This window comes from Klebsiella sp. MISC125 (genome assembly GCF_051131775.1).
Classification (GTDB): Bacteria; Pseudomonadota; Gammaproteobacteria; order Enterobacterales; family Enterobacteriaceae; genus Klebsiella.
In genome coordinates this window covers 3,320,678-3,378,348 of sequence record NZ_CP180448.1, presented here as the reverse complement: position 1 = coordinate 3,378,348, position 57,671 = coordinate 3,320,678, and the positions used below count along the sequence as shown (strand labels likewise).

The 57,671-nt window shown below is 54.3% G+C and carries 51 protein-coding genes and 3 pseudogenes (2 of these 54 running past the window's edge); 36 read left to right on the top strand and 18 right to left on the bottom strand.

Annotation, left to right across the window (positions count from 1 at the left end):
• Positions 1–311, top strand: the 3' end of a protein-coding gene (locus tag ACMYSL_RS16060; protein ID WP_182238267.1) for an MFS transporter. It extends 880 nt beyond the left edge of the window; the window shows 311 of its 1,191 coding nt (coding positions 881–1,191); the start codon falls outside the window, past its left edge; its stop codon occupies positions 309–311.
• 29 nt (positions 312–340) lie between these two features.
• Positions 341–1,219 carry a LysR family transcriptional regulator gene (locus ACMYSL_RS16055; protein WP_182238269.1) on the top strand — a complete coding sequence of 293 codons (879 nt, stop codon included), beginning with the start codon at positions 341–343 and terminating at the stop codon, positions 1,217–1,219.
• 38 nt (positions 1,220–1,257) lie between these two features.
• Here the strand turns inward: ACMYSL_RS16055 and ACMYSL_RS16050 are convergent, their stop codons facing one another.
• Genes ACMYSL_RS16050 through ACMYSL_RS16035 form a run of 4 tightly spaced genes read right to left on the bottom strand, consistent with a single transcriptional unit; the run spans position 1,258 to position 5,268 of the window.
• On the bottom strand, positions 1,258–1,989 hold the full coding sequence (locus ACMYSL_RS16050) for a class II aldolase and adducin N-terminal domain-containing protein (RefSeq protein WP_434659062.1): 732 nt from the start codon (positions 1,987–1,989) through the stop codon (positions 1,258–1,260).
• Positions 1,990–1,993: 4 nt separating this feature from the next.
• Positions 1,994–2,824: an ABC transporter substrate-binding protein gene (locus ACMYSL_RS16045; protein WP_434659061.1), complete on the bottom strand. Its 831-nt coding sequence runs from the start codon at positions 2,822–2,824 to the stop codon at positions 1,994–1,996.
• Positions 2,825–2,847: 23 nt separating this feature from the next.
• On the bottom strand, positions 2,848–3,720 hold the full coding sequence (locus ACMYSL_RS16040; RefSeq protein WP_434659060.1) for a phytanoyl-CoA dioxygenase family protein: 873 nt from the start codon (positions 3,718–3,720) through the stop codon (positions 2,848–2,850).
• Between the two features lie 27 nt (positions 3,721–3,747).
• The gene (locus tag ACMYSL_RS16035) at positions 3,748–5,268 is read right to left on the bottom strand and encodes an amino acid ABC transporter permease/ATP-binding protein (protein WP_434659059.1); all 1,521 of its coding nucleotides are present in this window, start codon (positions 5,266–5,268) and stop codon (positions 3,748–3,750) included.
• Between the two features lie 486 nt (positions 5,269–5,754).
• Here ACMYSL_RS16035 and ACMYSL_RS16030 point away from each other — a divergent pair, with 486 nt between their 5' ends.
• From ACMYSL_RS16030 to ACMYSL_RS16000, 7 genes are all read left to right on the top strand, one after another.
• Entirely contained in the window at positions 5,755–6,669 is a 915-nt protein-coding gene (locus ACMYSL_RS16030; RefSeq protein WP_139538062.1) for a LysR substrate-binding domain-containing protein, read from the top strand.
• Positions 6,670–6,838: 169 nt separating this feature from the next.
• Complete coding sequence (locus ACMYSL_RS16025) at positions 6,839–8,098, top strand: flavin-containing monooxygenase (protein ID WP_434659058.1); 1,260 nt, start codon at positions 6,839–6,841, stop codon at positions 8,096–8,098.
• Between the two features lie 23 nt (positions 8,099–8,121).
• Positions 8,122–8,556, top strand: a complete 435-nt coding sequence (locus tag ACMYSL_RS16020) for a RidA family protein (protein WP_139538064.1) — start codon at positions 8,122–8,124, stop codon at positions 8,554–8,556.
• Entirely contained in the window at positions 8,553–9,227 is a 675-nt protein-coding gene (locus ACMYSL_RS16015; RefSeq protein WP_434659057.1) for a DUF1028 domain-containing protein, read from the top strand. Before ACMYSL_RS16020 ends, ACMYSL_RS16015 begins: the two co-directional genes overlap by 4 nt.
• Positions 9,220–10,389 carry an acetylornithine deacetylase gene (gene argE / locus ACMYSL_RS16010; RefSeq protein WP_434659056.1) on the top strand — a complete coding sequence of 390 codons (1,170 nt, stop codon included), beginning with the start codon at positions 9,220–9,222 and terminating at the stop codon, positions 10,387–10,389. Before ACMYSL_RS16015 ends, argE begins: the two co-directional genes overlap by 8 nt.
• A gap of 23 nt (positions 10,390–10,412) precedes the next feature.
• The gene (locus tag ACMYSL_RS16005) at positions 10,413–11,228 is read left to right on the top strand and encodes a phytanoyl-CoA dioxygenase family protein (protein ID WP_434659055.1); all 816 of its coding nucleotides are present in this window, start codon (positions 10,413–10,415) and stop codon (positions 11,226–11,228) included.
• 568 nt (positions 11,229–11,796) lie between these two features.
• Positions 11,797–12,780 (top strand): hypothetical protein, encoded by a 984-nt coding sequence (locus tag ACMYSL_RS16000; protein ID WP_434659054.1) that lies wholly within the window; start codon positions 11,797–11,799, stop codon positions 12,778–12,780.
• Positions 12,781–13,007: 227 nt separating this feature from the next.
• On the opposite strand, the gene gap is transcribed toward ACMYSL_RS16000, so the two are convergent.
• Positions 13,008–14,018: a type I glyceraldehyde-3-phosphate dehydrogenase gene (gene gap / locus ACMYSL_RS15995; protein ID WP_434659053.1), complete on the bottom strand. Its 1,011-nt coding sequence runs from the start codon at positions 14,016–14,018 to the stop codon at positions 13,008–13,010.
• A 78-nt stretch (positions 14,019–14,096) separates the two neighbouring features.
• Positions 14,097–15,077, bottom strand: coding sequence for a GlxA family transcriptional regulator (locus ACMYSL_RS15990; protein ID WP_434659052.1), 981 nt, complete (start codon positions 15,075–15,077; stop codon positions 14,097–14,099).
• Positions 15,078–15,122: 45 nt separating this feature from the next.
• Here ACMYSL_RS15990 and ACMYSL_RS15985 point away from each other — a divergent pair, with 45 nt between their 5' ends.
• Complete coding sequence (locus ACMYSL_RS15985) at positions 15,123–15,806, top strand: AAA family ATPase (protein WP_434659051.1); 684 nt, start codon at positions 15,123–15,125, stop codon at positions 15,804–15,806.
• 137 nt (positions 15,807–15,943) lie between these two features.
• Here the strand turns inward: ACMYSL_RS15985 and ACMYSL_RS15980 are convergent, their stop codons facing one another.
• The 3 genes from ACMYSL_RS15980 to ACMYSL_RS15970 form a co-directional block, all read right to left on the bottom strand.
• Positions 15,944–16,387: a cell envelope integrity TolA C-terminal domain-containing protein gene (locus ACMYSL_RS15980; protein ID WP_434664116.1), complete on the bottom strand. Its 444-nt coding sequence runs from the start codon at positions 16,385–16,387 to the stop codon at positions 15,944–15,946.
• A gap of 243 nt (positions 16,388–16,630) precedes the next feature.
• Entirely contained in the window at positions 16,631–17,113 is a 483-nt protein-coding gene (locus tag ACMYSL_RS15975) for a glutathione peroxidase (protein WP_434659050.1), read from the bottom strand.
• Between the two features lie 132 nt (positions 17,114–17,245).
• Entirely contained in the window at positions 17,246–18,163 is a 918-nt protein-coding gene (locus ACMYSL_RS15970) for a LysR family transcriptional regulator (protein WP_434659049.1), read from the bottom strand.
• A gap of 103 nt (positions 18,164–18,266) precedes the next feature.
• Between ACMYSL_RS15970 and ACMYSL_RS15965 the strand changes: the two are divergent.
• Positions 18,267–19,452: pseudogene (locus ACMYSL_RS15965) on the top strand (MFS transporter).
• 55 nt (positions 19,453–19,507) lie between these two features.
• Here ACMYSL_RS15965 and ACMYSL_RS15960 read toward each other — a convergent pair.
• A complete protein-coding gene (locus tag ACMYSL_RS15960) occupies positions 19,508–20,401 on the bottom strand; it encodes a dihydrodipicolinate synthase family protein (RefSeq protein WP_434659048.1) in 894 nt (297 codons plus the stop codon).
• A 20-nt stretch (positions 20,402–20,421) separates the two neighbouring features.
• Positions 20,422–21,116: pseudogene (locus tag ACMYSL_RS15955) on the bottom strand (B3/B4 domain-containing protein).
• A gap of 43 nt (positions 21,117–21,159) precedes the next feature.
• Between ACMYSL_RS15955 and ACMYSL_RS15950 the strand changes: the two are divergent.
• Complete coding sequence (locus ACMYSL_RS15950) at positions 21,160–21,762, top strand: helix-turn-helix domain-containing protein (protein WP_434659047.1); 603 nt, start codon at positions 21,160–21,162, stop codon at positions 21,760–21,762.
• 289 nt (positions 21,763–22,051) lie between these two features.
• Here the strand turns inward: ACMYSL_RS15950 and ACMYSL_RS15945 are convergent, their stop codons facing one another.
• From ACMYSL_RS15945 to paaZ, 6 genes and pseudogenes are all read right to left on the bottom strand, one after another.
• Positions 22,052–23,041 (bottom strand): DUF4365 domain-containing protein, encoded by a 990-nt coding sequence (locus tag ACMYSL_RS15945; protein WP_352412305.1) that lies wholly within the window; start codon positions 23,039–23,041, stop codon positions 22,052–22,054.
• 339 nt (positions 23,042–23,380) lie between these two features.
• Positions 23,381–24,620: pseudogene (locus ACMYSL_RS15940) on the bottom strand (IS110 family transposase).
• Between the two features lie 321 nt (positions 24,621–24,941).
• Positions 24,942–25,286 carry a SymE family type I addiction module toxin gene (locus ACMYSL_RS15935; protein ID WP_434659046.1) on the bottom strand — a complete coding sequence of 115 codons (345 nt, stop codon included), beginning with the start codon at positions 25,284–25,286 and terminating at the stop codon, positions 24,942–24,944.
• Positions 25,287–25,592: 306 nt separating this feature from the next.
• Positions 25,593–26,273, bottom strand: coding sequence for an LEM-3-like GIY-YIG domain-containing protein (locus tag ACMYSL_RS15930; protein WP_434664114.1), 681 nt, complete (start codon positions 26,271–26,273; stop codon positions 25,593–25,595).
• Between the two features lie 290 nt (positions 26,274–26,563).
• Positions 26,564–28,831, bottom strand: a complete 2,268-nt coding sequence (tynA, locus tag ACMYSL_RS15925) for a primary-amine oxidase (protein WP_434659045.1) — start codon at positions 28,829–28,831, stop codon at positions 26,564–26,566.
• A 262-nt stretch (positions 28,832–29,093) separates the two neighbouring features.
• Positions 29,094–31,139: a phenylacetic acid degradation bifunctional protein PaaZ gene (gene paaZ, locus ACMYSL_RS15920; protein ID WP_434659044.1), complete on the bottom strand. Its 2,046-nt coding sequence runs from the start codon at positions 31,137–31,139 to the stop codon at positions 29,094–29,096.
• A 285-nt stretch (positions 31,140–31,424) separates the two neighbouring features.
• Here paaZ and paaA point away from each other — a divergent pair, with 285 nt between their 5' ends.
• From paaA to ACMYSL_RS15820, 20 genes are all read left to right on the top strand, one after another.
• Positions 31,425–32,354 (top strand): 1,2-phenylacetyl-CoA epoxidase subunit PaaA, encoded by a 930-nt coding sequence (gene paaA / locus ACMYSL_RS15915; RefSeq protein WP_434659043.1) that lies wholly within the window; start codon positions 31,425–31,427, stop codon positions 32,352–32,354.
• An 11-nt stretch (positions 32,355–32,365) separates the two neighbouring features.
• Entirely contained in the window at positions 32,366–32,653 is a 288-nt protein-coding gene (paaB, locus tag ACMYSL_RS15910) for a 1,2-phenylacetyl-CoA epoxidase subunit PaaB (RefSeq protein ID WP_117341938.1), read from the top strand.
• A 7-nt stretch (positions 32,654–32,660) separates the two neighbouring features.
• The gene (gene paaC, locus ACMYSL_RS15905) at positions 32,661–33,416 is read left to right on the top strand and encodes a 1,2-phenylacetyl-CoA epoxidase subunit PaaC (protein WP_434659042.1); all 756 of its coding nucleotides are present in this window, start codon (positions 32,661–32,663) and stop codon (positions 33,414–33,416) included.
• 12 nt (positions 33,417–33,428) lie between these two features.
• Entirely contained in the window at positions 33,429–33,929 is a 501-nt protein-coding gene (gene paaD, locus ACMYSL_RS15900) for a 1,2-phenylacetyl-CoA epoxidase subunit PaaD (RefSeq protein ID WP_434659041.1), read from the top strand.
• A gap of 7 nt (positions 33,930–33,936) precedes the next feature.
• Entirely contained in the window at positions 33,937–35,007 is a 1,071-nt protein-coding gene (gene paaE, locus ACMYSL_RS15895) for a 1,2-phenylacetyl-CoA epoxidase subunit PaaE (protein ID WP_434659040.1), read from the top strand.
• Positions 35,004–35,771 carry a 2,3-dehydroadipyl-CoA hydratase PaaF gene (gene paaF / locus ACMYSL_RS15890; protein WP_434659039.1) on the top strand — a complete coding sequence of 256 codons (768 nt, stop codon included), beginning with the start codon at positions 35,004–35,006 and terminating at the stop codon, positions 35,769–35,771. Before paaE ends, paaF begins: the two co-directional genes overlap by 4 nt.
• A gap of 2 nt (positions 35,772–35,773) precedes the next feature.
• Positions 35,774–36,562 carry a 2-(1,2-epoxy-1,2-dihydrophenyl)acetyl-CoA isomerase PaaG gene (paaG, locus tag ACMYSL_RS15885; RefSeq protein WP_434659038.1) on the top strand — a complete coding sequence of 263 codons (789 nt, stop codon included), beginning with the start codon at positions 35,774–35,776 and terminating at the stop codon, positions 36,560–36,562.
• 3 nt (positions 36,563–36,565) lie between these two features.
• Complete coding sequence (locus tag ACMYSL_RS15880; RefSeq protein WP_434659037.1) at positions 36,566–37,984, top strand: 3-hydroxyacyl-CoA dehydrogenase; 1,419 nt, start codon at positions 36,566–36,568, stop codon at positions 37,982–37,984.
• Positions 37,977–38,399, top strand: coding sequence for a hydroxyphenylacetyl-CoA thioesterase PaaI (gene paaI, locus ACMYSL_RS15875; protein ID WP_062773526.1), 423 nt, complete (start codon positions 37,977–37,979; stop codon positions 38,397–38,399). The genes ACMYSL_RS15880 and paaI overlap by 8 nt, the downstream gene beginning before the upstream one ends.
• Positions 38,399–39,604 (top strand): 3-oxoadipyl-CoA thiolase, encoded by a 1,206-nt coding sequence (pcaF, locus tag ACMYSL_RS15870; RefSeq protein ID WP_434659036.1) that lies wholly within the window; start codon positions 38,399–38,401, stop codon positions 39,602–39,604. The genes paaI and pcaF overlap by 1 nt, the downstream gene beginning before the upstream one ends.
• Before the next feature lie 28 nt (positions 39,605–39,632).
• The gene (gene paaK / locus ACMYSL_RS15865) at positions 39,633–40,949 is read left to right on the top strand and encodes a phenylacetate--CoA ligase PaaK (protein WP_434659035.1); all 1,317 of its coding nucleotides are present in this window, start codon (positions 39,633–39,635) and stop codon (positions 40,947–40,949) included.
• A 158-nt stretch (positions 40,950–41,107) separates the two neighbouring features.
• Complete coding sequence (gene paaX / locus ACMYSL_RS15860; protein WP_434659034.1) at positions 41,108–42,028, top strand: phenylacetic acid degradation operon negative regulatory protein PaaX; 921 nt, start codon at positions 41,108–41,110, stop codon at positions 42,026–42,028.
• Positions 42,029–42,132: 104 nt separating this feature from the next.
• Positions 42,133–42,729 (top strand): phenylacetic acid degradation protein PaaY, encoded by a 597-nt coding sequence (gene paaY / locus ACMYSL_RS15855; protein WP_434659033.1) that lies wholly within the window; start codon positions 42,133–42,135, stop codon positions 42,727–42,729.
• Between the two features lie 117 nt (positions 42,730–42,846).
• Positions 42,847–43,449, top strand: a complete 603-nt coding sequence (locus ACMYSL_RS15850) for a CDP-alcohol phosphatidyltransferase family protein (protein WP_434659032.1) — start codon at positions 42,847–42,849, stop codon at positions 43,447–43,449.
• Positions 43,446–44,363, top strand: a complete 918-nt coding sequence (locus ACMYSL_RS15845) for a phosphatidate cytidylyltransferase (protein WP_434659031.1) — start codon at positions 43,446–43,448, stop codon at positions 44,361–44,363. Before ACMYSL_RS15850 ends, ACMYSL_RS15845 begins: the two co-directional genes overlap by 4 nt.
• A gap of 30 nt (positions 44,364–44,393) precedes the next feature.
• Positions 44,394–46,154: a bifunctional alpha/beta hydrolase/class I SAM-dependent methyltransferase gene (locus ACMYSL_RS15840; protein WP_434659030.1), complete on the top strand. Its 1,761-nt coding sequence runs from the start codon at positions 44,394–44,396 to the stop codon at positions 46,152–46,154.
• The gene (locus ACMYSL_RS15835; protein ID WP_434659029.1) at positions 46,144–47,469 is read left to right on the top strand and encodes a phosphatase PAP2/dual specificity phosphatase family protein; all 1,326 of its coding nucleotides are present in this window, start codon (positions 46,144–46,146) and stop codon (positions 47,467–47,469) included. Before ACMYSL_RS15840 ends, ACMYSL_RS15835 begins: the two co-directional genes overlap by 11 nt.
• Entirely contained in the window at positions 47,445–47,849 is a 405-nt protein-coding gene (locus tag ACMYSL_RS15830) for a hypothetical protein (protein ID WP_434659028.1), read from the top strand. The genes ACMYSL_RS15835 and ACMYSL_RS15830 overlap by 25 nt, the downstream gene beginning before the upstream one ends.
• A 173-nt stretch (positions 47,850–48,022) precedes the next feature.
• The gene (locus ACMYSL_RS15825; RefSeq protein ID WP_434659027.1) at positions 48,023–48,706 is read left to right on the top strand and encodes a hypothetical protein; all 684 of its coding nucleotides are present in this window, start codon (positions 48,023–48,025) and stop codon (positions 48,704–48,706) included.
• A gap of 246 nt (positions 48,707–48,952) precedes the next feature.
• Positions 48,953–49,360 (top strand): GFA family protein, encoded by a 408-nt coding sequence (locus ACMYSL_RS15820; RefSeq protein WP_182238355.1) that lies wholly within the window; start codon positions 48,953–48,955, stop codon positions 49,358–49,360.
• 37 nt (positions 49,361–49,397) lie between these two features.
• On the opposite strand, the gene azoR is transcribed toward ACMYSL_RS15820, so the two are convergent.
• Positions 49,398–50,003 (bottom strand): FMN-dependent NADH-azoreductase, encoded by a 606-nt coding sequence (gene azoR, locus ACMYSL_RS15815; protein WP_110274817.1) that lies wholly within the window; start codon positions 50,001–50,003, stop codon positions 49,398–49,400.
• A gap of 259 nt (positions 50,004–50,262) precedes the next feature.
• Between azoR and hrpA the strand changes: the two genes are divergently transcribed.
• From hrpA to ACMYSL_RS15795, 4 genes are all read left to right on the top strand, one after another.
• Positions 50,263–54,108 carry an ATP-dependent RNA helicase HrpA gene (hrpA, locus tag ACMYSL_RS15810; RefSeq protein ID WP_434664112.1) on the top strand — a complete coding sequence of 1,282 codons (3,846 nt, stop codon included), beginning with the start codon at positions 50,263–50,265 and terminating at the stop codon, positions 54,106–54,108.
• 185 nt (positions 54,109–54,293) lie between these two features.
• Entirely contained in the window at positions 54,294–54,809 is a 516-nt protein-coding gene (locus tag ACMYSL_RS15805) for an adhesin (protein ID WP_434659026.1), read from the top strand.
• Positions 54,810–54,845: 36 nt separating this feature from the next.
• Positions 54,846–56,933, top strand: coding sequence for a hypothetical protein (locus tag ACMYSL_RS15800; RefSeq protein WP_434659025.1), 2,088 nt, complete (start codon positions 54,846–54,848; stop codon positions 56,931–56,933).
• A gap of 96 nt (positions 56,934–57,029) precedes the next feature.
• Positions 57,030–57,671, top strand: partial view of a T6SS immunity protein Tli4 family protein gene (locus ACMYSL_RS15795; protein WP_434659024.1) — the 5' portion only. Its footprint extends 66 nt past the window's final position; the window shows 642 of its 708 coding nt (coding positions 1–642); it begins with the start codon at positions 57,030–57,032; its stop codon lies off the right edge, out of view.

Genomic DNA, 57,671 nt, shown 5'->3' with positions numbered 1-57,671 from the left:
GGCTCATGGGAATTCTGGTTGCCCTGTTAGGGATGCTGACTTTTGCCGCCGTACCTGCGCTACAAGCTCGCCTTATTAGCATTGCCCAGACTCATGCGCCGCACGCTCACGGCGTAGCCGCCGGGCTCAATATCGCCGGTTTTAACTCGGGAATCGCTCTGGGTTCGGTGCTGGGAGGGATAACAATCGTTCACGCGGGTATCGTGTGGGTAGGGCTTGCTGGTGCGCTGCTCTCATTACTGGGTTTGGGATTATTGTGGTGGCAAATTACGCGTCGTCTTGCCGCTGGCGCGGAGGGTGCGGTAGCCTAATAAGCAAATTAAACGAAGAGTAACCCTGAATGAGCCATCTGACCCACCTGCGAACCTTTCTTGAAGCATACAGAACTGGCTCATTTTCCCGTGCTGCGGAGCAACTTGGGATCACCCAGCCCGCAGCCTCGCAGCATATTCAGGCGCTGGAGTCGCTGGTGGGTAAACCGCTATTCGTCCGCCAGGCTCGTGGGGTCAAGGCCACGGACGCGGCGGAAGAGCTGGCTCGGGCCGTTGCACCGTTTATTGACGGTGTGGAGGCGAAAATTGCCAGCTATCGTCCACAGGTAGATGCGGGTGGGACGGTCTATTTTGTCGGCTCCTCGGATTTTGTTTATTACCGTTTTACCCCAACCCTCGCAAAATTAATGAATGCCGGATATCGGGTGCGCTTTCACGTGGGCGACCGGGCGAGAATTTATGCCATGCTGGGGGATGACAGCGTCGACTTTGCCATTACCGCCAGCGTGCCGGATGAAAAAAATTACCACTACTGCTTGCTGCATACGGAAAGAATGCTGCTGGTGCATAGTCCTGCGTTGACCGACGCCATTGGTGTGGCGCCTGACATGACTACCCTCAGCCAACTGCCGCTGATCGCGTTTGACGAAGATCTACCGCTGATTCGAACGTTGTGGCAGACGATGTTCCATAGCGCACCGCCGTTGCAGGCGGCATTGACGATCCCGGACATGCGGGTTATCCGCCAGATGGTGATCGACGGACAGGGCTGGAGCGTGCTGCCGGATTATCATTGTGCCGATGCTTTGGCGCAGGGCAGGTTAGTCTCACCGACGCCAGTCGAGATCTCACCGACCAGTTATCTTTACCTGGTGTGGCATAAAAAGCGGGAAAACCCGCGCTTAAACCGTATCCGCGAGACCATCACCGCCGATTTTGCTTCGTAGAGGGATATCCCCGGACGCGGTTGTCCGGGGGAAACCGGCTAATCCAGCAACGACGGATCGGCGTCGATCATTATCTGCTTCATCTCTTCGAAATGCTGACGTGAAAAGTCGGCGATACCCTCCCAATCCTGAGCGGTTTTCTCCGCCACCTCATCAGAGAGTTGCTTCAGCGGCTGCCCCGTTGACCAGGCGGTCACCAGAATCTGGCAGGCGCGCTCCAGCGTCCAGATATCATCGAATGCCTCGCCAATAGACGGGGCGGTTACCAGCACGCCGTGGTTGCCCATCAGCAGTCGATGCTTATCGGCCAGCAGCGACGCCAGTCGGGCGCCTTCCGCCGTGGTGTCTGCCATGCCGCCATAAAGCGTATCGACGGCAACGCGGTTAAAATAGCGCGCTGTATTCTGATCGACCGGCGGGATATGCGGCGTCTCCAGGCAAGCCACGCTGGTGGTGTAAACCGGATGCAGGTGCAGCACCACCCGCACCTCCGGTAGACGCTGGTGGATTTGCCCGTGAATCGCCCACGCCGTCGCGTCTACGTCCGCCCGATGGGCGCAAGTTTCATCATCAGCATCCAGCAGCAGTAGATCGCTGGCACGGATCCGCGAAAAGTGTTTCCACTTCGGGTTCAGCAGGAACTTTTTGCCGTCCGCCGAGATGGCCGCGCTAAAGTGGTTGGCCACCGCCTCGTGCATCCCGAGATGGGCGATGATGCGAAAGGTAGCCGCCAGGTCGATACGCGTCTGTTCTTCATAAGACCGGGCCATATAATTACTCCGCTTTTGGCATCAGGGTTTGCAGATCCTCTTGCGTCGGTGCCTGGAAGTTGTATTTCTTCAGCAACGCAGCGTATTCCGGCGTGGCGCTGTATTTCTTCAGGCCTTCTTCCAGTGCGGTTTTCACCTCACTGTTGCCTTTTTTCACCCCAAAACCGTTCAGCACCGGGTAAATCAGGGTTTCCGATGAGATAACCACCCGATCGCCAAGTTTATCAATGACGCCGCGCGCCACCGCCGCATCGGTGATTTGCGCCTCTACTGCCCGCGACAGCAGCGCCTGAGTGGTTTGCGGGTCGGTGGTGTATTCACTGAGCGCAATCGGCTTCAGGCCCTTTTTCACGCAGTAATCGGTGGAGAGCTTTTGCAATTGCGCCAACCATGAGGTGGCTCCCATGGAACCAATTTTGTGGCCGCAAAACTCTTCCGGCGTTTTCGGCTGATAATCGCCGCCTTTCAGCGCGAGGATTGCTTCGCCGCTCTTCAGATAGGGCACCATATCGATAACCTTCAGACGTTCGGCGGTGATGTACATCGACGAGTTGGTGATATCAAAACGCCCGCCCTGTAAGCCCGGAATTAAATTCGGAAAACGGGTATCAATATTCACCGCCTCGCGGCCCATGGTTTTCGCTAGTCCGGCAAGGAACTCGATGTCGAATCCGGCGGGTTTGTTGTTTTCCATATATTCATACGGGAAAAAGGTCATATCCGAACCCGCGGTGATTTTCCCCGGCTGCTGGAAGGCCAGCGAGCTAAAGGACGTCAGGGCTCCGGTGGCGCAAAGGAGCAGGGCAGCAGGGCGCAAAGCATTAATACGTTTCATACAACCTCCAGGGAGTGGGCAAATTACATGCTGGCGCGATCGGTACCGGCCTGCTGGACGAAAAAGGATGCGCCGCGCGGTTTTTGCGGCAGGCGTAAATGATTAACGGTACTGCGCACCAGGCCGCTCTCTTCACCGGCAACCATCTGCCCGGCATGAATGCTGGGCAGCGGATTTTCGCCATACGGCAGGGCGTCCTCCGCTGCATACACGCTGATAAACAGCGTACGCGGCAGGTCGGTTTCATTCGGGCTGGAGGCGTGGAGCAGGCGAGTGTGCATAAAACATACCGATCCCGATGGCCCAAAACAGGCTTGCGGCTGTTGGCAGTGGGCCGCTTCAACCTGCGGGTCCACCGATCCGGTAAAGCGCGCGTTTTGCCAGTGGGACCACAGCGGTCCCTGATGGCTGCCCGGCACCACGTTGAGCGGGCCATTTTCCGGCGTCACTTCACTGACCATTAGCAGGGCGGTGATGATGTCGTCGTTACTGTGCGGGGTAAACAGAAAATCCTGATGCCATTTTACCTGCGTTGCGGTGTGCGGCAGTTTGGAGTTTATTTTGCTGTGATGAAAACGCGTTCCGCTGCCGCCGATAAGCTGACCGGCAATCGTCGCCATCTTTGAATCTAGCGCGGCGTGGCAGTAGGCGGCGGAAATCTCCGTGGGCGAACTTACCCGGCGCAGCGAAGGGTGGTGGGCCGCGTGATCGCTTTCCAGATCGAAACGCGGTCGACCGTCGAGAGTTTCCCCCCAGACTTCGCTATGCTGCCGACTCTCTTCGACCCAGGCGTCGAAATCGGCTTGCAACAGAGCGACTTCCTCTGCGTTAAGCACCTCTTCGACGACCAGAAAGCCCTGCTGATGAAACTGTTCGATTTGCCACTGCGCAATCATAATCTTCTCCTTTGAGGAACGGAGGCGTTAAGCCAAAGAGACATCTTTCAGGAAGGCATCCACGCGCGGGTGTTGGCCGTCGCGCATTGCCGCAGGCGTGTCGTCGCAGACCACGCGACCTTTTTCCATAAACACAATTCGGTCGGAAACCTTGAAGGCAAAATTCATCTCATGGGTGACGATCACCATGGTGATGCCTTCATGAGCCAGTGATTCGATAACCTGTAGCACCTCGTTAACTTTTTCCGGATCCAGCGCCGAGGTGGGTTCATCAAACAGCATAATTTGCGGGCGCATCATCAGCGCGCGGGCAATCGCAACCCGCTGCTGCTGGCCGCCGGAAAGCTGATGCGGATACTTCCACGCGTGTTCCAGCATGCCGACTTTATGCAGCAGTTCGCAGGCGTGCTGTTTCAGCTCGCCTTCGCTGGCCAGATGGTGATAGCGCGGCGCCAGCAGCAGGTTGCCGAGAACGGTCAGGTGGGGGAACAGGTTGAAGCTCTGGAATACCATGCCGATATTCTGGCGATGTTCGCTGTTCTCCATAAAACGCGGCTTCTGTTGTCCCTGCCGATCCAGGTGAATAAAAGGTTGTCCGTTGATTTTGATCTCACCGTTATCGATCTGCTCAAGACCGTTTAGCAGGCGAATCAGCGTCGTTTTACCGGAACCAGACGGGCCGATAACGGAAACCACCTCACCGGGCTGAATTTGCAGGCTGACCGCGCCCAGCACTTCGACATTGTTATAGGCTTTATGCAGCTTTGAGGCCTGTAGCGCGGGTTCCTGTGCCGCGCTGACGCTGCGGGCCATCGCCGGACGCCGGACCGTCGCCAGTCGTTGCATCTCCTCATCCACCGGGCGCGTAGTTTTACGCTGAGTGACATCGAGCCAGGTCTCCAGGCGTTTGAGCAGGAAATCAAAGACCGTGACGATCAGGATGTAATAAAACGCCACCGCTGCCATGGTCTCCATCACCAGGAAATTCTGCGAATAGAGGCGCTGGCCGACCATTAAGATTTCGGTCAGAGAGATGACCGATACCAGCGAGCTGAGCTTGACGATGGCAATATACTCATTGGCCAATGCAGGCAGGGCCACGCGCAACGCCTGTGGGATCACCACCCGCCACTGGGTTCCGGCATAGCGCAGCCCGAGCGCGCGAGCGGCTTCGCTTTGTCCTTTAGGGATCGACAGCAGCCCGCCGCGATGGATTTCAGCGATGTAGGCGGCCTCGCTAAGTACCATCGCCAGCAGTCCGGCCCAGAACGGGTCGTTCAGCACCGGCGCAAATGACGGCAGCGCCTGGGGCATGTTGTAGACAAAAATCAGCAGCACCAGCAGCGGCATACTGCGAAACAGCCAGATATAGAGGCGGGCAGGCAAATTAAACAGCTTGCGCGTCGACTGTTTTGCCAGCGCCAGAATAAATCCCAGCACAATACTGAAAGCCCAGGTCAGCAAACTTAATTTGATGACGGTCCAGGTGGCCTGCCAAAAATCGACATCGCTGAGCAGGCTTAACATATAGTTCCAGTTAAACGTCATGGGCTATTTCACTCGCCATCATTAACGGAAATTAAGGCGATTCCATTGTTCTAAAATGGGGAGTCGCCAGCGTTCATATTGCAATGACACTATGCTGGCAGTATTCCACTGGAGGCAATTAGTAAATTTTTGGTCTTTAAGTTTAAAAAAACTATACAGCAATATTAACCTTAAGTAATTCAACGCAATTAATGCGAAACACTATTGAAACAACTTAAAAACAATCACTGTTATTTTTAACCAGAACTTCCCATGAAATGAAAATTTGCGCAATAGTGGAGCGCGTGGTGAGCCAATAAGGTGCAGAGCGAGACTTTATGGTGCAATCGGGTAAATATCACTCAAGGAATTAGACGCGAAGAAATAGAGTTAGCGACTGGCCAATCAATATTTTAATCAAAATCGGTATGGCACGAGGCTTGCAAGTTGCATATCGGAAAACTAAGCCTGATTGCAGTAAGACAATATTTTATCAATGGTGACGCTATGAACCGATTTACCCTCAAGCAGCTAAAGTATTTCGTGACGGTGGTGGAAACGGAGAGTATTGCCGAGGCCTCCCGCCAACTGCACATTGCTCAGCCATCAATCTCGATTGCGATTAAAAACCTTGAAAGCACTTTCGACCAGCAGTTGTTTATCCGCCATCATGCGCAGGGTGTTTCCCTGACCTCTGGCGGACGGCGTTTCTACGATAAAGCTAAAGAGCTACTGCGGCTGTCGTATGAGTTTGAACAGAATTCGCGGGCGGATAAAGAGCTGGTTTCCGGGACTATTTCTGTGGGTTGCTTTGAATCCGTTGCGCCGTTGTATATGCCAAAACTGGTAGCCGGGTTTAAAAAAATGTATCCCGAAATAACCCTCCAGCTCTACGATGGCGAACAGCACGAACTGATGCATGGCCTGCACCGTGGGCGATTCGATCTGGCGCTGGTCTACGATCTGGAATTAGGGCACTCCATTCATAAAGAGCTGCTGAATGCGCCGCATAAACCTTATGCTTTGTTGCCTGCGTCTCATCCGCTGGCGCAGAAAAAATGCGTCACGCTTCAGGAGTTAAGCCGGGAACCGATGATTTTGCTCGATGCGGTTCCCAGCAAAAACTATTTTGTCTCGATATTTAAAGAGAAAGGTTATCACCCGGAAGTTGCCTACAGTTCGCCATCTATTGAAATGGTGCGCTGCATGGTCGGGCAGGGATTAGGCTTTTCGGTACTGGTTACCCGCCCGCTTTGCGACATGACCTATGATGGTGAAAAACTGGTGCAGCTGGATATTGCCGATGAAATGCCGGCATCCACATTAATTATGGCGCATCTGACAAATAATGAACCCACGCGCCCGACGCAGCTCTTTATGGATTATTGTCGCAGCATTGAGTTAACGCCGCATCAGGTCTGATTATTTTATTTGGCTAACAGGAAGAATTATTTTTTATTGTTTATATAGCCTCGTAAATTTCTATTCAGAGGAACGTTTTATAATATTTTACCATTTCATCACACTTACTTAACCTGAGTTCTGTCAATTCCGGCAAATAGCCGGACAACCGTGCTTGAAGGACACAGAAATGACAGAGCAGATTACAGAAATCGATACCCTGGTGGTTGGCGCGGGACAGGCAGGCGTCGCGATGAGCGAGCATCTGACCCATCACGGCGTCCCCCATCTGGTACTGGAAAAAAAACGCATCGCTGAGGCCTGGCGCAGCGGCCGCTGGGATTCGCTGGTCGCCAACGGACCCGCCTGGCACGATCGGTTTCCCGGCATGACGTTTCCTGGCTGCGATGCCGATAGTTTTGTCGCCAAAGAGCAGATCGCCGACTATTTCGCCGCTTATGCCAAAATGTTTAATGCCCCGATACGCACCGGCGCTGAGGTATTCAGCGCTGAACGTTTAGACGGGCGTCCGGGCTTTCGCGTCGAGACATCGCAGGGAATCATCGAGGCTCAGCGCATCGTCGCCGCCACCGGGCCATTCCAGCGCCCGACGATCCCGCCTATCGCGCCGCAGGATAGCTCAGTTCATCAAATTCATTCTGCGCAATATTACAATCCGCAGCAGCTCCCGGAAGGCGGCGTGCTGGTGGTTGGCGCAGGCTCTTCCGGTGTGCAAATCGCTGATGAGTTACGCCGGGCAGGGCGCGCAGTGTGGTTGTCCGTCGGCGCACACGATCGCCCGCCGCGCCGCTACCGTCAGCGTGATTTTTGCTGGTGGCTGGGAGTATTAGGGCTGTGGGATGCGCCAGCCAACCAGCCTGGAAAAGAGCACGTGACGATTGCCGTCAGCGGCGCCCAGGGCGGAAATACCGTCGATTTCCGCCAGCTAGCGCACCAGGGCATTACCCTGGTTGGCCAAACCCAATCCTTTACCGAGGGGAAAGCCTTCTTCCGCGACGATCTGGCGGACAATATTCGCCTTGGTGACGCCTCCTATCTGGCGTTGCTCGATGCCGCCGATGACTATATTGCCCGCAACGGATTGACGCTGCCAGAAGAGCCGGAGGCTCGCTTCTTTCTGCCCGACCCTGATTGCCTGACCCAACCGCTCGCTGAACTCGACCTGCAAAAAGTGGGCGTGCGTAGCATCATCTGGGCTACCGGCTATACCACCGATTACCGTTGGCTGAAGGTGAGCGCCTTCAATGAACAGCAGCGCCCGCAGCATCATCGCGGTGTCTCCAGCGAACCCGGCGTCTATTTTCTTGGCTTGCCCTGGCTTTCTCGTCGTGGCTCAACCTTTATCTGGGGCGTCTGGCACGATGCGAAATATATCGCCGATCAGATTGCCATTCAGCGCCAGTATCAACACTACCAACCCTCCTGCTAACGCCTGATTTGAGGACGCAAAATATGCCAACACATACCCGCATTCGGATGTTTAACACCAAAGAGACCTACCCGAATCAGACGCTCAACAACGATCTGTGCCAGGCGGTACGCGCAGGCAATACCGTTTACGTTCGCGGCCAGGTCGGAACCGATTTTGACGGCAACCTGATAGGTCTTGGCGACCCACGCGCTCAGGCGGAGCAGGCGATGAAAAACGTTAAGCAGCTGCTGGAAGAGGCCGGAAGCGATCTGACGCATATCGTCAAAACGACGACCTACCTTATTGACCCGCGCTATCGCGAGCCGGTGTATCAGGAAGTGGGTAAATGGCTGAAAGGCGTGTTTCCGATTTCGACCGGCGTGGTGGTGTCGGCTCTCGCGCAGCCGCAGTGGCTGATGGAAATTGATGTCACGGCGGTGATACCTGATGACTGGAATGAACAGGGGGCGTTATGACCATTTCTATTTCCGCCTTGTGCCCGGAGTCAGGTCAGCTAGGGATCGCGATTAGCTCGTCGAGCATTGCCGTCGGCGCTCGCTGCCCATGGCTGCTACCTGGCGTTGGCGCGGTATCCAGCCAGAATATTACGCTGCCCGCACTTGGGCCGCAGATCCTTGCCGGTCTGGAAGCGGGGCTCCCCCCGGAGCAGGCCCTGAAGCAGGCGCTGGGCGAAGACCGGTTTAGTGATTATCGCCAGGTGGTGGTGATCGACGCCAGCGGCGAAAGCGCCGTTTTCAGCGGCGAGCAGACGCTGGGTATCTGGCAGGTGGCGCAGGGCGAAAACTGCGTGGCGGCGGGAAATATGCTCGCCAACCCGCAGGTCATTATCGCTATGACGGCGGCGTTCGAAGGCGCTACCGGTGAACTGGCCAGCCGTTTGATTACGGCTCTGCAGGCGGGAATTGACGCGGGCGGCGAAGCGGGGCCTGAACACTCGGCGGCGCTGAAAGTGGTGGAAGATTACGCCTGGCCAGTCGTTGATTTACGCGTGGACTGGGCGGAAGAGAACCCGGTGGCGGCGCTGGAAGCTTTGTGGCTGGCCTATGAGCCGCAAATGGAAGCGTACATCACCCGCGCGCTGGATCCGCGTGAAGCGCCGACCTACGGGGTGCCGGGCGATGAGTAATCGCCTGCAGGAGATCCTCGGAGAGCTGCTGGCGTTTGATACCACCAGCCGCGAGTCGAATCTGGCACTGATTACCTGGGTCGCCGACTTTTTGCACGCGCGCGGCATAACATCACAGCTGTTTTATGATGACGAAGGACGCAAAGCGAACTTGTATGCCCGAATCGGCCCGTCGGGTCCCGGCGGCGTGATGCTCTCCGGCCATACCGACGTGGTGCCGGTGGATGGCCAGGCGTGGACGGTGCCGCCGTTTGCGCTGACCGAACGCGACGAGCGCTATTACGGTCGCGGCAGCGCGGATATGAAAGGGTTTATCGGCTGCGTTCTGGCATCGCTGGAGGCGTTTCTTGCCGCGCCGCTGCGAATGCCGCTGCATCTGGCGCTTTCTTATGATGAAGAGGTCGGCTGTCTGGGCGTGCGCAGCCTGGTGGATTTTCTCCGCGCGTCGGCTGAGAAACCGGCGCTGTGCATTATCGGCGAGCCGACAGAAATGCGTCCGGTCTATGGGCACAAAGGCAAACTCGCCATGCGCTGCTGCGTGGAGGGGCACGCTTGTCACTCAGCTTATGCTCCGCAAGGGGTTAATGCGATCAGCTATGCGGCGAAGCTGATTAACCGCCTGGATACGCTGGGTGAAAGCTTCGCGCAGCAACAGGACAACCGGTTTTCACCGCCATCGGGCACGCTGCAGGTGGGAACCCTCCACGGCGGCACGGCGCTGAATATCGTCCCGCAATCCTGTTGGTTTGATTTTGAAATCCGCTATTTGCCAGGTACGAGACCGCAGGCGGTGACCGACGCCCTGGCCGACTATGCCCGCGAGCAGCTTCTCCCGGCGATGCGCAAGGTGGCGCAGAGTTGCGATATCCGTTTCCTGCCGCTAAGCCACTATCCGGGACTGTTGAGCGACCCGCAGTCGGACTTTGCCCGCTGGCTGGCGCAGTGGTGCGGTAAAGACAGTCTCACAACGGTTGCCTATGGTACCGAAGGCGGCCTGTTTGATGAGGCGGGCATTGCGACGCTCATTTGCGGGCCGGGCAGCATGGAGCAGGGCCATAAGGCGGACGAGTATATCAGTATCTCCCAGACGGAACGCTGTATGGCGATGTTGAAAAACCTTTGCGCGTGGATGCGCGCCGATACCCCCGATTCTCTCACCTGATCTATCAACACAGGATGGCGACTATGCAAAACCAGCACTCCCCGCGTATTGATCAACAGACCATCGACCGCTGGCAGGCGGATGGCGTGGTGCTACTCAAGGGCGTATTTACGCCGTGGATCGAGAGCCTGTCGGGCGGCGTCGCCGCGCTGATGGCAAACCCCAGCGAGTATGGTCATGCGCGAACGGTGATCCCAAAGGACGGTTCCGCGCCGTTTTTTCAGGACTACTGCAACTGGGCGCAGATCCCGGAATTTACGGATTTTGTGTTTCAGTCTCCGGCGGCGGAAATCGCCGCGGCGCTGATGGGTTCGCAGACGGCGAAGTTTTTCCACGAACACACGCTAGTGAAACAGCCAGGCGGCAGTACCGTTACGCCATGGCATCACGATCAGCCCTATTACTGCGTGGAAGGGCGGCAGAACGTGAGCTTATGGATCCCACTGGATCCGGTGGCGGAGGAGATTTCGCTGCGCTGCATTCGCGGTTCACATCTGTGGGATGACGAATTCAGCCCAACGCGGTTTAACGGTTCAAAGCTCTACGCACACACGCGCTTTAAGGAGCTGCCGGATATTGATGCCCATGAGGAGGATTATGACATTGTGAGCTGGGCGCTGGAGCCGGGCGATGCGGTGGCGTTTCATTTTCGCACGCTGCATGGGGCAAAGGGGAATTCAACCGCGCGTTCACGCCGGGTTTTTTCCGCTCGGTGGGTGGGGGACGATGCGACTTTCGCCGATCGTGGTGGGGTGACATCGCCGCCGTTTCCAGGCCTTAAGCTGCGCGACGGCGAGCCGCTGGTCGCCGATGAATTTCCGCAGGTATGGCCACGGTAACGATGATAAGGCCGGCTGGGCAATGGGCGAGAAGCGAACATTCCCCGCGCGGCTCTTGTGGCCAGGTTGATAGGTAAACCTGGCTGCAGTAAGGCAATTTATTACGTTTAAATCTGGCGTATTAAATAATCAATAATACAAATAGAAATATACGCCATTTTTAATAAATGCAAGTATTCAGAGGATGACTGCCACAAAAATAAGATAATTCCAGAGAGGTTAAGAGTGTTTGCCTATAATGGACATTATCGCGGAAAATTCACCTTCAAATATATTCTCATTATTTACAGTTAGTTACACTTGCAATGTGATATTTTGGGCGATAAAAAATGGTTAAAATAATATCTTCTACTAATATCAAATTGTTGATTAAATTCATGCATCGTTAATTCGTATTAATTTAGATAGTTGGCTTTATATCGATTCGCCCGCAATTCAAGCGGTAGTGATAGCTGCTTCGTTTATTACCCAATTCGATGTTGCCATAGATCTGGCAGGTAAACTTCTGCTGTGGACGTTTGTGCAATACGACTTCGGGACTAAAGAGTTATTTTAAAGGACAACGTAAATGACGAATATCTACGAATCTACTAATTTAGGCAATCAGGAACCCGTCAGGCACTTGCCTGCCGCTGCTGTAAACAGCGCAAGCGCGGTATCATGGGGGGCAATATTTGCAGGCGCAGCTGCAGCGGCTTCGCTGGCGCTGATGTTGCTTATGCTTGGCGCAGGATTAGGCCTTACCTCCATTTCCCCTTGGGAAAATCACGGCCTTGCGGCCGGTACCGTAGGCATTGCCGCTATCGCATGGCTGACATTTACACAAATCGTGGCATCAGGAATGGGGGGATACCTGGCCGGACGCCTTCGTACGAAATGGGTTGATACTCATACCAATGAAGTTTATTTTCGCGATACTGCGCATGGTTTTTTGACGTGGGCCGTTGCATTGCTTGTATCCGCAGTCCTTTTGACCACAACCATCAGTTCCCTCATCGGCGGTAGCGCAAAAGTGGTGGGCTCCGTTGCCGGGGGCGCGACGGCAACCGCCATGAATAATGCGGGAGACAAATCCTCTGTGCTGTCGAAGTCATCGATGGAATATTTTACCCGCTCACTTTTTAGGGCGACCGGTCCCACCCCGACAGAAAACAGCGGACTTCCTGCAAATTCATCAGGTAATGACGTCATGGCAATGAATCAGCCCGCGCCGCCAAGAGCCGAGTCACCAGCGCAATTAGCAGAGGTTACGGGTATTTTTGCTAACAGTATTTATTCTGGCGCGCTTCCCCCGGATGACCTGACTTATGTGGCGCAGTTAGTTTCTCAAAATACCGGCATCAGTCAGAAAGAGGCCGAGCAACGTGTTCAGTCTGTTTATGATAAAGCGCAGGCTAATTTGAAAGAGGCAAAAAATAAAGCGCAGCAGGCCGCAGATACTGCCAGAAAAACCACTAGCTATGTCACCCTGTGGTCATTTATTTCTCTGTTAATCGGTGCGTTTGTCGCCAGCCTCTGCGCAACCTATGGCGGCCGTCAGCGTGATTTATAGCTTTCAATATTCATTATGAAGGAGGAACCTATGCGTTCAATATTGCTTTTCTTTCTGGGTGTGCCTATTCCTATCATTATTTTGATCGCGTTATTTGTGCACTAAATATTTTCCAGCACGACAGGAATACCTGATCAGAAAATATTTGCATTCCGCACATTGCCGTAAAAGCATAAATGCCCCTAGAGGGCATTTATGCTTTTTAGATTGAGTGCGAGAGCAGGGGGTTAACGTTCACGCCTTGCCATCAACAGCGCCAGCTCGACGAGGCGGTTTGAGAATCCCCATTCGTTGTCGTACCACGCCAGAATTTTGACCATATTGCCGCCAATCACCAGCGTTGACAGACCGTCGATAATGGAAGAGCGCGGGTCACCCTGGTAGTCGCTTGAGACGAGCGGTTCATCGCTATAGCCGAGGATCCCTTGCAGTGGCCCCGCTGCAGCGGCTTCACGAAACGCATTATTGACCTCTTCTGTCGTTACATCCCGCTCAAGCGTCACGGTCAGGTCGACAATGGATACCACCGGAACCGGTACGCGCAGCGAATAACCGGTTAAGCGGCCATCCAGCTCAGGGATGACTTTACCCAGCGCCTTTGCGGCGCCGCTGGAGTAAGGCACAATCGACAGCGCTGCGGCACGGGCACCACGCAGGTCTTTTTCCGGCTGGTCGTGTAGCGCCTGACTGTTGGTGTAGGCGTGGGTGGTGTTCATAAGACCATGCTTAATACCAAAATGCTGGTGCAGAACCTGTGCGGCAGGTGCCAGGCCGTTAGTCGTACAGCTCCCGTTGCTGACAACAAAGTGTTTCTCCGGGGAGTAGAGCCCATCGTTAACGCCCATCACGATGGTTAAATCGTCGTTTTTACCAGGGGCGGAGATAATCACGCGCTTTGCGCCACCGCTGTGAATATGCACCGCCGCTTTGTCACGATCGGTGAAGAAGCCGGTAGCTTCAATGACGATATCGACTTCACGCTCACGCCACGGGATGTTGGCCGGATCGCGTTCGCTGAACACGGTAATGGGTTTACCGTCAACCACCAGTTGCCCCTCACCGGCGGTAACGTCGGCGTCGAGTTTTCCGAGCAGCGAGTCGTATTTCAGCAGATGCGCCAGCGTTTTACTGTCTGTCAGATCGTTGATGGCCACAATCTGAATATCCGGGTTACCCAGTGCAGCACGCAGTACGTTACGTCCGATACGGCCAAAACCGTTAATACCGACCTTTACCATGATCAACTCCTTATCTGTTGTCTCTGGAGCTAATGTAGGCCGGTCAGCGTTTGGCGTAAATGACAAAAAAGGATCACTTTACGCCATTTTACGACAGTGAAAGCGTTGGCGATATTCACCCGGTGTGAGGTGGAGCTGTTTTTCAAACAGCCGCCGCAGGTTAATGCTGCTGCCAAATCCCGTTTGTTCGGCGATACGCTCCAGCGTCTCGTTGGTTTGCTCCAGACGCTGCCGGGCAGCGGCGAGACGGGCTTCGGCGACGTAGCGCGCCGGAGATGCGCCGGTTTCACGGGAAAATACGCGGGTGAAATTTCGCGGACTCATGGCGACTTTTTCCGCCAGTTTGTCCACGCTAAGGTCGGCGGTGAGGTTCTCAAGCAACCAGGCCAGCAGATCGTTAATTGGGCCCAGAGTGCTGGTTTGCTGAAAGTTGTAGCGGCTAAACTGTAGCTGGCCGCCGGGGCGGTGCAGGTACATGACGAAGTCCTGAGCGATGTCGCGCGCCAGGCTGAAGCCGTAGTCCTCTTCAACCAACGCGAGCGTCAGGTCGAAGCCGGAGCTGACCCCGCCTGAGGTCCAGATGTGTTCGTCCTGAATATAGAGCGGACCGCCTTCCACGCGCACCTGAGGATATTCTGCCTGCATGGTTTCCAGTAGCTTCCAGTGGGTGGTGGCGCGTCTGCCGTCCAGCAGCCCGGTTTGCGCCAGCAGCATTGCACCGCCGCAAATGGAGGCAATGCGGCGGGCATGGGGAGCGGCAAGGCGCAGCCAGTCAACCACCGCAATTCCTTCCTGCAGGTTTTGACCTCTGCCGGTAATAATGATGGTATCGAGAGGCTCGCGAGGGTCTATCTCATGCAGGCGATGATCGGCCAGCAAATTTAAACCGGACTGACCATGGATCACCTGATGCGGCTGGGTTGTCGCTAGCTGGACCTGATAACAGATGTCCGTAGCGCCTTCCGGATGCAGGCGGTTGGCCTGCATCAGAATGTCGGCAATACCGGCGGATTCAAACAGCATGCCGCCATCGGGGACAATAATAAGTATTTTCTTCATGTCCTGAAAAGTAATCTTTTTACAGAATAAGTCAACAGGGTTTGTGTGGGGGAAACCTATTCCTGCCGTAGTGATAGCGTTGTCTCTTGCTGGTGGTTCAAACTTGTCAGCGGCAACAGCAAGGGCTGCTTTGAGCGAGGTATCATCATATCGCTGCGGCATGAATTCCCACAATTCATGGCCCGGTGTGTTTTAATACTTTTGGATTTCATCACTCAAGGGCAAGTTATGCTAATCATCTTCAGTGGCCTACCTGGAAGCGGGAAAAGTACTATCGCTCAGGCTTTGGCAAAGCAATTAAATGCTCTGTACTTGCGAATAGACACGATTGAGCAAGCCATACTTAAAGCCGAAGAAGATGACCGTGAAATGGGGCCTACTGGTTATTTTGTTGCTTACTCACTCGCCAGGGAAAACCTGCAATTAGGAGCAACAGTCATCGCTGACTCAGTGAATCCACTGGCATTAACCCGTGATGCCTATCGGGATATCGCTCTATCTGTAAGAACCGGCTTTTTAGAAATTGAAATTGTATGCTCTGATAAGGTTGAGCATCGTAAACGAGTAGAAACAAGGGTGTCTGAAGTCGAGGGGTTAACCCTGCCGGATTGGAAAGATGTTACTGATTTGAATTATGAACCATGGAACAGAGAACACCTCATTTTAGACTCATACAGTTTATCCAGCGATGAGTGTGTATCTCGGATCATCAAAGTTCTTTCGCGGTGACTTGGTCTTAAGAGGCTCCCCAACAATTATTATGCTGGGGAGTTAGCAATATCCGCTCATGGCACGCAGCAGATAGACTGGGTGACCATCAGATCTGCTATGAGCGAGGAGCAGATATTTAGATAGTTTTTGTGTGGCTAACCGCGCATGTCGAAGCCGGATTTTTGAAAATCTCTATAGACTTCGGGATTGTTGAAGGCTGGGAATTTCGCTTTTTGGGCTGCTGATTTTATCGCTTGGCAATAGGCTTTATTGCCATTGCTGGTTGATATGTTTGAAGCCGTGCCATCCTGAGCAAATTCAATATGCAACCTGCATTTTTTCCCTTTCCAGTTTTGCGGCTCAGCAAGTTTGGCGTTTATTGCCGCCCTGATTGCCCGCGCTTGTGCACCCCATTCATCCTGATCATCCCAGCGTCCTGAACTGCAATTACCGATTGCCGTGGTCTTATGGCAGCCGGGAGGATGTAACGGCGCGCATCCCGCAGCCAGGCTGGCCACAATGGTCAGCATAACGATTCTCTTTACTGTTTTATACGATCCCATTTCTTGCCCCTCAATCCATTTAAGCCTCAGCAAGATTGGCATATTCTTCCTTCATTCCTGCCATCTTTTCAATCATGCGGGATCATAAGCCACGACCGCAACAATGACATAATGCGCCACTATTTCTTTTGGGCTAACCATTAATTGACCATAAAATCATGAATGTTAGCCAACAGGAGGTGAGCCTGAATGTCTCTCAAATGCCCGCTGAGGCATAACACGCATATAATCATTTTAAGGAAAGCTCTATAAAGTGAAGGGAGTGGATGAGGGGAAAACTTAGGTTTCAAGTGCAGCAACGATTGTAGCTTCCATCTTCTCCGGGGTAGTGATGGGCGCAAAACGCTTGAGCGGCTTACCATCGCGTCCGATCAAAAACTTGGTGAAGTTCCATTTGATCCGCCCGCCCAGCACGCCGGGCAATTCCTCTTTCAGATAACGAAACAGCGAGTGCGTTGCCGCGCCGTTGACTTCCACTTTCTCGAACATCGGGAAGCTCACGCCGTAGTTAATGTGGCAGGTCTGCGCGATTTCATCGGCACCACCGGGCTCCTGCTTACCAAACTGATTGCAGGGAAAACCAAGCACCACCAGACCCTGAGAGGCGTACTTTTTGTAGAGCGCTTCAAGGCCTGCGTATTGTGGGGTGAAACCACACTGGCTGGCGGTATTTACCACCAGAACCAGCTTGCCCGCGTAGTCTGCCATGGGGATCATTTCGCCACGCAGGCTGGTGGCCGTCAGTTGATGAAAGGGAGTCATCTGGAAATCCTCACGGTAGAAGTGCTTTTGCTGGGTTATTCACACAATTAGAGCTTGTGTGATACCTATTTGCAATGTCTGCGGAAAAGGTCAATAAACAGACGTTCCTTGACCCTGTTATCCGGGTGACCATTAAACCCCGAAGGAGATATCGCTCAATTTCTGCTGGATGAAATCAATAAGCGCTCTTGTTTTCGTCGGTAAGTAACGCCTGTCTGAATAGAGGGCGAACAACTGTAATGGGGCTGCCGATTGTTCAAACTCCACCTCAATTAACCGTCCATCGTTAATGTAGGGTTGGCAGGCCTGTTTCGCTAGAATGGCAAAACCGACCCCGGCGACCGCAGCGCGTCCAGCCATCTCTCCGCTGTTTACCCGATAATGCCCTTTAACCTTAATGGTCTCGAATCCCCCCTTTTTATTGACGAACTGCCAGGGTGCGCCTTTCAATGCACTGACCGTTGTAATACAGGGTAATTCTGCAAATTGCTGGATATGAGAAGGTGTGCCATAGCGCTTAATAACGGAGGGGGCTGCAACAATGGTGCAGGGAATAGTCATCAGATGACGAGCGATGTAGTCGCTGTCATCCATCTGGCCACGGCTAATAATGATAGCCAAATCCAGATCATCGCGCAGCGATTCGAAACCTGACAAATTGGTGACACAGCTGATTTCCAAATCCGGATACTGACAGGCGAAATCGGCAATAACGGAACCCAGCAGTGCAGGGCCTATTTCATTGGGGATACAGATCCGTAATGGGCCTTTGAGTTGCATTTGTCGCAACGTTAATTCGGTCTCGGTTTGCTCAAGCGCCTCCAGTAATGGCTTCGCTCGGGTATAGAGCAGGTGCCCCGCCTGGGTGAGCTTCATATGTCGGGTGCTGCGCTCAATAAGCTGGATATTCAGTTTTTCTTCTAACTGAGAAATGCAACGACTCACATTGGATGTCGGCATTTCCAGGGCCTTCGATGCCCCAACAAAACTTTCTCTTTCCACCACCGCAACGAACACTTTTAGGGTCGTAAAATCAAGGGCCGGACGCATTAACTATCCCATATATGATAATAATGTTTGCCATTTCTACCATATTATAAACACAGTTGATAGCGATTAAACTCGGGTCTCTTTCATCCATAGGTTGCTCGCTATGTCACTGACTACACAGACGTTTAATCACAAAGCCCTTATGCGGATAGCCTTCGTCATGGCGTTTATCCAGTTCACTAATGCGCTGGAATATATGGCGTTAACGCCTGTTTTTGCTTTTATGGCCGACGGGTTTTCGGCCGGTATCCTATGCTGGCTATGTCTCGGGGATGTACACGCTGGGTGCGGTCATTTCTGGGATTACTGCGTTTTATTGCATCCATCTGTTTAATAAAAAAACCTTCTTAATCAAAAATATGCTGTTGCTGGGAGCGCTCACCTTTTTGTCCACGCTCACCACGCATTTTGACATTCTTCTGGTACTACGATTTTGCGCAGGATTAATTGGCGGTACAACAATGGGGGTAGGGACGAGTATTTTAATTAATCATGCCCCGGCAAACTTACGCGGAAAAATACTGGCGACGGTGATTGCCTCATTTTCGATGGTCAGTATCGTCGGCATGCCCGCGATATTATTTTTGTGCACACACTATGGCTGGCATATTGCGCTGTGGTTAATCAGTTTACTTTGCCTGATCTCTTTACCGCTGATCGTTTTTATCCTCCCCAGGGATACGGTCTCATCCGGCGTGAAGGCCAGGCTGTCTATTGATACTCAAACCTTACTCTTCGCTTCTTGTTCTGCATTCGTACAATTTAGCCCCATGCTGATCATTCCCATATTGACGCCATTAATGACGCAATATATGGGCGCACAGCAAAAGCTATTACCTTTATTATTCTTAAGCGGCGGGATCGCCGGTTATCTGTCTACAAAAATAACCGGTATTCTGACGTCACGTTTATCTGCGTTGACGCTGGCAACCCTTTCCACACTGTTGTTTGTCGCCAGTTTGCTGATCCCGGCGATGGGTTACCATAATGTCTTTCTATTTATCACCTTATTCCTTGGCGCCTCGTATAGCCGACTTGTCTGTGCGTCGTTGGTGGCGGTTCAATATCCTGAAGATGAACAACGCGCCAATTTTTCTTCGCTGCAGACAGCCATGATGTTCCTGATAACCACTTTTGCCTTCTTTCTGTCGTCCTTATTACTCCCTGACCAGGGATTAACAATGCAAAATCTAAACCGGCTGTTGGTTGTCAGTGCATTCGCCGCATGTGGATTTCCCGTCATGGTCATCATGCTGCAAAAGAAACTGGCTAAATCAATCCGTGGGTAACATCCGGGCTGAAGTCTTGCAAATATCAGCCCAGACTGTCGGTCCTTTGGGGGAGTTACTTCAGCTCCAGTGCGCTTATCACGCGGGCAATATCCGCAATATCATTTGCCGACAACGGCTGCAAAGGACGAGGCAGGCAATCCGTATCGGTAAGTCCAAGCACGCCAGCGGCAGCGGCAATCACGCGAATACTCCCGCCATATTTACGGAACAGCGCCCACAACGGCTCAAGGCGAGTTGACAGGGCAGTAACACGCTCATGATCCTTCGCTGCGGCTGCTTCAGTGATTTGTTTCGCCATCTCCGGGAACAGACCGCCGCATACGGAATACCAGACTTCACAACCGGCGTTTAATCCCAGCCCGGCATAGGCATCTCCACTAATACCGATGGTTACGCCAGGGCGCAACTGGTGACGTAACGCATTCACCCGCTCAGCCGCTGCCGCCGGGCTATCCGGGACGCCGGGGATCTTAACCGAGCGAACACCCTCCAGTGATGAGAGACGACCGTGCAGTTCATCGGTAAAGGTAAAATGCGTGGTGCCTGGATTGTCATAGATACACACCGGGACAGACACGTGCCGGGTAACGGTCTCAAAAAGAGCAAAGACTTCTTCGTCACGCAGAGACTGGTAGCTAACCGCCGGGAGCAACAGGGCATTTGCGCCAGCTGCCTGCGCATCATCTGCCAGATGCAGGATGGCATCGGTACTGACCGCCCCCACACACACCATCATTGGGATATCCCCGGCATGCTGTTTGGCCAGCGTCGCGATGCGCTTGCGCTGCTCCCGGGTCAGATACGCATAGCTGCCGGTTGAACCCAGAATGCCCATAGAATCAACACGGGCCGCCGCCAGGCGGGCCACAATTTTACTGAACCCTTGTTCGTCGACGCCGCTTCCAGCGATCGGGGTTAACGGGAAAGCAGACAAACCGGTGAACATGTTGTTTCTCCTGAATGATATTACTGGGATTGCTCTTCGATGAGAGCCACCTCAAACCACAGACTGGGCATCATTTTTTCGAGGCCGTCGGTCAGCATCTTCCCGGCTTCGTAAAGCTTCTCCAGCGGCATCTGCGGCAAGCTCTCCAGAATAAACCACATTTGCTGAGCTTCCACCCCTAAACGGGTTCTGATCCCCTGTCGCCAGTTCCAGCGGCGGCAGGTCACGCCGGTATCATCGCACCAGATAACTTCGCCTGGCGAAGGATATTCAACGGCGTTCTCACCCTCTTTTATAGTATCAAAAGGCTCTGTTCCTTTTGCCACCGCCAGGCGCGGCGAACCCTGATAGGCAGAGATATTCTCTCCACCAACCGGAACGGCGTAGCGGAGACTCACGGCATTATAGAGATCAACAATGGGATCGAGCGCTGGCATCGTTCCGTCACGTAATACGCGTTTACGTAACGCATCAGCTGAGCAAGGGGTGCGTTTGGGTTTAGCGCCAAACGTTTGAAAAACGTCGGCCCATGCAGCCAGATGAGATTCCGCCCATACTGGTTCACCGCTCAGAACCGCTTCACATGCTTCTCGCAGCGCTGTTTCTCCCGTATCAGGGTTAAGTACTGGCGCAGCTTTTACGGAGATGCTGAGTGCCCGAAAGCAGGAGTAATACGATAAATTTCAGGAGCAATTGACGGAGAGACTGTTAACACGTGATAATCCTGTAATGACCAATTTATTCCATGATAATGACCGATGACCAAAAAAGTCAATTTAATGACCGACGCAAATTCTATCGTCAGCACCGTGAATGAAGCCGTCTCTCAGCGAATCAAGCTGTATCGTAAGCAAAAGAAAATTTCCCTCGATGAGCTATCCCGTCGGGCGGGCGTCAGCAAGGGAGCGCTGGTTGAGATTGAGGGATGCCGGGCGAATCCCAGCATTGCCCTGTTATGCCGCCTGGCTGCCGCGATGGGCGTTTCGGTGGCGGATTTTGTTGATGTCAGCTCTAAACCGACCGTGCATCTCATTGCTGAAGATGAGATCCCAGAATTGTGGGCAGGTGAAAAAGGCGGAAGAGCAAGGTTGCTCGCAGGTTCGGGTGGGCCCGAAATGACAGAGCTCTGGATGTGGGAAATGCAGCCGGGGGAAAAATTTGCGTCACCCGGCCATACGGAAGGGACGCTGGAACTGTTTTATGTTCAGACGGGCACGCTCACGCTGGGCGTGCAGGACCAACTGTATCTGGTGAAGACCGGGTGTTCGGCAACAGCCAGAACGGACGTTCCTCATTTCTATGAAAATCGGGAGGAGGGCCCATTGGTGTTCATCATGACAGTACATGAGAAAGCGTCCTGAGGGATGCCCGGTATGTCAGGGTTCCAATCTCATTGGTGGTAGAACCAGACGGGGTTGGAACTACCGGCCTCAGCGCACCGGCGCATCTTACGATGCCCCCGTCCGGTCCACCATTGAGTTGTGACACTATGCATGACATACACGGATATCAACGGGAGGTTATCACTGAACGTATCGTTGGATAAATTACTGCCCAACAAAAGGTCCGCTGTGAGCGAATTGTGGACATAACGCTCACATTTTCGGCTAGTTTAGATCGCAGCAGAAAACCAGTCCGACAACATGCTTGTTAGGCACTTTTTAAGTACTCTCGCTGAATTTTATTGGTAAGTTCAATCCTCTGTATTTCGCTTGTGGTAAATAGCAACTGCACAAAACCCTCTTGTGCGGCGTGTAAAAGCCCAGTATCTTCTATTTTGTCTTCCGCCTTTAACCTACATTCTAATTCATGGATGAGCCGTAATAATTCTTTACCTCTAGAGGTCAGTGGTGCCATAAAAGATGGCTGCATCGCACGATCATACCAGTCAATCATACAGTCAGAGAAATCAACATCAGCTATACGCTGGTGTACGATGAACTTTATATACTCAAACAGAAAATTATGTTCTGAGTCGCCCACTCCGACACCAAAAGGTGAATTTTGATTTTGTAATTCAACGTCTGCCACGGTCATTGCTACATCCATACCAAAATATAAAGAGCGACAGATATTAGTTAGGCCGGAGCAGAATAGATTGAAATATGATACAGGAAATGAAGCATTGTTACTTTTAGCCTTAATCAAATAGTCAAGAACCTCTTCGACCGACATGAAGTCTTGATCTATGACCGCAAACCCTTCAAAGAGTGTTTTCGCACTGGTAGATTGTAAGACATTTAATTTGGGTATGGTAATACCCTTTGCATCTGTTGGCTTGGCAACTCTTAACACTTGGCGAGCATCTTGCCAATAACTTAAATTAGTATCTGGGTTGTGAATAATTATGAGTACAGGCAACGGAAATCTTTCCCAGTAAAATCGGTGCTTCTCTTCTGGGTGGAAAACCCAATCTCCTTTGCTTTCCTTAAAAAAGGATGGCCCTGACTTTATTTGAACAGCTATCATCCTTCCTGTGGCAAACCCCTCGGGACTAACATACTCAATCTGGCCATCAATTCCAACGTCAGCCATTGGAGTTTCACGCCAAATCTGGCCAATTTTTGCTATAGCTTCTGCGACAGCATTTACACCTAATCTTTCTTGAGAATTAGTTTGGTTATATTTGGGGAAATTCATATTTTCCTCAATTGCTTAATGCTGGCCATAGTGGCAGTAGAATCTGGTACAGAATTACGCCAGTAATTTAAGTAACAGGTTTTGCGGTCCGTTGCTCTTTCTGCCTTCTTCGTGATTTCTTCTCAACCTAAATTAATACCGAAGTACCTATTTTTCAACCGGTTTTTTACTCAAGCCGAGAAAACAATCCCGGCAAAATCCGTACTATCTTTTCGCCAGTTATTCGAAAATAAATTCATTGTCATCTGCTGTTTTTTTTACCAATGATTTTGGGGACACTGTAAAGCTACACCGGACGGCGTTTGTCCGCTTCACGCCCTGAGACATTCGACAAGCTTTTTATGGCTTCAGTAAGGGCGACTTTCGCGCTTCCAGTGTCAGCAAATATTTAGCTTCGTCGTAGCGGGTTCTGGTCTTCCAGCAGCGGTAAATGATCCTTATCCATTTAAACGCCAGAGCCCGGATTGCTGATTGATGCGATTTCCCTTTTTCTCGCTGTCTCTGGTAATAAAGTTTGGCCCAGTATGATGAATTAACCGTCTTGGCAGCCCATTCAACAAAGGTCTGCCTGACGAACTTGGCACATTGCCATCGCCAGTGAACCCATGATTTCTGGCCACTTCGTTCGGTCACCGGTGCAATACCTGCATAGTTTTGAATTTCTTCAGCGCTGTTAAACCGATCACGGTTATCACCAAGTGCAGCAAGCATACGTGGGCCCATACACGGCCCCATGCCCGGAAGTGATTTGAACAGCCCAGCATCTGGCAATGTGTCAAACAGCGTTTCGATTCGTTCGTCATAGGTTTTGATGATTTCACTCACGACTTTAATTTGTGTCGCCAGTGCTGTTGCCATCAAAGCATTAGCCTCTATAACACTCAGGTCTGTCGTCAATGGGATCGCGTTATCAATATTCGCAACACGTTGCTCGGTAAGGGCCATTGCGCGGCCACCTTTGGCATTCAGAAAGTTGCGAATCGTGTCGCGCCTGGCTCGTTTCAGTTGTTGCAGACTGGGCCACCGGATAATCAGCTCACACAACAGTAAGCTACCCCGATGTGAGAACCACTCCAGGGGCTGAGGATAATACTGTTTTAGCGTATTGATGAGTCGATTCACAAAGCGGCGTTTGTCCTCAACCAGCAGTCGACGCTGCTCAACTAACTGTTGAAGTAATCGGATATTGCCATTGTCGGGTTCTATGGCTTTTATCTTTTTGGGGATAGCGTAGCATTAGCTCTAATGCTAACTCAGCATCCTGTGGATCATCCTTAGCACCGCTTGGCCAGAAGGTCTGCCGATAGCGGGCCAGTGACAACGCGTGCACAGGAAAAACAGTGACAAATGGGTACTTCTGGAGAGCATACACCACCGGGCCTTTCTTCAGCTCAAGGGCGATAGCGATCCTGCCTTTCACCTTTTGGTGCAACTCGTTGAGCCAGATATCAAGTGCTTCCGGAGTGTGTTCAACCACCTGGAATATGCGCTCGCCGTTTTTAAACTGAACGCAGACATCGTGTTTTTTATCCGCCCAGTCCAGACCAACATGAGCAGCAAACTGATTAATCGCAGTCATCACCAGCTCCTTTAAATCGAGGATTGGTATGCATTCCACGCTCTTCGAAAGAAATATAGTCAGCAGTTTTTCTGCATGCCCTGAGTATTCGTTAGCGAACGTGGAGCACTTACTGGCTCGAAAGCAAAGCGGCAATCATCAAACCACATGATTCTGGCACAATATTCGTAACCAGTAAGCGCATACCCTGAATCACTTAAAAGTGTAACTCTCAGGGTGTGAATGACTATACCTGGCACATAGCAGAAGCGCCACCAAACACTTCATGAGCCACGGATGCGAATCCCGGCGTCGCTTCGCTTGGCCGGGCCACGTTCATTGCTAGAGTTTACCGCCCAACTTCCTGCGCTTAATCGCCGGAATCTCTCCGGTATCATTCAGCGCCCCCGGAAAGGTTTTCAGCCATGCCTTTACTTTTCGCTGATTGATATAGGTTGTGCTCATACCTTCAAGACAGCCCCAAAGCTCGCGGGTATTCTGCGGGGTAATCACAATGCAGTCTTTCATCACGCGAATTTTAACTGGCATCCCGTTAACAAAACCGGCTTGGGCCATCCACTCGCCGTACAGAGGGATCGCGCGTGCTTCAACATGGGAATAGAACTCGCCGTGGGTGAAATCAGGGACGATATCTGAAGTGCAGACAGGGGGGACGGATGTCGTCATAGGTAGCCTCCGATTAGTTGCGATGAGGAATTTAGGTCAGGAGGCTAATCCCGGTACCTGATTTTTCAGGCACAACATTACGATACAACGCTTACCTACGCCGGGCAATACCGTTTGCTGAAAGGTGGCTCGCAGAAATGAGCGATAGTTAACGGTATTGTCGTGGGTCAGGCGTTGAACTCATGTTTTTGTATTCCGTGGTTGTGATCTGGTGTATCGAAACAGGCATACCTACCGCTATGAACGAGGCGCTGAAATTGGCTCTTCCCTCAAAAAGTTCCTACAGAAGTTCAGACCATTCAGAAATCAAAAACCTGGAGAATATTTCACAGGAGACATAGCGCCTTTCTTTCTTAGAGCATCCGGAATCTTTTTACCAAGATAGAGCTTTACTAGCTCTGAGGATGCGATTCTCCCTCGGAATCCAAAGCGGGTTTTTTGAGTAGATTCAAACTCATCGTCTGCATCCCATGAATGCATCTCTGGGAAATTCTCACGGGTAGATTGGAGCCACTCATCAGCTACATATACCCCCCTCACGATTCCCCTCACTGTAGCCAGTATAACTTCAGCCTTACGTGCACGTTCAACACTGACACGCCAGCTAAAACGTACGGCATCATAAAGGTCTACATCCTTTGAACTTCTGTTAACGGATATCATCAGCACTTTATGTTGGAACACGACTGTTTCAGGTTGGTATGTTGCGATTAACTCTTTGATATGCGCAGCACCATATTCATTGCTGCCAGCGCCATTCATGATGTTAGTTAAACCGGGATAAGCGTCTATAAGTGCGGCTTCAACCTCGTAAGCGGTCTTTTCATCTGCCATACCGTGTCGGTGAATTACATGAATGACCTCAAGACCTGCCAATCTTATCTCTCGAAGTTGCTTTAGTTTGTTGCTAAGCATTTCATCATCATCAGCCACGGCGACCTCACCGCGCATATGGGCAAATACACGATTTCCTTTCCCTTTCCCCACGTAGAAGGTACTTCCATCCCTTGGATCAATTAATCTGTATACATACCACCCAAGATGTTCCATCACTCCCGGTGGAAACTCATTGATATCCATCTCATAACTCCTTTCACATGATTCATGGGGTATAAGCTAAACATATTAATGTCGATTAACAATTAATAGCACCCATTAATTTCGTTTATGATTGATATAGAGTAGAAAAGCTAAGTCAACTTCTGGCATAACCCCATCATAAAAAACGGCGATAAACCCACCTCCCGGATTTATCGCCGTTCAGCCTTCAAATCACCTTACTTCTTCTTCTCACCCAGCGTCGGCGTCTCATCAAAGAAGTTCCACGGTTTCAACAACGCATGCGCCCATTCCGTCGGCATAATCGGCCACTCTTCGGCGCGCGCCACGTGGGTAGTGCCGGTAGTGATCCACACCACGTCATCGTTATTATCGAGCGACTCATCGTCCTTCGCATATTGCCCCAGACCGGTGTCGTGAATCGAGCGGTTCGGGTATTTGCCTTCCGGGTAACGCTCATCCTGATGATAGCGGGTGACCCACAGCTGCTTATCCATAAAGCTCAGACGGTGATAAATCCACTCGTCAGGGGCGAATTTCGCGCCAGTCGCCACCGGATGCGTGCCGCCCGCGTAAGGGATAATCTGGTACGAAACCGGATTGCCCATGCGGTTTTCTTTGGTGGTATTGCTCAGCAGACGAATGGTGCCTGGGTCAAACTTCTGCGCTGCTTTCTGCTCGCTGTCGATGCTGTACTGATTCACCTGCATGGTACTGGTGCGCGGGCCGCCGCCGGTGTTTGGCTTCACTTCCGGGTCCATCGCCACCAGGCTGTTATTTTCGCCGTCGACGTCGAGATCTAAGCGGAAGTTGTAAATATGCTGGTGGGTGGTGCCGACAATATTATGGTCGATCAGCGTCCCGTAGCGGGTATCGTCTTTGGCGCTCGGATCGTGCATGGTTTTCGCCAGCACGCCTTTCACCGCTTCAATGCCGGTGGCCCCGGCGTCGATGCCGATGGTGCCGTTTTCGTGGAACACCCAGTCAAAGATATAGTCGTAGTTGCCGACGGTACTTATCCAGCGCACCACCAGTTCGCGGCGCTCGGTGCTGACGTTCGGTTTGCCCATCTCCTGGTGTTTGTACTCCGGCCCGGCGTAGCGTTCGAAGATGGCGACGGCGCGCGGAATGGTCGACGGCGCGCCGGTGTAATCGGCGATGGTTTCATCCAGCAGCACGGCGTTAGACGGCGCATCTTTGCCGCGCACGATTGGCGAGGTCAGGGTGCCCATACCGTAATCGCCGGAATCCAGATACGCTTTGAAGTACCAGCCCACGTCCGGGTCGCCGTAAGGCACGATCATTCCGCCGAGCGATCCTTCGTACATCACCTGACGTTTTTTGCCGTTATCGTTATAGGTCACGGTGGAGAGAATCGGCCCGACGCGGGAGTTCAGGCGCAGGTGGAAGTCCCAGTTCTGCCAGTGAACCATATCGCCGGTGATGGTGTAGTTTTTGCCTTCAGGTTCGATGATCTCCAGCGGTTTCACCGATTTTGCGACCCGGTCGCGGCCATCGTACGGACGCGACTGCATCGGAACCGGGATCACCGGGCCTTCTTCAATCTTGATGATTTTTTTCTGCTCAAGGTCAACGACGGCGACCAGGTTTTCAATCGGGTGCGCCCAGTAGTTGCCGTCGCCGGTATCGAGATAGCTGACCACTTTAAGCAGGCGCGCGTCCTGCTTCAGGCCGTCTTTACCGTCGAAGTAACCGACGGTGAGCGGGGTGGTGACCACTTTGCTGGTGTCTTTGATGCCGTGTTTTTTCAGCACGTCAGCAAACTCGGTGCTGGCGTTAATGATGTTCTGCACGCTGGCGAAATCATCAAGCAGCACCATGCCGTGCGCGTCTTTAATCGGCGTCCAGGAGAGGATCTTTTTGTTTTGCAGATCGACCACGGCTTCAATCACATGTTTACCGTCGAGCATCACCACGTCGGCGGTGCGCGGGGCGTTAACCGGCGTGCCATTGAGGGCAAAATCCCACACGGCTTTTTTATCCGGTTCGTGCAGGGAAATTTCGGTGAAGCGCGTGTTGGCCTGGAACTCTGGCGCGGCTTTAACAATAGTGACCGCTTCGCCAATCTCTGCTGATGACAGCGAGTTTAGCGGGTGAGGGACTTTTTCGACCTGGAAGGTCTGATCGAGTCCGGACTGGAAAACGTCGTTGATAAAGGTTTCAGAAATCCACGCTTTGCCGTTTTTCATCACCACCGGCACCTGTAAGTTCAGCGACTTGCCGTTGAGGATCGCGGTTTTCGCGCCCGGCTTCACCTTCACATAGGCACCGTCTTTAATCAGGGTAAACACCTGTGCGTAATCATCCCACTGAACGTCCGCGCCAAAGTCTTGCAGCGTTTTGTCCATCGGGACCATATGCGCCTCGCCACCGTGGGCAAACGCCGGGCCAGTCCCGACGCAACACAGGGCGATAGCCAGCGCCAGTGCGGTTTTGCGTGTCTTTTGAATCAAAGCGTTAGACATTGTGACCTCATCTTATCGTTATGTTGTGCCGTGCCAGGCTTTTCGGTTCCAGTCTCTTAACCTAACAGCCAAACGTCACGAGGCGTTTGCTCACGCTTGCCAGGTTATTGGTCAGTTATGCCAGTTATAAAAAATGCCTCCGCAGAGGCATTCAGGTGATTGTGTCGGGTTTTTCCGGATGGCGGCTAGCGCCTTATCCGGCCTACAAACTCAAATTTAGGCCCGGTAAGGCGTTAGCCGCCACCGGGCAATCGCACGGAAATTACGCAGGAAAATCCCCTTTCTGACGCGCGACCAGCGTCAAAATGGAGTACAGCGCCACCGCCTGCTGATGCTGGTTGAAAATCTCCACCGCCCATTCCACCACGCCAGTGGCTTTCTCGTCGGCGCTGCGCTGGCGTTTCACCGTTTTGCGTTTGCAGGTCAGGCGTACCTGAATGGTGTCGCCCGGTTTTACCGGCTCGATAAAGCGCAGGTTTTCCATGCCGTAGTTGGCGATCACCGGGCCGACGCCCGCATCAACAAACAGTCCGGCGGCGGCGGATATCAGGAAGTAACCGTGTACCACGCGCTCGCCAAAAATCGACTCGGCGGCGGCAATCTTGTCCATATGGGCGTAGAAGTGATCGCCGCTCAGGCAGGCAAAGTTGACGATATCCGCTTCGGTCAGCGTGCGGCGTGGTGTCAGCAGGCTGTCGCCCGGCTGGATCTCTTCAAAATATTTGCGGAACGGGTGGATGCGATCTTCCGCCACCTGCGCGCCGCGCACCCACTGCTGGCCGATGGCGGCGAGCATGGTCGGGCTGCCCTGAATCGCGGTGCGCTGCATGTAGTGTTTTACCGCCCGCAGACCGCCGAGTTCTTCGCCGCCGCCCGCGCGTCCCGGGCCGCCGTGTACCAGCTGTGGCAGCGGGGAACCGTGACCGGTGGATTCCACCGATGATTCTTCGTTCAGCACCTGAATACGCCCGTGCGCACGTGCGGCACCGAGAATAAACTGACGCGCCAAATCACCCTTCGCCGTCACTAAGGTCCCCGCCAGGCTACCTTCACCGGCGCGAGCCAGCTGCATTGCATGCTCGCTATTCTGATACGGCATCAGCGTGGCGACCGGGCCAAAGGCTTCAATGGCGTGAACCGCCGCCACTTCATCCGGCTGCGGGCAGAACAGCAGCGTCGGCGGGAAGAATGCCCCGGCGGCGTTAAGATCGGCTTTACCGCCCAACAAAACTTCACATCCGGCTTCCACCAGACGATTCACATTATCCTGCACGTCTTGACGTTGTTCGCTATTGACCAGCGCGCCCATCTTCACGCCTTCCTGCGCCGGGTCGCCGACCACCACTTTTTGCAGACGGGCAATCAGCGCCTCGCGCACCGCGTTGACCTGCGCCTGCGGCACGATAATGCGGCGAATAGCGGTACATTTCTGCCCGGCTTTGGTGGTCATCTCGCGCACCACTTCACGGATAAACAGCGCAAATTCCGGCTGTTCCGGCGTGACATCTTCACCCAGCACGCAGCAGTTCAGCGAGTCCGCTTCCATGGTGAAGGGAACAGACTTCGCCACCAGATTGGGATGTACGCGCAGTTGCTGCCCGGTTTTTGCCGAGCCGGTAAAGGTCACCACGTCCTGATGATCAAGCTGGTCGAGCAGATCCCCCGCGCCGCCGCAAATCAGGCTAATCGCGCCGTCCGGCACCAGCCCGCTGTCGACAATCGCTTTGACCATCGCCTGAGTCAGCTGCGCGGTGGCGGTGGCTGGTTTGATGATCGCGGGCATCCCGGCAAGCCAGGTTGGGGCGAGCTTTTCTAGCATGCCCCAGCAGGGGAAGTTAAAGGCGTTGATATGCACCGCCACGCCGGATTTTGAGGTCAGCACGTGACGCGCGGCAAAGCCGCCCTGTTTGGACAGCGGGATCAGCTCATCTTCTGGCCACAGGGTATCGTCCGGCAGCTCGCGGCTGCCGAGACCTGCGTAGGTGAAGAGGGTGCCGATACCGCCTTCAATATCCACCCAGCTATCCGCACGCGTCGCGCCGGTCTCGGCGGAGATGGCATAAAAATCGGCCTTCAGATCCAGCAGATGTTTCGCCACCGCTTTTAACATCGCGCTGCGTTCAATAAAGGTCATTGCCTGTAACGTTTTGCCGCCGTGCTCGATGGCGAAGCGGCGCGCCTGCGCCATATCCAGCCCTTCGCTTGTCACTTCCCACAGCGTTTCGCCGCTGATGGCGTGATGAATGGTGCGGGTGCGGCCCCGGCCGGTCTGCCAGGCGCCGGATAAATAGCTGGCTAACTGCTGCATGGTTATTCTCCAGATATGTTACGTAATCTCGCTATAAATAGTTCTTTTCTGAATCATAAAATGCAAGCCTGATTTTAATAATTTGTTAACAATGCGATCGCGAACATCTTCTCCAATAGAGGCATCACACTGTTTGTAAAGGGATTATTAAAAGCCTTTGCGGTACTCATCACAAAATGCACAAACAAAATTTGTGGTTTTATTTAACTAAGATGTAACTTTTATAAAACAAAGTGATTCGCAAAAATTGATTTGTTGAATTTATCGGAATCATAAGGTGATGACGTGACAGAAGAAAAACGCTTTGACCAGCGCATCGCGCAGGATACAGCCATCGAACCGCAGGACTGGATGCCGGATGCCTACCGCAAAACGCTGATCCGCCAGATTGGTCAGCATGCGCACTCGGAAATCGTCGGCATGCTGCCGGAAGGTAACTGGATAACCCGCGCTCCGACGCTTCGCCGCAAAGCGATTCTGCTGGCGAAAGTGCAGGATGAAGCCGGGCACGGCCTGTACCTCTACAGCGCCGCCGAAACCCTCGGCTGCGCCCGTGAAGATCTGTATCAGAAGATGCTCGATGGGCAGATGAAGTACTCCTCCATTTTTAACTACCCAACCCTGACCTGGGCAGATATTGGCGTGATTGGCTGGCTGGTCGATGGTGCGGCGATTGTCAATCAGGTGGCGCTGTGCCGCACTTCCTACGGCCCGTATGCCAGGGCGATGGTCAAAATCTGCAAAGAAGAGAGCTTCCACCAGCGTCAGGGCTTTGAAGCCTGCATGGCGCTGGCGGCAGGGAGCGAAGAACAGCGTCAGATGCTGCAGGACGCCATCAACCGCTTCTGGTGGCCCGCGCTGATGATGTTCGGCCCCAGCGACGACAACTCGCCGAACAGCGCCCGCAGCATGGCGTGGAAAATCAAACTGCATTCCAACGACGAACTGCGTCAGCGCTTTGTCGACAACACCGTCCCGCAGGTGGAAATCCTCGGCATGCAGGTACCAGATGCCGATCTAACGCTTGACGAAGCCACCGGCCACTACCGCTACGGCGAGATCGACTGGCAGGAACTCAATGAAGTCATCAACGGGCGTGGCATCTGTAACCACGAGCGTCTGGGCGCAAAACGCAAGGCCTGGGAAGAGGGCGCATGGGTGCGCGAAGCCGCGCTGGCGCATGCCGAAAAACAGCAGACCCGCGACGCCGCCTAAGGAGAATAAAAATGAGCAAAACATACTGGCCGTTATACGAAGTGTTCGTCCGCAGTAAACAAGGTTTGTCTCACCGTCACGTCGGCAGCCTGCACGCCGCTGATGACCAGATGGCGCTGGAAAACGCGCGTGATGCCTACACTCGCCGCAGCGAAGGTTGTTCGATCTGGGTGGTGAAGGCGAGCGAAATTGTCGCATCGCAGCCGGAAGAACGCGGCGCGTTTTTCGACCCCTCAGAGAGCAAAGTCTACCGCCATCCGACGTTCTACACCGTGCCGGACGGCATGGAACATATGTGAGGCAACGATGAATAACTCAAATCCCGTTGCAACCTATGCCCTGCGCCTCGGCGATAACGGCCTGGTGCTGGCCCAGCGTTTAGGCGCGTGGTGCGGTCATGCGCCGGAGCTGGAAATCGATCTGGCGCTGACCAACATTGGCCTCGACCTGCTGGGTCAGGCGCGCAATTTTCTCAGCTATGCCGCCGAGCTTAACGGCAGCGGTGACGAAGACACGCTGGCCTTTGGTCGCGATGAACGGCAGTTCCGCAATCTGCTGCTGGTGGAACAGCCGAACGGCAACTTTGCCGACACCATCGCCCGTCAGTTCTTTATCGACGTCTGGCACGTGGCGCTGTTCAGCCGCCTGGTCAACAGCCGCGACGCGCAGCTTGCCGCCATCGCCGCCAAAGGGCTGAAAGAAGTGCGCTATCACCAGCGCTTTAGCCGCGGCTGGCTGGAGCGTCTGGGCAACGGCACCGAACACTCGGCAAACCTGATGCAGCAGGCGGTTGATAGCCTGTGGCGCTTCACCGGCGAGCTGTTCCTGGCCGATGAGCTGGAGATCGCCTTAGTTGAGCAGGGGATTGCCGTCGATCCGCGTGAAATACAGGCTGAATGGCAGGCGACGGTGCACACCGCGCTGCTCGATTCCGGTTTGCAGATCCCGCAAGAAGCGGCGTTTCGCAGCGGCGGCAAACAGGGGCTGCATAGTGAACATCTGGGGCCGATGCTGGCCGAGATGCAATACCTGCAGCGTGCTTACCCCGGTCAACAGTGGTAAACGGAGGTCGCTATGCAACGTCTTGCCGCCATCGCGCCCGCCGAGGTGCACACCGTTTGGGGATTGCTAAGCGCTATCCCCGACCCGGAAGTCCCGGTGCTGACCATTACCGACCTCGGCATGGTCCGCAGTGTAGATCGTCGCGGCGACGTCTGGGTGATTGGCTTCACGCCAACCTATTCCGGCTGCCCGGCAACTGAACATCTGCTCGGTGAAATTCGCGCGATGATGACCGAGCACGGCTACACGCCGGTACACATTGTGTTGCAGCTTGATCCACCGTGGACCACCGACTGGATGAGCCCGGACGCCCGCGAACGCCTGCGCCAGTACGGCATCAGCCCGCCGCAGGCCCACGCCTGTCACGCCGACGAGATGCCGAAGGATGTGCTCTGTCCGCGCTGCGGCAGCACCCACACTTCGCTTATCAGTGAATTCGGTTCCACGGCCTGCAAAGCGCTGTATCGCTGCGAAAGCTGCCGTGAACCCTTTGATTACTTTAAATGTATTTGAGGTCGCGATGACAACATTTCATTCGCTTACCGTGGCAAACGTTGAGCCGGAAACCCGCGATGCGGTGACCATCACTTTTGCCATTCCCGACGCGCTGCGTAATCAATACGCGTTTCGTCCGGGCCAGCATCTGACGCTGAAAACTCGCCTTGGCGGCGAAGAACTGCGCCGTTGCTACTCCATCTGCCGCAGCCGCTCGCCGTCTGAAATCAGCGTGGCGGTGAAAGCCATCGACGGCGGGCGTTTTTCCCGCTTTGCCCAGAGCGATATCCAGCAGGGTATGGCATTTGAGGTGATGGTGCCGCAGGGCCACTTCGGCTACCAGCCACAGGCTGAACGGCAGGCCGAATATCTGGCAATTGCTGCTGGTTCCGGCATCACGCCGATGATGGCGATAATCGAAGCCACGCTGACGATTGAACCTGATAGCCGCTTCACCCTGATTTACGGCAACCGCAGCAGCCACAGCATGATGTTCCGCCAGGCGCTCGCTGACCTGAAAGACCGCTATCCGCAGCGTTTACAGGTGATTCATCTGTTCAGCCAGGAGTCGATGGACAACGACCTGCTACAGGGGCGCATTGACGGCGACAAACTGCGCGCGCTGTCTGAACATCTGCTCGATTTCAGCCGCTTTGACGACGCCTTTATCTGCGGTCCGTCGGCGATGATGGATGACGCAGAAACTACGCTGCGTGCGCTGGGGATGCCGGAAAAAGCGATTCACCTTGAGCGTTTCAATACGCCGGGAACCAGCGTCAAGCGCGCCACCGGCGTACAGGCTGAAGGACGCACGGTCACGTTGCGTCAGGACGGTCGCGAACGTCTGATTTCGCTCTCCGCGGAAGACGACAGCATTCTCGACGCCGCGCTGCGCCAGGGTGCCGACCTACCGTTTGCCTGCAAAGGCGGCGTCTGCGCCACCTGCAAATGCAAAGTGGTGCGCGGCGAAGTGGCGATGGCGGCGAACTACAGCCTCGAAGCCGATGAACTGGCTGCAGGCTATGTGCTGAGCTGTCAGGCGCTGCCAACCAGCGGCGATGTGATAGTCGACTTTGACGCGCGGGGGATGGCATGAGCGAACTGCTGATAACCCGTCACGACCGCGTTTTACAGCTAACCCTGAACCGTCCGCAGGCGCGTAATGCGCTGAATAACGCGCTGCTGACGCAGCTTGCCGAAGCGCTGGAAAGCGCGGCGGGGGACTCAAGCGTTAGCGTCTGCGTGATAAGCGGCAACCCGCGCTACTTCGCGGCGGGCGCGGATCTTAACGAAATGGCGGAAAAAGACCTGCCCGCCACCTTCGACGATATTCGTCCGCGCTTGTGGGCGCGTATCGATACCTTCAATAAGCCGCTGATTGCGGTGGTCAACGGTTACGCGCTGGGCGCGGGCTGCGAGCTGGCGCTGCTGTGTGACCTGGTGATTGCCGGGGATAACGCGCGCTTTGGTCTGCCGGAAATCACCCTCGGCACCATGCCGGGGGCGGGCGGCACCCAGCGCCTGATTCGCAGCGTCGGGAAAGCGCTGGCCAGCCGCATGGTGCTGAGCGGTGAAAGCATTGACGCCCAACGGGCGCAGCAGGCTGGGCTGGTGAGCGATATCCATCCGGCTAACCTTTCTGACGAATACGCGCTGAAGCTGGCGGCGACCATTGCCCGTCACTCACCGCTGGCGCTGCGTGCCGCCAAGCAGTCCCTGCGTCTGGCGCAGGAAGTGAGCTTGCAGGCCGGGCTCGCCCAGGAGCGCCAGCTGTTTACCCTGCTCAGCGCTACCGAAGATCGTCGCGAAGGCATCGCTGCCTTTTTAGAAAAACGCACCCCAGCCTTCAAAGGACGTTAACCGTGGACGCATTCATTCTCAGCGATATCGACCAGGGCGTGATGACCATCACCCTGAACCGCCCGGACAGGCTCAATAGCTTTAACGATGCCATGCACCAGCAGCTCTCTGAGTGTCTCAAGCAGGCCGAACGCGACGACACCATTCGCTGTCTGCTGGTAACCGGTGCCGGACGCGGTTTTTGCGCCGGACAAGATCTGAACGACCGCAACGTCGACCCGAGCGGCCCCGCGCCGGATTTAGGCATGTCGGTGGAGCGTTTCTATAACCCGCTGGTGCGTCGCTTAGCCGCGCTGCCCAAGCCGGTGATTTGCGCGGTAAACGGCGTAGCGGCGGGGGCTGGTGCCACGCTGGCGCTGGGTTGCGATATCGTGCTGGCGGCGCGCTCCGCTAAATTCGTGATGGCGTTTAGCAAGCTCGGTCTGGTGCCGGACTGCGGCGGTAGCTGGGTGCTGCCGCGCGTCACCACCCGCGCCCGCGCCGTGGGATTAATGATGTTGGGCGACAGCTTAAGCGCCGAACAGGCCGCGCAGTGGGGCATGATCTGGCAACTGGTGGATGACGCGGAACTGAAAGACACCAGCCTGACGCTGGCGCGCCATCTGGCTTCCCAGCCAACCTACGGTTTAGGGCTTATCAAGAAAGCGTTGCAGCTGGCGGAAACCAACTCCCTGGATGACCAGCTTGATGTTGAGCGCGATTTCCAGCGCCTTGCTGGGCGCAGCGACGACTACCGCGAGGGGGTCAGCGCCTTCCTTGGTAAACGTCCTCCACAGTTCAGCGGGAAATAAGCCATGACGCAAACACTCCACACCGTCGCCGTGATTGGCGGCGGCACCATGGGCGCAGGCATTGTTGAAGTGGCTGCCAGCGCCGGGCATTCGGTGCTGCTCTATGACATTTCCACTGCCGCGATTACCCGCGCTATCGACGGTATCGCCCAGCGTCTGGATTCTCGCGTCAGCCGCGGAAAAATCAGCGCTGAGCAGGCGCAGGCGCTGCTGGCGCGCATTTCGCCCGCCAGCGAACTGAATCAGCTTGCAGATGCGCAGTTGGTGATTGAAGCCGCGTCCGAGCGCCTGGAGATCAAACAGGCGCTGTTCAGCCAGCTGGCGGAGATTTGCTCCCCGTCGACGCTGCTGACCAGCAATACCTCGTCGATTTCCATCACCGCCATTGCCGCCGGAATCAAACACCCCGAGCGCGTGGCCGGGCTGCATTTCTTTAACCCGGCACCGGTGATGAAGCTGGTGGAAGTGGTGAGTGGTATTGCGACCTCAACGGAAGTGGTTGAACAGCTGTGCCATTGCGTGAGCGCGTGGGGCAAACAGCCGGTGCGCTGCCGTTCGACGCCGGGCTTTATCGTCAACCGCGTGGCGCGTCCGTACTACGCCGAAGCCTGGCGGGCGCTGGAAGAGCAGGTGGCAGCACCTGAAGTGATTGACGCCGCATTGCGCGACGGCGGCGGGTTCCCGATGGGCCCGCTGGCGCTGACCGACCTTATCGGCCAGGACGTCAATTTTGCCGTGACCTGTTCGGTGTTTAACGCCTTCTGGCAGGACCGTCGTTTTCTGCCGTCGCTGCTGCAACAGGAGCTGGCCATCGCCGGGCGTCTGGGCAAAAAGAGCGGTCACGGCGTCTACCGCTGGCCCGTTGAAGCACAACCGGAACTGGCGCTGGCTGCGCTATCAGCTGCGTGTGCGGCAAAGCGTATTAAGCGTGACGTTGTCACTGAGTTGGACGAGGTGCTGCTGCTGGAAACCACTGGCGAAACCGCGCTGGCCTTAAGCGTGCAGCGCAACCGCCCGGTGGTGGTGTACGACTACGCGGCGGGCGACACGGTGGTGCTGGCAAGTGCCGCCACCAATCCGCAATCCGCCACCGACAAAGCGGTTTATTTCTTCCAGCAGCAGGGCAAAAAAGTGCTGCGCATTGCTGATTATCCGGGCCTGCTGGTGTGGCGCACGGTGGCGATGCTGGCGAACGAAGCGCTGGATGCGGTGCAAAAAGGCGTCGCCAGCGCCGAGGACATCGATACCGCCATGCGGTTGGGCGTCAACTACCCACAAGGCCCGATTGCCTGGGGCGAGTCGCTGGGCTGGGCGCGCGTGCTGAATCTGCTGGAAAACTTACAACAACACTACGGCGAAGAACGCTATCGCCCGAGTGCGCTACTGCGCGAAAAAGCGCTACTGGAGATGCGTCATGAGTAATGAAGCCTGGCGCAACGCTCGCGCCATGTACGAGAACGACACCTGTGCGAAAACGCTGGGTATCAAGATTATCGAAATGGATGAGGGTTACGCGCAGATGACCATGGCGGTGTCACCGAATATGTTGAACGGCCATCAAACCTGCCACGGCGGACAGCTGTTTTCGCTCGCCGATACCGCATTCGCCTACGCCTGCAACAGTCAGGGGCTGGCGGCGGTAGCGTCTGCCGCCAGCATTGATTTCCTGCGTCCGGCCTTTGTGGGCGAGCTGTTGACCGCCACCGCGCGGGTCAAGCAGCAAGGCAAGCTGACCGGCGTCTATGACATTGAAATTATCAACCAGCAGCAAAAAATCGTGGCCCTGTTTCGCGGCAAATCGCACCGCATCGGCGGCACTATTACAGGAGAAGTCTAATGCGTGACGCGTTTATTTGTGACGGCATTCGTACCCCGATTGGTCGCTACGGCGGTGCGCTGGCCGGTGTGCGCGCCGACGATCTGGCGGCCATTCCGCTGCGGGAATTACTCAGTCGTAACCCCGCGCTTGACGCCAGCGCCATCGACGATGTGATTTTCGGTTGCGCCAATCAGGCCGGGGAAGATAACCGCAACGTGGCGCATATGGCGACGCTGCTGGCGGGCTATCCGCACACTGTAGCGGGTACCACCATCAACCGTCTGTGCGGTTCCGGGCTCGACGCGATTGGCTTTGCCGCTCGGGCGATTAAAGCCGGTGATGCGGATCTGTTGATTGCCGGTGGTGTGGAATCTATGTCCCGCGCGCCGTTTGTGATGGGCAAAGCCACCACGCCATTCCAGCGTCAGGCGGAGATGTTCGATACCACCATCGGCTGGCGTTTTGTGAACCCGCTCATGCAGCAACAATTTGGAACTGACAGCATGCCGGAAACGGCGGAGAATGTAGCTGAATTGTTAAATATCAGCCGCGAAGACCAGGACGCCTTTGCTTACCGTAGCCAGCAGCGTACCGCCAAAGCGCAGCGGGGCGGCATTCTGGCGCAGGAAATTGTGCCGGTGCAGATTATCGGCAAAAAGGGCGCGGTTAGCGCGGTGCGTGATGATGAACATCCGCGTGCGGAAACTACCCTCGAACAGCTTTCTCAACTGAAAACCCCGTTCCGCAAAGGCGGTGTGATCACCGCTGGCAACGCCTCCGGCGTGAATGACGGCGCGGCGGCGATGATTATTGCCAGCGCAGAACAGGCCAAGGCGCAGGGGCTGACCCCGCGAGCGCGCATCGTAGCGATGGCGACAGCGGGCGTCGAGCCGAAGTTTATGGGGCTGGGGCCGGTACCGGCGGTACGTAAAGTGCTGGAACGCGCCGGGCTGAATATTAACGATATGGATGTGATTGAACTGAACGAAGCGTTTGCCGCTCAGGCGCTGGGCGTGATGCGCCAGCTGGGTCTGGCAGATGATGCTGAACACGTGAATCCCAACGGTGGCGCCATCGCCTTAGGCCACCCGTTGGGAATGAGCGGCGTGCGCTTAGCGCTGGCAGCAACGCTGGAACTGGAACGACGCAATGGACGCTATGCGCTGTGTACGATGTGTATTGGCGTGGGCCAGGGCATTGCCCTGATCCTCGAGCGAGTGTGAGCTAATTGACCTGCGGATACCCTACAAAATGACAACTACAACAACATTAGATCCGATTGAAACTGCATCGCGTGACGAATTAGAGGCTCTGCAAACTGAACGTCTGAAGTGGACGCTCAAACGTGCCTATGAAAATGTGCCGATGTACCGCCGTAAGTTCGACGCGGCGGGGGTTCATCCGGATGATTTCCGTGAGCTGAGTGACCTGAGCAAGTTTCCCTGCACCACCAAGCAGGACCTGCGTGATAACTATCCGTTCGACACCTTCGCGGTGCCGATGGAGCAGGTGGTGCGTATCCACGCGTCGTCCGGTACCACCGGTAAACCGACTGTCGTCGGCTATACGCAAAATGATATCGACACCTGGGCCAATATCGTGGCGCGCTCCCTGCGTGCGGCGGGCGGCACGGCGAAGGACAAAATCCATGTCGCCTACGGCTACGGCCTGTTTACCGGCGGCCTGGGCGCGCATTACGGTGCGGAACGTTTAGGGGCCACGGTGATCCCGATGTCCGGCGGACAAACCGAGAAACAGGCGCAGCTGATTCGTGATTTCAAGCCTGACATGATCATGGTGACGCCATCTTACTGCCTGAACCTGATTGAAGAACTCGAACGCCAGATGGGCGGCGACGCGCGCGGCTGCTCGCTGCGTACCGGTGTCTTTGGCGCAGAACCGTGGACGGCGGGAATGCGCGCCGAAATCGAACGTCGTCTGGGGATTACCGCGCTGGATATTTACGGCCTGTCCGAAGTGATGGGGCCGGGCGTGGCGATGGAGTGTATTGAAACCGGCGACGGCCCGACTATCTGGGAAGACCATTTCTTCCCGGAAGTGGTCAACCCAGAAGACGGCACGCCGCTGGCCGACGGCGAGCATGGCGAGCTGCTGTTCACTACCCTGACTAAAGAAGCGCTGCCGGTGATCCGCTATCGCACCCGCGACCTGACGCGACTGCTGCCGGGCACCGCCCGCACCATGCGCCGGATGGATCGCATCAGCGGGCGCAGCGACGACATGCTGATTATTCGCGGCGTTAACGTCTTCCCGTCGCAGCTGGAAGAAGAGATCCTCAAAATTGAACATCTGGCGCCGCATTACCAGCTGGAAGTGGATCGCCGTGGGCATCTTGATTCACTTTCGGTGCGCGTGGAGCTAAAAGAGAGCGGTCTGGCGCTGGACCATGAGCAGCGCTGTCAGATTTGCCACCATCTGCGTCACCGTATTAAGTCGATGGTCGGGATTTCCACCGACGTGAGCATCGTCAACTGCGGCAGCATTCCTCGCTCCGAAGGCAAAGCGTGCCGGGTGTTCGACCTGCGCAAAGCTGCAGCAAACGGTTAAGAATCGTAGGCTTGATAAGCGCAGCGCCATCAGGCAAATCGGTGCAACGTTGCCGGATGGCGGCTTTGCCTTATCCGGCCTACAAATTCCTGCCATATCGCGGAAATTTTCCTGTGCTATGATTCAAAAAGGACAAAAATAACAACAGAATGAATCATATGGACAAACTCGATAGCTTTATTCAGCAGGCGGTGACCGCGATGCCGGTAAGCGGTACCTCGCTTATCGCGTCCTTGTACGGCGATTGCCTGTCCCAGCGAGGCGGGGAGGTGTGGCTCGGCAGCGTCGCAGCACTGCTTGAAGGACTCGGCTTTGGCGAACGCTTTGTACGCACCGCGCTGTTTCGCCTCAATAAAGAGGAGTGGCTGGATGTGGTGCGTATTGGACGCCGCAGCTTCTACCGCCTCAGTGATAAAGGTCTGCGCCTGACGCGCCGTGCTGAGAACAAAATTTATCGCGCCAGCGCCCCGGAATGGGACGGCACCTGGCTGCTGTTACTTTCGGAAGGGTTAGAAAAAAGCACCCTGACTGAAGTTAAAAAACAATTAATCTGGCAGGGTTTTGGTGTGCTCGCGCCCAGCCTATTGGCTTCGCCGTCGCAAAAGCTCGCCGACGTGCAGTCATTGCTTCACGAAGCGGGAGTGGCGGAAAACGTTATCTGTTTTGAAGCACATTCGCCGCTGGCGCTCTCCCGCGCTGCGCTGCGCGAACGGGTTGAAGAGTGCTGGCATCTGACCGAACAAAACGCCATGTACGAGGCGTTTATCACCCTGTTTCGTCCGTTGTTGCCGCTGCTGCGTGACGCCGAGGCGGACGAACTGACGCCGGAACGCTGCTTTCAGATTCGTTTACTGCTGATCCATTTCTATCGCCGTGTGGTGCTGAAAGATCCGCTGTTGCCAGAGGAACTTTTGCCAGCACATTGGCTGGGTCAGACCGCGCGTCAGCTATGTATCAATATCTATCAACGCGTTGCACCCGGCGCGCAGATTTTCGTCAGTGAAAAAGGCGAAAGCTCGGTGGGCGAACTGCCCGCACCGGGGCTGCTTTATTACCAACGCTTTGGTGGGTTAGCCTGAAAAAGAGCTAACTCTTTGCACTGCAAGGGAAAACATTGCCGCACTGTTCCCTCGCCCCTTTGGGGAGAGGGAGCAGACCGTGCTAATACGTAACAGGAGATGCCATGCCGATTTACCAGATGGACGGAATGATCCCCGTCGTGCCCAATGAAAGCTACGTTCACCCCACAGCCGTGCTGATTGGCGATGTGATCCTCGGTAAAGGGGTTTACGTTGGCCCTAACGCCAGCCTGCGCGGCGACTTTGGTCGTATCGTGGTGAAAGATGGGGCGAACATTCAGGATAACTGCGTGATGCACGGTTTTCCGGGGCAGGATACGGTAGTGGAAGAGGACGGGCATATCGGCCACGGCGCGATCCTGCACGGTTGTGTGATTGGGCGTAATGCGCTGGTTGGCATGAGCGCGGTGATTATCGACGGTGCGACAATTGGTGAAAACAGTATCGTCGGCGCGTCGGCGTTTGTGAAAGCCCGGGCTGAGATGCCCGCTAATCATCTGATCGTCGGCAGCCCGGCTAAGGCGATTCGTACCTTAACCGAGCAGGAACTGACGTGGAAAAAGCAGGGCACCCGTGAGTATCAGGTGCTGGTAGAACGTTGCCAGAACACGCTTTTTGAGGTGCAACCGCTGAGCGAAGCAGAACCCGACCGTAAGCGGCTGGAGTTTGATGAAAACCTGAAGCCGAAGTCGCAGCAGTAACATGAATCCGCGCCAGAGTCTGAATTAATTCTGAAACTGGCGTTGTTATAGTAAGCGCAGTGGCGGTCGGATAGCGCTCTGATGCAGTATGGTCCTTTGCCTTATCAAGGACTGATAATGACCCTCTACTGCGTGAAACCGGCATTTCAGGCGCTGTTGCGTCCGCTCATGTTCTGCCTGGCGAAGAAACAGATCACCGCTAATCAGGTTACCCTGGCCGCGATGGCCCTCTCATTGCTCACCGGCGGTCTGTTGCTGCTGTTCCCCAATCCCGAACTGTTCTGGCTCCTGCCGGTCGTGCTGTTTATCCGTATGGCGCTAAATGCGCTGGACGGCATGCTGGCCCGGGAATGTCATCAGAAGACCCGGCTCGGCGCGCTGTTGAATGAATTCGGCGATGTCTTATCTGATATCGCGCTCTATCTTCCCTTTATATTATTGCCTGGCAGCAGCCCGCTGCTGGTGCTGTCGATGTTATTTTTCACCGTTTTCAGCGAATTCGCCGGGGTTCTGGCGCAGGCGATTAACGGCGTGCGCAGCTATGCGGGCCCCATGGGTAAGAGCGATCGCGCGTTGGTGTTCGGCGCCTGGGGACTGGCGCTGAGCGGCTGGCCGGAGTTGATCGCGTGGTACAATGTCGCGTGGGGGATTGTCACGCTGCTATTGATCTGGACCATCATCAACCGCTGTCGCAGCGTGTTACCGGGGAATCACCCATGATGCTGCTGGAAAAATCGCTGGTCGCGGTCTTCGCCGTGCTGCTGCTGGCGACGCTGATTAATGGTCTGTTGGTCTGGTGCAAACCGAATAAAGACTGGCGTGAGCTGACCCTACGCATCCGCACCTGGTGGGTGATTGTCGTTCTCTTCTCTCTGGCGCTCATCAGTCCCCGCTGGCTGGCGTTAACCTTCTTTGCGCTGGTGAGCGTGCTGGCGTTAAAGGAGTTTCTGACACTGGTGCCTGCGCGCGATGCCGACCGGATGCCCGTACTGTGGATGTTTATCGCTATCCCCATTAACTACGGGTTAATCGGCATCGACTGGTATGGGCTGTTCATTATTTTTATTCCGGTTTATGCCTTTCTCTTTTTGCCTGCCCGGATGGTGCTGGTGGGCGAGACTCAGGGCTTCTTACACAGTGCGGCTCAGCTGCACTGGGGATTGATGACCACCGTTTTTGCCGTGAGCCATGTTGCTTTTTTGCTAATACTTCCCGCCGACGGCCTGCAAACCGGCGCGCTGCTGGTGCTGTACCTTGTTGGGCTCACCGAATTTAACGATGTCGCGCAGTATCTGTGGGGCAAATCGTTGGGGCGCATCAGGGTGACGCCAAAAGTGAGCCCGAATAAGACGCTGGCCGGGCTGCTGGGCGGGATCGGCTCTACGATGCTGGTTGCGGTTCTGCTGGGACCGTTAATGACGCCGCTCGGCTGGGGGATGTCGCTGTTGGCGGGGGGTATCATCGGCGTCACCGGTTTTTGCGGTGATGTGGTGATGTCCGCCGTGAAGCGCGATATTGGCGTGAAAGATAGCGGCACGCTGCTCCCTGGCCACGGTGGCATTCTTGACCGACTGGATTCACTGATTTTTACCGCACCGGTGTTTTTCCACTTTATTCGCTATTCCTGCTACTAACGCTACGGCGTACACAAGGATAAAAATCTCATGGTTGAGACTCGCATCGCGCAGGAACACCTCTTTGCTACCAGCGACAACACGTCGCTGTTTTATCGCTACTGGCCAGCCCTTGCTGCGGGAGCGCCGCGCAAAGTGATTGTGCTGTTCCATCGGGGGCACGAGCACTCCGGGCGTTTGCAGCATATTGTCGATGAGCTGGGCATGCCCGAGGCCGATTTTTACGCCTGGGATGCACGTGGCCATGGTCGCTCTCCGGGAGAGCGCGGGTTTAGTCCCTCGCTGGCGCGCTCGGTGCGCGATGTCGATGAATTTGTTCGCTTTGCGGCGGCGAATTCTGAGGCTGACATGCTGGACGTTACGGTGATCGCGCAAAGCGTTGGCGCGGTGCTGGCCGCCGCCTGGGCCCATGATTATGCGCCGAATATTCGCGGCCTGGTGCTGGCTTCGCCCGCGTTTAAGGTGAAGCTCTACGTGCCGTTCGCGCGCGCGGGTCTGGGATTGATGCACAAGCTGCGCGGCCTGTTTTTTGTTAATTCCTATGTAAAAGGAAAATACCTGACGCACGACCCGCAGCGCGTGGCGAGTTTTAATCAGGACCCGCTGATTGCGCAGGCGATTGCGGTTAATATTTTGCTCGATCTCTACCGCACGGCGGAGCGGCTGGTGAGCGATGCGGCGGCAATCACCTTACCGACGCTGATGCTGGTTTCCGGTGCGGATTATGTGGTTCACCGTAAGCCGCAGCGTGATTTTTACCAGCGTTTGCGTCACCCGCTGAAAGAAATGCATGTGCTGCCCGGTTTTTATCACGATACCTTGGGTGAGCGCGACCGCGCGCTGGCATTCGACAAAATACGCGCGTTTCTTGACGTGCTGTACGCGCAGCCGCCGCAGCCTTTCGATTACTCTCAGGAAGATCGCTGGAGTCCGGGGGCGGATAGCTGGCGGCAATTGAACGGCGGCCCGGAGCCTTACTCTTTCGACGATTTTGCTTACCGTGGTCTGCGTTATGCGATGAGGATGCTGGGGACTCAATCCGCCGGTGTACGTCTGGGTTTTACAACCGGTTTTGACTCTGGCAGCACCCTCGATTACGTCTACCGTAACCAGCCGCAGGGCAGCAGCTGGCTGGGGCAACACATCGACAGGAATTACCTGAATAGCGTTGGCTGGCGTGGTATTCGTCAGCGTAAGGTCCATCTCCAGCAGTTGATTCAGCAAGCAGTGGCGCAACTCTCAGCACAAGGCATGCCGGTGCGAGTGGTGGATATCGCCACCGGACATGGGCGCTACGTGCTCGATGCGCTGGAGGCAGAAACGACGGTAAGCGACATTTTGCTGCGCGATTACAGCGAGCTGAACGTTGAGAAGGGCCAGCAGATGATCGCGGAACGCGGTATGTCAGCCCGCGCGCGCTTTGAGCAGGGCGATGCCTTTAACCGCGCGGAGCTGGCGGCGCTGGAGCCGAAACCGACGCTGGGTATTGTCTCCGGGCTGTACGAGCTGTTCCCGGAAAATGCGCCGGTGCGTGAGTCGCTAAAAGGCCTTGCGCAGGCTATCCCGCCTTGTGGGGTGCTGATTTATACCGGCCAGCCGTGGCACCCGCAGTTAAAAACCATCGCCTGGTCGCTGACCAGCCATAAAGATGGCAAAGCGTGGGTGATGCGGGTGCGTACCCAGGGCGAAATGGATGCACTGGTGCGCGAAGCGGGCTTTGAGAAATGTACGCAGCTGATTGACGAGTGGGGGATTTTCACCGTTTCCATGGCGGTGCGCCGTGATGACTGAACGTCGTAAGGTCATGCTGCAGGCGGTTGGCTGGTTACTCTTTTTGGCTCCGTTTTTCTTCTTCACCTACGGCAAGCTGAATCTATTTACCGCCTTTCGCGATGCTCAGCATCATGACGTGGGTAGCATCGTGTTTGGTTGGGAGTCGGCGATCCCCTTTATTCCGTGGAGCATTATTCCTTACTGGAGTCTGGATCTGTTTTACGGGCTGTCGCTGTTTGTCTGTGCGACGCGTTTTGAGCAGCGGCGGCTGGTGCACCGCCTGGTGTTAGCTTCGGTTCTCGCCTGTGTCGGATTTGCACTTTTCCCCTTGCAGTTTAGCTTTACGCGTCCGCCGGTTTCCGGCGCGGCGGGCTGGTTGTTCAGCCAGCTTGAGCAGTTTGACTTACCGTATAACCAGTCGCCATCGCTGCATATTATTCTCTGCTGGCTGCTGTGGCGTCATTTCAGCCGCCACCTTTCCGGCGGCTGGCGCAGGCTATGCAGTGGTTGGTTTTTACTGATTGCGGTTTCGGTACTGACCACCTGGCAGCATCATTTCATTGATATTGTGACCGGGCTTGCGGTGGGGATGTTAATCGACTGGATGGTGCCTTATCAAAGCCGCTGGCGCTGGCAGCAGCCGGATATAGCCCACTTCAGGCTGCTGCGGTATTACGTGCTGGGGGCAACCTTTTGCATGGTTGCGGGGGCGCTGCTGGGGCCGTGGTCTTTTTGGCCACTACTGGTGCTGTTCTGGCCGGTAGTGGCGCTGCTGATTGCCGGACGCGGCTATGGCGGGTTTGGCGCGGCGACCATGGGTAAAGATGAAAAGGGGCGATTGCCGCCAGCTGTGTACTGGTTGACGCTCCCGTGGCGCGCTGGCATGTGGTTGTCGATGCGTTGGTTCACTCGACGTCTGCCGCCAGTGAACGCCATCGCTGCGGGCGTTCACCTCGGCAGCTATCCGCGCCGCCCGCCTGAACAACATGCGGTGCTGGATCTGACCTGCGAATTTCCGCGCAGCCGCGCCACGTTATCGCGCACCTATTACTGCGTACCGATGCTGGATCTGGTGCCGCCGGAGGAAGCCGAGCTGCGGCTGGCGGTGGCGATGCTGGAAACACTGCGCGAGGAGCAGGGTTCGGTGCTGGTTCACTGCGCGTTGGGATTGTCGCGCAGCGCGATGGTGGTGGCAGCATGGCTCCTGTGCTACGGCCATGCGGCAACAGTAGAGCAGGCGGTTTCCTCTCTGCGCCGAAGTCGCCCGCAGGTGGTGCTGACGAATGAACATCTGGAGAGGCTACGGCAATGGCAGCAGAAAGTGACGATGTAACAACTGAGGCGGATCTTCAGCATCGTTTGCTTCAGCACACGCTGGCCAGCTGGCGCTATTTGCTGCTGTTTGCCACTCCGCCATTGCTATGGGCGACGTTTATCGCGCCACCGGGCGTGATGCGCGCCGTCATCGTGTTGCTATGCGGGATCGTTTTTTTTGGCTGCTGGCGAATCTGGCTGGATGCACGTTATTTCACGCTCATCACGCAGGAGAATAACGAGCATGTCGGAGAGGCGCTGGCTTTTATCTGGCGGCGCGCAAGGTTGCGTGAACTGACGTTTATCGAGCGCCAGCAGGGCGCACTCAAACAGCTTCGCCGAACGCTGATGGCTGTCGCCGCAACGTGGGTGATGTGGTTAGTGGCATTAGTGGTTTGATATAACAATCTGGTTGGGAATGAATCCCGGAGGCGGCGCAGCACCGCCTCCGGGGAAGGGTAAAATGGGCGCACTCAAACAGCTTCGCCGAACGCTGATGGCTGTTGCCGCAATGTGGATGATGTGGATACTCGCTTTAATGTTTTGATATGAAATAACAATCAGGAAGATCAATGATGAAATGGAAAACTATCGGCGCGCTGTTATTACTGACACCGCTTTTATCCGGCTGTATGACGATGGGGTTGTCAGAGAAGATTGAGCGAAGTAAAAGCGCCAATACCATTGATAAAGACTCGCTTTACGCGATGCGGGCAAGCAGTAACGGGATGGAAAAGAGGAATACGTTAAGTCTGGTTGGCGACAAATACACCTATCAGATAACATCCGATGGAGAGGCACTCGCTGATTTTCTGGCAAAAGAAGATGTTGGAAATATTATAGATATCAATTATTTATCATTTTATGCGGGTTTGACTACGTTCCACGTGAATTCGAAGCATAAATTTTCCAGCAACGGGCCGATTGAAATTAGCTATATCGTAAGAGATCGTCAATTGACTGAGAAAGAGAAACAGGTGCTGATTGACTCTGGTTTTCGTCTTTACCAGGGTGATGAACGTCCTGAACTGATTTATCGAATGAATTATGTCTCCGGCGTATTACAGAGCAAATCTGGCGGTAAAGATAAAGTGACCTTCTTACCGGCGACGATTAACTTAGAGAAAGAAGGCTCGAAATTTTCTGCGCTCGGTCTTCTGTATCCTTTTGCCTTGGTCGGGGATGTGGTGACCGCGCCATTCCAGCTAATAGGTTATTTTATTGTGATAAACAACCTGCCCGCGATGAGATATTAGCGGTATGGATTATCTGCGGCGATCGCCAGATGGCCCTTTTGTTTGTGGATCCTACGGACAGGTGCGCAGCGCCGCCTCCGGGGAAACGGCAAACCGCAATGTAGATGATGTTGATACTGGCATTAATGGCGTGAATGGTTAAGTATGTTTGCAGGCTGTTCTTTACATTCACCCCTAATACAGGCTGTTCTTTACATTCACCCCTAATACAGGCTGTATGACCAATGCCTGAAGAGAGAAGACGCTATGGCTGAAAAACTGTCCGCTCAGTGCCACTGCGGCGCGGTGGCATTTACCGTTGAACTCAGCGATGGATTCAATACCATTCGGCGCTGCAACTGCTCGTACTGTCGGATGCGGGGAGCGGTGGCGGTCTCTGCTCCGCTTGCAGGAATCGATATATTACGTGGACGAGATAAGCTCACGGAGTATCGCTTTAATACTGGCGAAGCCGTGCACTTTTTTTGCTCGGTGTGCGGGATCTACACTTTTCATCAGCGGCGTTCGAATCCGCAGCAGTATGGCGTGAATGTGGCGTGCATTGAAGGGGTATCGCCTTTCGATTTTCCTTGCGTAGAGGTGAGCAATGGGATCAATCATCCAAAGGATGGGGGCGGCGGCGTGGCGGGGTATTTGCGCTACGAGAAAAAGTAAAATACGCCTCCCGCCGTGAAGCGGGAGGCGTTCAGCCTTATGCAGCAACAACGCTGTCGATGGCGGCTTTTGCGTCAGACTGCGCTTTGGAAGCCACTTCCGGACCGTAAGCGATACCTTCAGCGAACACGAAGTTCACGTCGGTGATGCCGATAAAGCCCAGGAAGGTAGACAGGTACGGCGTCACCAGGTCAGTCGGGGTATCTTTGTGGATGCCACCGCGGCTGGTTACAACAACGGCGCGTTTACCAGTGACCAGACCTTCCGGACCTTTCTCGGTGTAACGGAAGGTCACGCCAGCGCGCGCCACCAGGTCGAAGTAGTTCTTCAACTGGGTTGGGATGTTGAAGTTGTACATCGGCGCGGCGATAACAATCACATCGTTCGCCTGCAGTTCAGCGATCAGCTCATCAGAAAGCGCGAGGGCTTCCTGCTGACGCGGAGTCAGCGGCGCATCGCTCGGACGCAGAGCACCAACCAGTTCGCCATCCAGTACCGGAATCGGATTTGCTGCCAGGTCGCGCACGGTGATAACGTCTTCAGCGTGCTTTTCACGCCATTGTTCAACAAAATAGTCGGACAGCTGACCAGATTGCGAGTACCCTGCCAGAATACTGGATTTCAGAACTAATACCTTGCTCATGGGTGTTTCCTTTTAATGTGATTGACGGGCTGATGCCCTGGTGCTTGTTGACACTGTATTCACAATCATGCCACAGAGAAAGCGCAATAAATCGAACTCTGTGTTCAGTTTTTTTGAACAAGGCACAAAATGTGCGGATGTGGTACTCTAACGCGATACTTCAAAAGAGATTTTTCCCGGCAGTGCGCTGCCCGATAACGCTATGACAGAACAACAAAAAATCACCTTCTCACAGCTCCTGCAACGGCTTGATGGCCTGATGTTGCGCGATAAACCGCGCTTCGCCCGTCGCCTGCACGGCGTGAAGAAGGTTAAAAATCCTGAAGCTCAACAGGCCATTCTTCAGGAGATGGCGCAAGAAATTGAACAGGCGGCAGGGAGAGTCCTGCTGCGCGAAGCCGCCCGACCAGATATCACCTATCCGGAAAATCTGCCGGTCAGCCAGAAAAAACAAGAGATTCTCGAAGCTGTGCGCGACCACCAGGTGGTGATTGTGGCGGGGGAGACCGGTTCCGGTAAAACCACTCAGTTGCCGAAAATCTGTATGGAGCTGGGGCGCGGCGTCAAAGGTTTAATCGGCCATACTCAGCCGCGTCGTCTGGCGGCGCGAACCGTTGCCAACCGTATTGCCGAAGAGCTACAAACGGAACCGGGCGGCTGTATCGGCTATAAAGTCCGCTTCAGCGACCACGTTAGCGACAACACGATGGTCAAGCTGATGACCGACGGTATCCTGCTGGCAGAGATCCAGCAGGATCGACTGCTGATGCAGTACGACACCATCATCATCGATGAAGCGCATGAGCGCAGCCTGAATATCGACTTTCTGCTCGGCTACCTGCGTGAGCTGCTGCCGCGTCGTCCGGATCTGAAAATCATCATCACTTCGGCGACCATCGACCCGGAACGCTTTTCGCGCCACTTTAATAACGCGCCGATTATCGAAGTGTCCGGCCGAACTTATCCGGTGGAAGTGCGCTATCGTCCGATTGTCGAAGATGCGGACGACACCGAGCGCGATCAGTTACAGGCGATTTTCGACGCCGTTGATGAGCTGGGGCGCGAAAGTGCCGGTGATATTCTGATCTTTATGAGCGGCGAGCGTGAAATTCGCGATACCGCAGATGCGCTCAATAAGCTGAATCTACGCCACACCGAAGTGCTGCCGCTGTATGCGCGGCTTTCCAATAGCGAACAGAACCGCGTGTTCCAGGCTCACAGCGGGCGGCGGATCGTGCTGGCGACCAACGTCGCGGAAACCTCGCTGACCGTACCGGGTATCAAGTACGTTATCGACCCGGGTACCGCGCGTATCAGCCGCTACAGCTTCCGCACCAAAGTGCAGCGTTTGCCGATCGAACCGGTTTCGCAGGCTTCGGCTAACCAGCGTAAAGGCCGCTGTGGTCGCGTGTCGGAAGGGATCTGTATTCGTCTCTATTCCGAAGATGATTTTCTGTCGCGCCCGGAGTTTACCGACCCGGAAATTCTGCGTACCAACCTGGCGTCCGTTATCCTGCAAATGACCGCTCTGGGGCTGGGCGATATCGCCGCGTTTCCGTTTGTTGAAGCGCCGGATAAGCGCAATATTCAGGACGGCATACGCCTGCTGGAAGAGCTCGGGGCGATTACCACCGACGAGCAGCAGACTGCGTATAAGTTGACGCCAATGGGCCGCCAGCTCAGCCAACTGCCGGTGGATCCACGCCTGGCGCGGATGGTGCTGGAAGCGCAAAAACACGGCTGCGTGCGCGAGGCGATGATTATCACCTCGGCGCTATCCATTCAGGATCCGCGCGAGCGGCCGATGGATAAACAGCAGGCATCCGATGAAAAACACCGCCGTTTCCACGACAAAGAGTCTGACTTTCTGGCGTTTGTAAACCTGTGGAACTACCTCGGCGAACAGCAGAAAGCGCTGTCATCGAACCAGTTCCGCCGGCAGTGCCGGGTCGATTTCCTTAACTATCTGCGCGTACGCGAGTGGCAGGATGTTTACACCCAACTGCGTCAGGTGGTCAAAGAGCTGGGTATTCCGGTTAACAGCGAACCCGCTGAATATCGGGAAATTCACGTTGCGCTGCTGACCGGTTTATTGTCGCATATCGGCATGAAAGACGCCGATAAGCAGGAGTTTACTGGCGCGCGTAATGCGCGTTTCTCCATCTTCCCTGGTTCCGGACTGTTTAAGAAACCGCCGAAGTGGACGATGGTTGCTGAACTGGTGGAAACCAGCCGTCTGTGGGGGCGCATTGCCGCGCGTATTGACCCGGAATGGGTTGAGCCGGTGGCGCAGCATCTGATTAAACGCTCGTACAGCGAACCGCACTGGGAGCGCGCGCAGGGCGCGGTGATGGCGACCGAAAAGGTTACCGTTTACGGCCTGCCGATTGTGGCCGCGCGTAAGGTGAATTACAGCCAGATTGATCCGGCGCTGTGCCGCGAGCTGTTTATCCGCCACGCGCTGGTGGAGGGCGACTGGCAGACGCGTCACGCCTTTTTCCGCGACAACCTGAAGCTGCGCAACGAAATCGAAGAGCTGGAGCATAAATCGCGCCGCCGCGACATTCTCGTCGATGACGAAACGATGTTTGAGTTCTACGACCAGCGCATCAGCCACGACGTTGTCTCCGCGCGCCACTTCGATAAGTGGTGGAAACTGGCGAGTCGCGAGACGCCGGATCTGCTCAACTTTGAGAAGAGCATGCTGATTAAAGAGGGGGCGGAGCAGGTCAGCAAGCTGGACTATCCGAACTTCTGGCATCAGGGCAACCTGAAGCTGCGTCTCACCTATCAGTTTGAACCGGGTGCTGACGCCGACGGCGTGACGGTGCATATTCCGCTGCCTTTATTAAATCAGGTCGAAGACGCCGGGTTTGAATGGCAGATCCCCGGTTTACGTCGCGAGCTGATTATCGCGCTGATTAAATCGCTGCCGAAGCCGGTTCGCCGCAACTTCGTCCCTGCGCCCAACTATGCGGAAGCGTTTTTAGGCCGCGCGACGCCGCTGGAGCTGCCGCTGCTGGATTCTCTTGAGCGCGAGCTGCGCCGGATGACCGGGGTGACTATCGACCGCGAGTCCTGGCAGTGGGATCAGGTGCCCGAACACCTGAAAATCACCTTCCGGGTGGTAGATGATAAGAACAAGAAGCTGCAGGAAGGGCGTTCGCTCCAGGAACTGAAGGATGCTCTGAAGGGCAAAGTGCAGGAGACGCTGTCCGCAGTCGCTGATGACGGTATCGAGCAGAGTGGGCTGCATATCTGGAGCTTTGGCACCCTCGCGGAGAGCTACGAGCAGAAGCGCGGCAACTACAAAGTGAAAGCGTGGCCCGCGCTGGTGGACGAACGCGACAGCGTGGCGATCAAGCTGTTTGATAATCCGCTGGAGCAGCAGCAGGCAATGTGGCGCGGTCTACGTCGTTTACTGCTGCTGAACATTCCGTCGCCAATTAAGTATCTGCATGAGAAGCTGCCGAACAAAGCTAAGCTGGGGCTCTATTTCAACCCGTACGGTAAGGTGCTGGATCTGATCGATGACTGTATTTCCTGCGGCGTCGATAAGCTGATCGATGAAGCGGGGGGGCCGGTGTGGACGGAAGAGGGCTTTGCCGTACTGCATGAAAAAGTGCGCGCCGAGCTGAACGAGACGGTGGTGGAAATCGCCAAACAGGTCGAGCAGATTTTGACGGCAGTATTTAACGTCAACAAGCGTCTGAAAGGCCGCGTGGATATGACCATGGCGCTGGGGCTGTCGGATATCAAATCGCAGATGAGCGGGCTGGTTTATCGCGGTTTCGTTACCGGCAACGGTTTCCGCCGTCTGGGTGACACGCTGCGCTATCTGCAGGCGATTGAAAAACGCCTGGAGAAAATGGCTATCGACCCGCATCGCGACCGCGTGCAGATGTTGAAGGTCGAGAGCGTCCAACAGGCGTGGCAGCAGTGGCTGAATAAGCTACCGCCTAACCGTCGCCAGGATGATGACGTGCAGGAAGTCCGCTGGATGATCGAGGAACTGCGCGTCAGCCTATTCGCCCAGCAGCTCGGCACGCCGTACCCGATTTCGGATAAGCGGGTATTGCAGGCGATGGATCAGATCAGCGCCTGACAACGTAGTTTAACTCAGCCTTGAGAAACCCGGTTAGCGTAAGCGGCCGGGTTTCTTTATGGATTCTGAAAAGATAGCGCTGCCGGTGGGTTCTTCCCAGTATGGGGTAACATAGCGATGTGCAGATTTTTAAATCCAGGTATGGCGGTAGCTTACATACAATATTTTAAAAATAAGGAGGCTAAATGCATTTTCCATTTTTGAAGTATGAAACATTACACAGAAGTATTGGTAATATATTCGTAAGTATAACAATTTCATTATTTATATTATTGTCAGGCATTGATTCCTGTAGTGCGGCTGAGTCTGAAGTTATATCATCAGAAAATTTTCACATTACCGGGTTTAGCCTTGAGGAAATTGATGATCTGAGACATCCAGTTTGTACCTTCAGTCTAAAAAACAATCACGCTGAGGATGTTTATTATTACGTCGAAGGCGCTATTTGCCCAGCCGGGCCGGGAGATTGTATTTCAGCCGCCATTATAAAATTGAATGGCAAAATAACCAAGATAAAACAAATTTCATCTGATGCGACAACCTCTATTTTTAACAATGGAACTCTCTCTATTGTCGCGACCTATATACCGGTTGAAACATCAACGATGGACGAAGAGGGAAATGTTGTAGACTCGATTATCATTATCAAAACAAAAAATAGTGAAAAGCATTTTAAAATGTCTGGTTACTGTGGTGTTTAATATTTTTACTCTCCATGAAGAGTAAATGGAATAAATATGAATGATAAAGAATCCATTGTATGGGTGACAAAAGCATTTTATCTAACGGACAACAATAAAATTGTTGACGCTTTAACAACCAATATTGACTGGTTGTTGGCGCTGGAACCTGATACTTTCGAAGATGAAGAGCTGTCCTGTCTCTCGTGCCTGCCACCGTTTGCGGCATTAGGTATTTTTCTCGGTACTGCCGCGATGATCCGCTGCAATGGTGCATTCATGGCGCAATACTGGCTAGAAGAAGCCGTGACAGCATACCACCGCGTACATCCAAACGGCTTTAGCTCCTGGCGGGGAAATACTCCGGTTTTTGCGGCTAAACAGCGCTATCCAGCGCTAAATAGGGTGTTGTTTGATGCGGCATGTGCTGATGGTGAGTGGCAACGTGCGTCCGCAATACTTGAGTCCCTTGGCAGATTCAGCGATGAGGATGGAAATTATTCCAGAGTTGGTTTTACTCGTGCTGCCTTGAAAAACGTCATTGCAGAAGATCATCCATTAGGACCATTTCATTATGATGAAGCCTGGCTATTGGAACAACAGGAGCGACTGATTAGCGCCAATGTGCTGAATGAATACTGTGAAGATACCTGGCGGCAATATACACGCCACCTCCAGCATTTAATGAATGTTGATCGTACCGACGACGCACTGCTATTTGTCCGGAAAACATTAAATAAATTAGAATATATTGAAGATAAGTTTGACTTTTATCTCTATAGTATGATTTTATTTTCTACTCAAGGTTTTATCGATGAAGCATTAGCGGTATTGACGGTACTTATCAGGCGCAAGACTCACCTGGATTACTTTGTTGATGCCGATGATTATCGTATCCAGCTAGAGCCAGCTCTCAATATAGAGATGAAAAACCTGTTGGAAAGCCCGCAGTTCAGGGCATTACAGGAGCGATATTTAACACCGAACACAGCAGACAATGACCGTGACATGAATACCTACGTATTCCGCAGTATCAGTGAAAAAGTATTAGGAGGAAAAACGCGTAAGCGTTGTGCTATCAGTCGGAAACTTATTTCACCCGGTGAGTTAGTTTACCGGTATCGTATGATGGATGGTATTGAATATATTGCGGGAAAAACGGCTTTCGAAGCCTCAACGCTTTATATCCAGGCGCAACAGCAGGCGACGGATGCCAGCAGCTGGCGGCATTTTGCCGAAAGTCGTGCAGGGCGAAGTCAATTCGATCATCCGGATATTGCCCGTTTTATCTTTGAGCGCATTGAGGGCAAATGCTTTGATGCTGCCGAATTTATTTGTCTGATTGCAAACCCGGTTGTTTTCCCTATGCGTTTTAAGTGGGTTGCTGGGCTGGATTTTACAGAACATTCTGTTGCAGATGACTTTTATGTTAATGACTCTCTCGCTGGAGAATTCGTCAATGTGTGCTGGATGGTGATGCAGTGTGGGAACGCTCGCGATATTTTTACCCAGCTTGCACAGGAACCCCTGGATATCGCCGATCCTATTTATGCCATGCTCGCGACGTTTGAGCGGCCAGACTGTCGGGCGGCAGCTGCTGCGCATTTTGCGCTGCCGGAACTGCCGGAGATGATGACGCGGGTCTTTAGTTCCCGATTGTCGCTGGATAATCTGTTGATGCTGGCTGATTTTGGCTTAAATAACACTCGTTTTTCCCAAGCGCTTGCCGTGGCGCTATCGCGTTATAATCTACATCTGTACTCAAATTATCGGCCTCAGGTTGACTGGTATCTCCAGGGACTGGAGCAGTACGCCAAAGCGAAAGGAGGCCAGCTACTCTACTTCTTTATTCATATTCCTCAGTATATTCCCGTCCTCAGTGCCATGCTGGATCGCGGCGTGGTACCGCATGGGATTGGTGAAGGTGCTTATGATGCTTACGATAATAGCCTCAATAATTTTCATCATACGGTGGCGATGCACTGCGTATTGCACTCGCCGGAGAAACTGGCTCATTGGATGGAAACACCGTGGATAGAAAGACTATTGATGGGAGGACCGCTGCGGGAAACCCAGCGTCACGTTGCTGCCTGCCAAAAAATGTTGTCAAAACGGCAAGGCGATGGAAAATGTCAGATTAAATAACCATAGGAACTTGAAAAAGAGTTCAGACGAAAATTTGATAACAAAGTACAAAAATATCCGAATGGTTTCTCTGTAAGCGGCGCCCACGATTACGGATTGCATTTAAAAAATGCTGACCGATTGTACTCTTTCTGGACCGAAGCCTGGTTGAGGCCAGAAGATAAAAATCTGACAGTTGATAAGGCTATGTTGGAAACGGGTCCTGAGATACAGTCATTCATCAAGCGCTTTCGCGCACGTGAATTGTATGAAGTACCGTCTGAACAGGGATTTTGCCTGCCTTATGGATTTATTGCCGGTGATTCAGGGCAGGAACCACATCAGTTGGGAGTTTCTTATCGACTGACTGAACACCCGGATGTAACGATATTCTTCCAGACTTTGGGACAAGCCCCTCTGGATGAGCGTGAACCTGCAGATAATGCTGGCCTAAAAGATATTGCGGCCTGGATGTGGAATAGTAAATATCTTTTACGTGGCGCAGATAAAAGAGAACTATTACTTCCCAAAGATCGATATATTGAAATGGATGGTCGAGAAGGTGTAGGAATGTTCATCAGTGAATATTACATGGGTGTTCCAATACATATCTTCGAAAGACCTGAAGAAATTGGCTACAAGCTTGAGTATCATGATTATACGAACTATTTATATATGGGTTATGTCAAACGTCATAAGAAACAGCCCGGTTTATTAATCTATGTATCACAGAACGGATGGATGGCAAAAAATAAATCT

Bases quoted from the DNA above. Each gene is read 5' to 3' on its own strand.
- ACMYSL_RS16055 (WP_182238269.1), top strand. From the start codon at position 341: ATGAGCCATCTGACCCACCTGCGAACCTTTCTTGAAGCATACAGAACT.
- ACMYSL_RS16050 (WP_434659062.1), bottom strand. From the start codon at position 1,989: ATGGCCCGGTCTTATGAAGAACAGACGCGTATCGACCTGGCGGCTACC.
- ACMYSL_RS16045 (WP_434659061.1), bottom strand. From the start codon at position 2,824: ATGAAACGTATTAATGCTTTGCGCCCTGCTGCCCTGCTCCTTTGCGCC.
- ACMYSL_RS16040 (WP_434659060.1), bottom strand. From the start codon at position 3,720: ATGATTGCGCAGTGGCAAATCGAACAGTTTCATCAGCAGGGCTTTCTG.
- ACMYSL_RS16035 (WP_434659059.1), bottom strand. From the start codon at position 5,268: ATGACGTTTAACTGGAACTATATGTTAAGCCTGCTCAGCGATGTCGAT.
- ACMYSL_RS16030 (WP_139538062.1), top strand. From the start codon at position 5,755: ATGAACCGATTTACCCTCAAGCAGCTAAAGTATTTCGTGACGGTGGTG.
- ACMYSL_RS16025 (WP_434659058.1), top strand. From the start codon at position 6,839: ATGACAGAGCAGATTACAGAAATCGATACCCTGGTGGTTGGCGCGGGA.
- ACMYSL_RS16020 (WP_139538064.1), top strand. From the start codon at position 8,122: ATGCCAACACATACCCGCATTCGGATGTTTAACACCAAAGAGACCTAC.
- ACMYSL_RS16015 (WP_434659057.1), top strand. From the start codon at position 8,553: ATGACCATTTCTATTTCCGCCTTGTGCCCGGAGTCAGGTCAGCTAGGG.
- argE (WP_434659056.1), top strand. From the start codon at position 9,220: ATGAGTAATCGCCTGCAGGAGATCCTCGGAGAGCTGCTGGCGTTTGAT.
- ACMYSL_RS16005 (WP_434659055.1), top strand. From the start codon at position 10,413: ATGCAAAACCAGCACTCCCCGCGTATTGATCAACAGACCATCGACCGC.
- ACMYSL_RS16000 (WP_434659054.1), top strand. From the start codon at position 11,797: ATGACGAATATCTACGAATCTACTAATTTAGGCAATCAGGAACCCGTC.
- gap (WP_434659053.1), bottom strand. From the start codon at position 14,018: ATGGTAAAGGTCGGTATTAACGGTTTTGGCCGTATCGGACGTAACGTA.
- ACMYSL_RS15990 (WP_434659052.1), bottom strand. From the start codon at position 15,077: ATGAAGAAAATACTTATTATTGTCCCCGATGGCGGCATGCTGTTTGAA.
- ACMYSL_RS15975 (WP_434659050.1), bottom strand. From the start codon at position 17,113: ATGACTCCCTTTCATCAACTGACGGCCACCAGCCTGCGTGGCGAAATG.
- ACMYSL_RS15970 (WP_434659049.1), bottom strand. From the start codon at position 18,163: ATGCGTCCGGCCCTTGATTTTACGACCCTAAAAGTGTTCGTTGCGGTG.
- ACMYSL_RS15960 (WP_434659048.1), bottom strand. From the start codon at position 20,401: ATGTTCACCGGTTTGTCTGCTTTCCCGTTAACCCCGATCGCTGGAAGC.
- ACMYSL_RS15950 (WP_434659047.1), top strand. From the start codon at position 21,160: ATGACCAAAAAAGTCAATTTAATGACCGACGCAAATTCTATCGTCAGC.
- ACMYSL_RS15945 (WP_352412305.1), bottom strand. From the start codon at position 23,041: ATGAATTTCCCCAAATATAACCAAACTAATTCTCAAGAAAGATTAGGT.
- ACMYSL_RS15935 (WP_434659046.1), bottom strand. From the start codon at position 25,286: ATGACGACATCCGTCCCCCCTGTCTGCACTTCAGATATCGTCCCTGAT.
- tynA (WP_434659045.1), bottom strand. From the start codon at position 28,831: ATGTCTAACGCTTTGATTCAAAAGACACGCAAAACCGCACTGGCGCTG.
- paaZ (WP_434659044.1), bottom strand. From the start codon at position 31,139: ATGCAGCAGTTAGCCAGCTATTTATCCGGCGCCTGGCAGACCGGCCGG.
- paaB (WP_117341938.1), top strand. From the start codon at position 32,366: ATGAGCAAAACATACTGGCCGTTATACGAAGTGTTCGTCCGCAGTAAA.
- paaC (WP_434659042.1), top strand. From the start codon at position 32,661: ATGAATAACTCAAATCCCGTTGCAACCTATGCCCTGCGCCTCGGCGAT.
- paaD (WP_434659041.1), top strand. From the start codon at position 33,429: ATGCAACGTCTTGCCGCCATCGCGCCCGCCGAGGTGCACACCGTTTGG.
- paaE (WP_434659040.1), top strand. From the start codon at position 33,937: ATGACAACATTTCATTCGCTTACCGTGGCAAACGTTGAGCCGGAAACC.
- paaF (WP_434659039.1), top strand. From the start codon at position 35,004: ATGAGCGAACTGCTGATAACCCGTCACGACCGCGTTTTACAGCTAACC.
- ACMYSL_RS15880 (WP_434659037.1), top strand. From the start codon at position 36,566: ATGACGCAAACACTCCACACCGTCGCCGTGATTGGCGGCGGCACCATG.
- paaI (WP_062773526.1), top strand. From the start codon at position 37,977: ATGAGTAATGAAGCCTGGCGCAACGCTCGCGCCATGTACGAGAACGAC.
- pcaF (WP_434659036.1), top strand. From the start codon at position 38,399: ATGCGTGACGCGTTTATTTGTGACGGCATTCGTACCCCGATTGGTCGC.
- paaK (WP_434659035.1), top strand. From the start codon at position 39,633: ATGACAACTACAACAACATTAGATCCGATTGAAACTGCATCGCGTGAC.
- paaX (WP_434659034.1), top strand. From the start codon at position 41,108: ATGGACAAACTCGATAGCTTTATTCAGCAGGCGGTGACCGCGATGCCG.
- paaY (WP_434659033.1), top strand. From the start codon at position 42,133: ATGCCGATTTACCAGATGGACGGAATGATCCCCGTCGTGCCCAATGAA.
- ACMYSL_RS15850 (WP_434659032.1), top strand. From the start codon at position 42,847: ATGACCCTCTACTGCGTGAAACCGGCATTTCAGGCGCTGTTGCGTCCG.
- ACMYSL_RS15845 (WP_434659031.1), top strand. From the start codon at position 43,446: ATGATGCTGCTGGAAAAATCGCTGGTCGCGGTCTTCGCCGTGCTGCTG.
- ACMYSL_RS15840 (WP_434659030.1), top strand. From the start codon at position 44,394: ATGGTTGAGACTCGCATCGCGCAGGAACACCTCTTTGCTACCAGCGAC.
- ACMYSL_RS15830 (WP_434659028.1), top strand. From the start codon at position 47,445: ATGGCAGCAGAAAGTGACGATGTAACAACTGAGGCGGATCTTCAGCAT.
- ACMYSL_RS15825 (WP_434659027.1), top strand. From the start codon at position 48,023: ATGATGAAATGGAAAACTATCGGCGCGCTGTTATTACTGACACCGCTT.
- ACMYSL_RS15820 (WP_182238355.1), top strand. From the start codon at position 48,953: ATGGCTGAAAAACTGTCCGCTCAGTGCCACTGCGGCGCGGTGGCATTT.
- azoR (WP_110274817.1), bottom strand. From the start codon at position 50,003: ATGAGCAAGGTATTAGTTCTGAAATCCAGTATTCTGGCAGGGTACTCG.
- hrpA (WP_434664112.1), top strand. From the start codon at position 50,263: ATGTTGCGCGATAAACCGCGCTTCGCCCGTCGCCTGCACGGCGTGAAG.
- ACMYSL_RS15805 (WP_434659026.1), top strand. From the start codon at position 54,294: ATGCATTTTCCATTTTTGAAGTATGAAACATTACACAGAAGTATTGGT.
- ACMYSL_RS15800 (WP_434659025.1), top strand. From the start codon at position 54,846: ATGAATGATAAAGAATCCATTGTATGGGTGACAAAAGCATTTTATCTA.